This window comes from Pedobacter miscanthi, assembly GCF_003315595.1.
Classification (GTDB): domain Bacteria; phylum Bacteroidota; class Bacteroidia; order Sphingobacteriales; family Sphingobacteriaceae; genus Pedobacter; species Pedobacter miscanthi.
The window spans coordinates 115,344-165,344 of record NZ_QNQU01000015.1 but is presented as its reverse complement, the minus strand read 5'-3'; the positions used below and the strand labels follow the sequence as shown (position 1 = coordinate 165,344).

Below are 50,001 nucleotides of genomic sequence, written 5' to 3'. Positions count from 1 at the left end.
TAAATAGCTTAAGTTAATAGCATTGGTGGAGACACGAACCACTATTATAACAACAAAAGCTATTTATCACTTTTCCAGTCTTTTCCTTTAAAGATTGGTTGGGGTTCGGCCTTAAAAACAACATTTAGCGCTTTTCTGCATTCCTCACAATCAGATTTGAAACCAACAGTTACAATTAAATAACAAAACCCAAGCATGCCCAATGCGACTAATGAACCAAACGCCAGATTCGGCTCATGTTTCTTTATCGCCCCAAAAAGAAACATAATGCAAAAAACTGTGGCAAGTGAACACCAAAGCATTAAAAAACCTTTCACAAATGGCATTAAACTTAGTTGAACATCTACTTTACAACCATTACCCTCTGTAAATATTTCTCCTGAAATCTCTGCCTGAAAAGAATTTCTGTATGATAAATTTCTCTGAATGGTAAATTTAGATTGGTCGATATAACCTTTAAACCGTTCAGCTTCGGAACTTTTAGGAAAAAATCCTGAGAAAAATTTTTGATCTATAGATATAGCTTTCGATAAATTATTCCAGGCTTCATTAGCTGAAATATCTGAATGTAATACGAATGATTGAGAGGGGAAAATTTTCATTCCGGATACGTTAAAATCTGAATCATGATAAAATATAATTGCTAATTAAAACTATCCGCTGCACCCAAGACTAAGGACTCCGGACTGTAGATTTTGGACTAAAGACTAATTACTCCGGCTCTTATCACCATCAAAAATCTGCTGCATCAGCTTGCCCCAGGCGAAAGGATTAAGCAGGGGATTGGTTTGAACCATATTTTTGTTGATCATCCTGTCAAAATTATAGCGGTAATTCTGACTGCCGATTTCCTGTCCGTCACGTGGCAGTGTTTGGATTAACCCATCGATTGATGAACGCGAAAGGTTCTTTTTGGCAATGGCCATATCATCATCCGCCAGTTTCATCGATAAAAACTCGCGGGTAAATTCTTCTGTAGTAGCCCATGGAAAAACACGCACCGATGGCAAATCAATCACATTTGCTTTCAGTTTAACCATAATGGTGTATTTGCTATCTGGCGTACTTTGTGGTATTACAGTAGAGAATTTTTTGTAACCGATGGCGGTAAAAAGGATTGTATCGCCCGGGTTTACAATAAAAGTAAAATATCCCCTGTAATCGGCACCAACCCTTTTACTTTTCGCCGATAGATTGGTGATGGTTACATAAGGTATTACGTTTGAACTGTCGATATCGGTAATAATCCCTGAAAACTGGATGAGTTTATCCTGTGCCGGCTTTTGTTGTGCAAAAGCGGTTATGGAAAAAATTAGACAAATCAGGGCAATACAATATCTCATTAAGACAAAAGTAATTTTTAAAATAAAACTTTCTAGTTAAATAGTGTTAAAGCTTACTCTTGCTCTGCCATATTTACGGCAACTACCGAAGTGATCTGTGGAACAGCTTTCATAATTGCCTGTTCAATACCCGATTTCATGGTCATGAAACTCATTGGGCACGACCCGCAGTTACCCAAAAGCTTAAGTTTTACCGTTCCTTCTGATGTAATTTCTTCAACAGAAACATCACCTCCATCAGCCTTTAAATATGGCCTGATGGTTTCCAATGCCTGTTCTACTTGTTCTGTTAAATTCATTATATATTTTTTAAGGTTATAAAAATAGTAATTTTTTAGCAATTCACCATTTGTGCATTGTTGATGGAAATCTGCTGTGCAATCTTACTTGCAATGTCGCCAAATATGCCATCCAATAAAGGATTTTGGTTCAGTGCCACTGGTTTACCTTTGTCGCCGGCTTCCGAAATGCTCTGTATGATCGGAATTTCACCCAAAAACGGTACATCGAAACGTTGTGCAAGCTCGGTACCTCCGCCTTTACCAAAAATGTAATATTTATTCTCCGGCAATTCTGCTGGTGTAAAATACGACATGTTTTCAATAACACCTAAAATCGGGATATTAATTCCGGGCATCCTGAACATGGCCAACCCTTTATGTGTATCGGCCAAAGCAACCTGTTGTGGCGTGGTAACCACAACCGCTCCCGAAATCGGGAAACTTTGCGTAATGGTAATGTGGATATCGCCGGTACCGGGAGGAAGATCGACGATTAAATAATCGAGTTCGCCCCAGTTGGTATCGTTAAAAAGTTGTTTTACCGCGTTGGATGCCATCGGGCCACGCCAGGGCACCGGCTGCCCCGGATCTGCAAAAAAACCTAAGGATAACAGCTTTATTCCGTATTTTTCAATCGGTAAAATTTTTGTTTTGCCATCTGCAGTTTCTTCTGCGCCTGGTTTCGCATCAACCAGATCGAACATGGTAGGGACCGACGGGCCATAAATATCGGCATCAATAAGGCCAACTTTAGCACCATCTTTCGCCAATACTACAGCCAGATTGCTCGATACAGTAGATTTACCCACTCCGCCTTTACCTGATGAAACCAAAATGATGTTTTTGATGTTATCTAGTGAAGATGAGTTGGTTGGCTGGGTAACCCTGGATGTTACATTAATTACTACTTCTGCCGTTGGCGATACAAAATGTTTTATCGCATTTGTACAGGCGTTTTTCAGCATTTCCTTCATCGGGCATGCCGGCGTAGTAAGCTCTAATGTAAAATTGACTTGGTTATCTGCTATCTGTAAATCCTTAATCATGTTTAAGGTTACCAGATCTTTTTTAAGATCAGGATCTTCTACATTTTTAAGCGCATCTAAAACTTGTTGCGGGCTAATCTGCATTGTATTAATTTAAATTCAAAATTAACAAAACATAGCCATAAATACTTTTATTTAGGCTTTTTAACTGTAATTTTAACACGAAATAAACATTTAATTGTTACGTTTAAGCAATTAACCATTTTAACGACTATATGCGAATACCAAAAATTAAGATCCCTAAAAAATATTTAAAAATCGGAGCCTGGGTTTTAGGTGTTTTTTTAGTCGTTTGTATTGCTTTGGGTGCCGTAGCCTATAGCAAAAGAGAAGCCCTTCTTAAAAAAATGGTAGCCAAGGCGATCGCCAAAGCGGATAAAGATTACGGCCTGGAAGTTAAAATCGGATCTGCCGGGTTTACGGGGCTAAGCACCGTAAAAATGACCAAAATCTCTGTTGTTCCCAAAGAGCGCGATACCCTTTCGAACATCAGTGAACTGAGCGTAAGTGTAAAGCTTTTTCCGCTTATTTTTGGTAATGTAAAACTTTCGGAAGTAAAACTGAAAGAAGGTTTTGTTAGCGTAGTGCTTAAAGATTCGACCACCAATATCGATTTCATTTTAAAAAGGAAGAAAAAAGACAGCACCGAAACCAAGGGGAAAGTTAATTTATCAGAAATAGCCAGCAACATTTTAAATCAGGTTTTGTATAAAATCCCTGACGATATGGATATGCAGAATATGGTTTTTAAACTAAATGACCATGATACTGCCAGACTGAGTTTTTCTACCATGGCCACCATTGATGGCGGCGACCTCAAATCGGCAATAAATGTGAACAATGGCGAAGCCACCTGGCATGTAGACGGCTATGTAAACCCTGGAAGCAAAGAATTGCGCTTTACGGCCTATGCTGATGGCAAAAAACTTGAATTACCCTACCTAAACAATAAACTCCATGCAAAACTCAGTTTCGATACCCTGCAAACGGAACTTAAAAATGCAAAATACAGTGGCGATGATTATAAAATATCGGGCTCCTGGTCGGTAAAAAATATGCTGATCAACCAGCCACGTATCGCCTCAAACGACATTATTGTACAAAGCGCAAAATTAGATGCTGATATTTTGGTGGGCCCCAATTATATTGCGTTGGATAGTTCATCTACCGCTTACCTGAAAAATGCGCAGATTCATCCTTTCGTAAAATATACCTTGGGCAAAAACAAGATATACGAATTAAAGTTAAACGCCGAGGAGCAGGATGCCCAGAGCATTTTAGATGCTTTTCCACAGGGTTTATTCGAATCACTGGAAGGATTAAAAGTACAGGGCAAAGTTAAATACAACCTCAATTTTTACCTTGACACCAAAATACCTGATAGTGTTCGCTTTAACTCAACTTTAACACCGGTTGATTTTAAAATTGTACAGTGGGGCAAAACCAACCTGCAAAAAATCAACAGCACTTTTGTATATACACCTTACGAGTATGGCAAACCGATGCGCGATATTACCATTGGTCCTTCTAACCCAAACTTTACGCCACTTTCGGCCATTTCCAAAGATTTCATCAATGCTGTTTTAACCGCAGAAGATCCTTCATTTTTTACACACAATGGTTTTGTTGAAGAATCGATCCGGAAATCCATTGCCGTAAACTTTAAAGAAAAGAAATTTAAACGTGGAGGTAGTACCATTAGTATGCAGCTGGTTAAAAATGTCTATTTAAGCCGCCAGAAAACTTTGGCCCGTAAAGCAGAAGAAATTTTGATTGTCTGGCTCATCGAACACAACCACCTGATCAGTAAACAACGGATGCTGGAAGTATATTTCAACATTATAGAACTCGGACAGAACATTTACGGGATAGGAGAAGCATCCAGATACTATTTTGGAAAACAACCTGCCGATTTAACCATCGGCGATGGTTTGTTTTTAGCCAGCATTGTACCTAAACCAAAAGCATCGATGTACAAGTTTATGGCCGATGGAAGTTTAAAACCTTACATGTTTAACTATTTTAGGTTTATGGGAAATATTATGGCCAGAAAAGGTTTAATCCCAAGCGATACTTCGGGCTATGGTTTCTATAATGTACGTTTGAGAGAAGGTTTACGCCAATATTTAGCACCAGATACTGCTGTTATCGATACCACGGCTTTTGACGACGATGGCGATGGTTTGCCGGTTGTAATTGTGCACGATAAGAATAAAAGTTTCTTTGAACGCTTATTTGGTGGCGGATCTAAAAAAGACACAACTGTAGCCAAACCTGCAGGTACCCCTGCCGATACGACCAAAACAAAAAAACAGTTAAGGCAGGAGCGGAGGGAAGAACGCAGGCGGCAAAAGGAACTGGAAAAGAGCCAGGGGCAATAGTTTTGAGTTAGGAGATTGGGGTTGTCAGTTTTCAGTTAGCAATTCACAGTTTGAGTTGGCGATTGACATAATGATTAACTATTTCTGCCAACAATCGACAATAAAGCAATAACCACAATAACATTACAGCCTTCCAACATTTAACAATCTTAACAACAAAATGCACAAAATAAAAGTAGAGGATAAAGAGTTCGAGATATTTTTAGAAAATGACACCCTGAATAAACGGATCCGTTTGATGGGCATCCAGATGAATGTTGATTATGAAGGCAAATGTCCTTTATTTATCGGTGTATTAAACGGCAGTTTTTTATTCATGGCCGATCTGATCAAAGAAATTAATATTCCCTGCGAAGTTGCTTTTATGCGTGTAGCCTCTTACGAAGGTACATCGAGTTCAGGGAATGTAAAAGAACTGATCGGATTACCCGAAAATATTGAGGGAAGGGATATCGTCATTGTTGAAGATATTGTTGATACCGGTTTAACGTTAACTCATATTCTAAAAACCATAAAAGACAAAAATCCGGCATCGGTTAAAGTAAGCTCACTTTTACTTAAACCAAGCGCATTAAAATACGAAATCGAAGAACTGGAGTATGTTGGTTTTGAAATACCTAACGAATTTGTGGTAGGCTACGGTTTAGATTACAATGGCCTTGGCCGGAACCTAACCGATATTTATAGAGCAACAGAGGCATAATTTTTAGATTGGATTAATTTATTTTTCGCACCTTTGCCCAATAATTTTTAACACAATGACCATACATAAAGAAGGTTACACCACTATTGCCCTGAGCGTTTTGTTTATTTTCGTAATCAACGCAGTTGTTGATTATAAGTACCACGACATTACCTGGCTGCGCTGGTTTATTTATATTTTCTCTGCAGCATTATTTATCATTGTACTGCAGTTTTTCCGCAATCCAAGCCGCAGCTTCTCTTCTGGAGAAAACCTTGTAATCTGCCCTGCAGACGGTAAAGTTGTGGTAATCGAAGAAACTGAAGAAGGCGAATACTTTAAAGATAAACGTTTACAGGTATCAATTTTTATGTCGCCTGTTAATGTGCACATCAACCGTAACCCGATCTCAGGAGTGGTTAAATTTTTTAAATATCACCCGGGTAAATACCTTGCGGCCTGGAACCCGAAATCTTCTACCGAAAACGAACGTACAACTACGGTTGTAGAGCATAAAAACGGTACGCCGGTATTGTTCCGCCAGATTGCAGGTGCTTTGGCCCGCAGAATTGTATGGTATGTAAAAGAAGGCGATCAGGTAATCCAAACAGAGCAGTTCGGTTTTATTAAATTCGGTTCGAGGGTTGATGTTTTTCTTCCGGTAGGCACCAAGGTTAACGTAGAACTTAACCAGGTAGTAAAAGGTGGAATTACCACATTGGCCACGTTAAGCTAAAGTAATTAAACATATTCTTAGTGATCTGTAAGGACACAGACCACGGCTTTTTGTTTTAAAGAAGTCAAGTTTTAAAAACCTGACTGCTCTTACATAACAAAAAGATCCTTCGACTACGGTCAGGATGACAACTCCCAACAGAAAACGTCATCTCGACCGAAGCATCGCGGAGTGGAGAGATCTATCTCGGGATAGATTTAACTTCGCTGAGCGCTGCGTGGTTCTCGACTTCGTTACCGATATAAAAATTGGGACAAGTTACATTCCGCTCGAAATGAGAGTGTTTTTTGAGTGTACGCATTAACCTGTCTCTCACTCAAAACCGTTTTATCCGATAATTTATTCATTCGGATGAATTCTAATTCGATCCTGTTTCATGCTCAAAAGCAGTCAAGTTTTAAAAACTTGACTTCTTTCAAGCGATGATCTAATCGGTAGCATCATTGCCCACTTCTTCCTTATCACCAGGAGCTACAGGCCTGTCGCTAATTAAACGTTGTGTTGGATAGGCAAAATCTGATTTATTACGGATCACGATATCCATAATTTCCAGGTTGATTTCCTGCCTGATTTTTAAAAATTCAGCATGATTCAGTTCTGTTACAAAGTAATTAACCTCTACATTCAAACCCGAATCGCCAAAGCTTTTAAATGAGGCATTTCCATCGTCGCTTGTACCAACATGACTATTGATATAATCCTGTATTTCGGAAATAATTTTTCTTAATGCGTTGGAACTGGTTTCGTAGGTAAGTCCGATAACAAAAGATACCTTACGTGAGTTTCTTAACGAGAGATTCTCCAATACGCCATCAATCATGCCCCTGTTGGGTAGGGTAGCCATCGTTTTTTCGGATGTTCTGATCCTTGTACTTCTAAAGCCCACTTTTTCTACAGTTCCTTCAACGCCATCAACCTTTACCAGATCGCCAACTGTAAAAGGTTTGTCTAAAAAGATCGTGAATGATCCGATCAGGTTTTCTAAACTTTCTTTTGCGGCCAAAGCTATGGCAATACCTCCAATGCCTAACCCGGTAATGAGTGTTAACACATTAACTTCGAAAACGAAGCCCAGAAGCGTAAAAAAGCCAATAAAAATGATGATGGTTTTAAAAAGTTCCTTTAAAAAAGGCACCAACTGATCATCAGCCTTATTTTCGGTGAGCGAAGCTTTATATAACAACACATGACTGATAAAATCGATTATCCTTAAAATGATCCAGAAGAACGACAGGATGATCATAAACAGGAAAATCCGATCTACACAATCGCCAATGCTTACCGGAATCAGCTCTTTCGTTTTACCAATCAGTTTACTGTAATGGTAAACGGTAACTTCTAAAGGATGTTTTAGCTGGTTAATCGAAAGATAAATGGTTGAAAGCAGGATAAAAATCTCTATCGGTTTTAACAGCAAAGCTACAAAGGCATCGTTATGCGATTGGCTTGAAAAATTGCTGAAAAGCTTAAACAGTAACCTGCTTAACAGCTTGGAAAAAATATTTTTAAATATGAGTCCTAAAAAAAGTATCCCCCCGAAAAGGAAATAGGCTTTTACTGTGTTGCCCCAAAAAACCTGGTCGAAAAAAGCAGAATCTAACATTTAACAAAGGTATAAACAAAAAAACCTCCACGAAATTAATCGTGAAGGCTATATCTTGTAATAAAGAATATTATTTTCTCAAAGATTTGATACGAGCAGCTTTACCAGTTAAAGCACGTAAATAGAACAATTTCGCTCTACGAACTTTACCATAGCTATTCACTTCTACTTTCTCAATGTTTGGAGAACTAAAAGGGAAAATACGCTCAACACCAACGCCGTTGCTCATTTTACGTACGGTGAAGGTTTCATTAGCACCTGCACTGTTACGTTGTATTACAACACCTTGGTAAATTTGAACACGTTCTTTATTACCTTCGCGAATTTTATAGTGTACGCTCACTGTATCGCCAGACTTGAACGCAGGATAATCTTTTTTCGCGATGGCCTGCTCTTCAACAAATTTTACTAAATCCATGATTTTAAGCTATTAAACCAACTTTCTTTACCTTGAAAATCGGATTGCAATATTAGGGATTTTTTTTGATATAAAAAAACCTATTTTAATTTTTTCCACAATCTTTATGAATTCCACATTTGATTGTGCTAAATGCTTCTATTCCAAAAGGTCAGGACGACGTGCTTTAGTCCGCTCCAGGGCTTGTTCATGCCTCCATTCGTTCACTTTTGCTTCGTGGCCGCTTAATAAAACATCGGGTACTTTATGTCCGCGCCAGTCAGCCGGACGGGTATAAACCGGTGCATCGAGCAGCTCACCCTGGAAACTATCGGATAGGGCAGAGGTTTCGTCATTTAATACCCCGGGAATTAAACGCACCACGGCATCTACTACAATGGCTGCAGGAAGCTCGCCTCCGCTTAGAACATAATCGCCAACAGAGATCTCGCGTGTTACATAGATATCGCGTATACGCTGATCTATGCCCTTATAATGACCACATAAAACAATGATGTTCTTTTTAATCGATAATTCGTTAGCAATACTCTGATTAAGCGTTACGCCATCAGGACTCATAAAGATGATCTCGTCGTATTCGCGCTCAGACTGAAGTTTTTCGATACAGTTGGCAAAGGGTTCAATCATCATCACCATACCGCTGCCACCTCCATATTGGTAATCGTCTACACTTTTTTGCTTGTGTGTAGAGTAATCCCTCAAATTATGCACAACAATTTCGGCGATGCCTTTTTTTTGTGCCCTTTGCAGAATCGAATGGGCAAAAGGGCTTTCCAACAGACCCGGAATAACGGTTATAATATCAAAACGCATAACGCAAAGGTAAAGCTTTAACCCGAAGTCTTTAGCCTGATGGAAAATTTTGCGTTGTTAATCCAACCTATTCACTTTTACCAGATCACTTGCCCACTTTAAGCCTTTTCCTCCGTTACGTCCATCAACATAGCCACTTACCTTCATTGTTTTCTGATCACTGCCTAAAGTATAATAATTGGCATATTGTCTGCCTTTCAGATCGTAAGTAGCGTCAATTCTTGCATCAGAAATGTTCAGCACATACATGTTGTTCGATAAAATTTTAAAGGTTCCGCTATGCGTAACAACCTGTACACCATTTTCTTTCGCGAGGTTATAAAAACTACCGTCTGATTTAAAAACGATTTTACTCCCGGGATTGGTCGTATCATTCCAGATGCCTACAAATGGCTTAATCTCTTTTAAATTAGCTTGTTGTACGGTTTTACAGGAAAAAATAGTGATTGCCGCAAGAATAATCATTGCGATTTTTGATGTTTTTTTGAGCATGTTAATTTTGGTTAGGATGAACCCTAAATTAACAATTTTTCTTGAAAAAAATACCTGATACGACTTATTAAAGAGGAGGATTTTACTTTTCCAGATATATATCCAGTAAACCATCAGGCAGGTTAAGTGTTAAAATCTTTTCTTCATCATCAATCTCTACAATAAAGTCTTCGTTTAACGGAAAAAGGATTTCGGTTTCCTGATAATGTACTGTAGCAACAAACTGCTGTGGATATTCGTTTACCTCTAAAATTTCGCCCAATTCGCCAAGCGATTCATCAACGGCCGTAAAACCTTTTAAATCGGTGTAGAAAAATTCCGATTCATCCCGTTCCGGCATCTGTGCGATGGGCAGGTAAAGTTTCTTTTTTAATAAAGGTTGCGCTTTATCGATATGGTCAACATCATCGAAATTGAAATAACCGGTTTTATTGGCCTGCAATTTAGCCGATGCCACGAAGTAAGGCACTAATTTACCGTTCATATCTGCAAAAACAACATCGAATTCGAGCTGTTCGTATTCATCAAATTCGAAAAATACCTGAACTTCTCCTTTTAATCCCCGCGTTTTGGTAACGTAACCTATGTAAAATGCTTCTTCGTGTTTCATATAATTACATTGTCATCCTGAGGCACGAAGGATCTGATAGCGATGAAACAGATCCTTCGTGCCTCAGGATGACATTTTTAGTTAAAAAAATAGCGCTCCGAAAATCCGGAACGCTATTTTGTGAAACGGAATAATTAAAATTATTCTGCTCCTTCTTCTTTAGTAGCTTCTGCTGCAGGAGCTTCTTCAGTTGCTTCAGCCTCAACAGCTGGTGCTTCTTCAGTAACTTCTTCTTCAACAACCTCTTCTGCAACTGGTGCATTTTTAGCTGCGATAGCTGCTGCTCTATCTTCTTTTTTCTTAGCTTCTGCGGCTAAAGCTGCTTTACGTACGTCAGCTTTAGAAGCGGCTAATCCTTCTGATTTACCAGAGATTTTGTTTGCTTTAGCATCTAACCAAGTCGCAAATTTCTCATCTGCCTGTTCTTGGGTTAAAGCTCCTTTTTTAACACCACCTTCTAAGTGTTTTTTGTATAAAACACCTTTGTAAGAAAGGATAGCACGGGCAGTATCAGTTGGCTCAGCACCACTGTTAACCCAGGCTAAAGTTTTTTCGAAGTTAATTTCGATGGTTGCAGGATTGGTGTTTGGGTTATAAGAACCTAAACGCTCAATAAATTTACCATCACGTGGAGAGCGAGAATCTGCTACCACAACGTGGAAAAAAGGTTTCCCTTTTTTACCGAATCTTTGCAATCTGATTTTAGTTGCCATTTTCTTTTGTATTTATGTATTCAACATAGTTCCCGGAGCTGCATGCTGCGGGGCTGCAAAGATAACTAAAATACTGGAAATTAAAAACATAGTTTAATTTCTTTGTTTTCAGGATATTTGCGCCAAAATATTTGCAGCTACAAAATGGAAAAAATTGCGATTGACATGGACGAGGTGATTGCCGATGCCGTTGGAAAATTTATCAAATTATATAACCGTGATTTTAATGTTCCGCTTGATTTAAAGATTGATGCCGGAAATGAAATTTATCACCACGTACCGGAAGAAGTTAACCAGAAGTGGTTCGAATATATCAATGAACCAGGATTTTTTCGCGATCTTGACGTAATTCCTGATAGTCAGCGGGTAATTAAGGCCCTGCAGGAAAAGTATGATGTTTATATCGTTTCGGCAGCAATGGAATTCCGCAACTCACTGGTGGATAAATACGACTGGATGGCCGAACATTTTCCTTTTATTGACTGGAAACACATTATGTTCTGCGGAAACAAAATTGTAAACGTCGACATCATCATCGACGACCGTACCAAAAATTTTATGAATTTTGCCGGCCGGCCATTATTATATACCTCTCCGCATAATCTACTGGTAACCGAATACGAGCGGGTAAACAACTGGGAAGAAGTAGCGGGTTTGCTGCTATAATATTAATTCATAGGGGCCGATTTAAGTCGACCCCTATGAATATAGTGTTTAAAAATTAAATTCGCCTACAAAATTACCGCCACCACTTCCGGCTGCCAAAGGCATTACAATGACCTTTCTTTGTTGTTTTCCGGTGGCATAACGGGTATAAATTTCGGCAGTTACCGTTGTTGGCCCGCTAATGTTAATTTGCCTGTCACCATAATAATTCACTTCTATCTTATATTTCCCTTTAATGGCTTTTTTGATCATAAATTGCTCTGGTCCGTAGCCCGAAGTAAAATCATTACTGATCCTTCCTCCTATTTTAGTCCTCGAGTTGCCATAAAAACCTTTTTCACCCGTAGGGTCTGTTAACCATAAATCGATATCAGTATCATTTTTATTCCAGTTGAGCACTACCCGCACATCTACGGGTAGCGGCTGGATCAATCGTTTATCAATTCCTTTTGTGCTAATGCTATTTCCATGTTTTGCAAGGAGGTTGTTCAGCTCAGAAATTATAATCTCCTCAATCCCCTGGTCTCTGTCGGCAATCTGAACGTTATAACTTTGGGTAAGCACCTTGTATAAATTATCGATTGCAGGCTGGTACTGCCCGTTATCGGCCAGGGCCAAAGCATAATCGCGATAACTCTGTGCGTCCATTGGGCGCCATTGCAAAATTTTTTGAGTAATAAAAAGTTCGTCTTTATAATTTCCGGTCTGCTTTAACTTATAGGCCAGGGTTTTATATAAATCGGCATTTTCGAGATCCAGATCGGCAATATTACTTAAAATGGTTAAAGCCCTTACACTATCTTTCTGCTGGTAAAACCAGTTGGCCACATCGAAATAAAACATTGGGGTAGAAATATATTTAGAACGCATTTTTAAGTAAGCCTGATAAGCGCTATCGGGTTTTCCCCTTAGGTTTTTCATGTAATCCTTATCGCTTTTAAACTCGGGGATGATGATGACAGGTTGTTGTTGGACCTGTGGCGATGGCGTTACCACAGCATGTCCTTTTGTTACTGTAACGCCGGCAACCCTCCCTGTAAGATAACCATTTGCTGCACCAGGAGCACCATTGTTATAATGATTAGAAACTGTTGATGTGGCACCTGTAACTGCACTTTTATTTTGCGCGGCATAGCCCACAATCACTACCTCCTGTAAAGATTTTTCTTCATCCTTTTTTACCACTGGCGGGGGCATTCTCATCTCGCTTACCGATTTAGCCTGGCTCCGGGCACGGGCCTGGCTGGCCACAATTTCCATCCTGCTGGTCTGGCCAACCGGGCCAGGTATCGCAACGTCTGCCGTTGGGTCTCCCTTTATATCTCTTTGTCCGGGATCAGGATAACTTTCTTTTTTCTTTGCGGGTTCTTTATAATAAAAATCAGTATTCCACCATGTTTTTAAATCTTTGGTCATGGCTACCGCAGCATTGATCAGGTCTTTTTTATGCTCTAAAAGATCTGTTCTAAGCTGTTTTAAAACGGCATTGTAAGCCTGTTGCAGTTCTATTGGCGGAACAATATCATAACGCAGGTAATCATCAAGGTTTTCCAGTACGATTAAACTGGTATTACGCGTAATAATACCAAACTGCTTGCTTAAAACACTGATATCATCTTTATTTTCCTCATATCGGATATCCATTTCGGCAATTTTTTTCTGTGCCCAAACGCGGCTTACATCTATACTGCTTAAAGTATGCTCGGTTGCATTTAGCCGCACTGCCTGCTCAGCAACTACCGTATTTCCAAAACCAAACTGTAATATAAACTCAGTATTAAACTCATTCATGATCCCCGCCAATGAAAAATGCCCGTTTACATTAACCTTCATTGAGGGATAGGTTTGCCTGATATCATTTCCATTTTTAATCCCTAAAAACTGAAGGTTTTGTTGGTTTAGCTGTTTAAAGGCATCGTTAACAGAAATGGAATTGAGGTTAACAAATTGTCCGCCAGTTTTTAAAGCAATGTATTTTAATGTGCTATAATCAGCTTTTAAGGCTGTATTTATACAATGAACAGGCTTATTTAAATCAACGGTATTTTTCCCGAAAGTAGACAGGCCATCGCTAAATAAAATATATTCATCAGCCTGGATCGCCTTTGGATTAATGGCACTGAAATTTGTGCCACCATCATAAACCAGGTTTTTCAATTTATCTTTCAATGCCGTCCAGTTACCGTTTGAGATCACAAAAGTCCCCGCATTTTTAAAACCATTGTTTACAAGGCCAAGCTGGATGGTTAAATGCTGTTTTTGTTTGATAATTAAATCCAACAGTTCTATTTCTTTATCTGTATTGCGCTGAAGACCGCTTAACGATACATCCCAGATTAATCCAATATGGCTGGCCCATTGCCGCTCACGACTCTGCATTTTCGGGAAAACATTTATCAGGAAATAATAACCTGAGGAGGCTTTCTGCAATTGTACCTCGGGCATGTTGTTCCGTTTTGGCAGGTTAATGGTTAAACCATTTTTAGGCTGGTAATTGCTTTTGTTAATTTCACCCACATAAGTATTTCCATTGGCTTTTAAATCAAAACTGCCATCGGGCTGCTCGCCAAGCTCCGGTTTGATAACACTTTCGAAAACCGTAGTTTTTAAAGAGAAATTTTCTACCGGCTGATTATAATCCAAAGGCAAATGATACCTTAAAGCATTATTGTTATTAAAACTTAACTCTTCTTCGTAACCCACAATAATGGTACGGCTGCCGTTTGCAGGTAAAGGATAAATTCTGGTACGGAAGTTATTCCCTTCCACTTTTTCCAACAGGCCGGGGTCTATCCTCCGGCGCTCGATGCTTTCGAAAACTTCGGTTGCTTTAGCTTTTTCTACCGGAACAGCCTCACGCATTTTACCGTTAATGTCCAATGCATAACGGCTAATGCTAACGCCTTCGGGCATAGGGAAGGTGAGTTCACCTTCTAAAATGCGGTTACTGCTGTTATGAAACGTCATGGTCATCACCGTTGTGGCAATGTTTCCGGTGATCTGTACATCGATATTGAGTTTTTTAAGTTTAACAGCTTCTTTCTGTTCGGCAGTTTCGGCCTGTTGTACCTTTAATACAGGCATTTGCGCTTTAGCCAAAAGCGTAAACAGTAATATAGGAAAGATGAGTAAGGTTTTAGATGTGCTCATAACTTGATTTTTAATAGTGATGCAGAAGTGTTGGCGATTTCATAAATTTATTTTTAGAGGCATTTTCCAGATTAGATTTCGAAGCGCAAAAACCTCCACAGAAATGCCAGAACCTGCATTTCTGAAAAACTGTAACATTTCTAAAAAATTTTATTCTAATTATAAAAAACTGAAACTATGTTAGTAACCACAACGCCTACAGTTGAGGGCAGAAAAATTATAAAATATATCGGTTTGGTTACCGGTGAAACCATTATTGGTGCAAATATTTTTAAGGATTTATTTGCAGGGATAACAGATATAGTAGGGGGCAGATCGAGTTCTTACGAGCGTGTGCTGCGTGAAGGAAAAGATACCGCCGTTAACGAAATGCAGCAATACGCAGCCGCTTTAGGGGCCAATGCCATTGTTGGGGTTGATTTAGATTATGAAACGGTTGGCAGCGGAGGCAGCATGCTGATGGTTAGCGCCAACGGAACTGCAGTAATTTTAGAAGATTAAGATATTGCTTATTGCGAAAAACTAAGCAAAAACAAGAAAGTCTTTCCGGTGCGGGAAAGACTTTTCTTTTTATATCGTGTTTTCGGTTTAAAACGAAAGTATATCAATCAGTTTAAGCCATTTAGCACTAACCTTTTCAGCATTGATGTGTTTAATCGCATGATCGAATGGCGTAAAAATAATCTCACGGTTTACCTGACCGGCCATTACACCGCTTTCGCCACCAATTAAACCTTCTACCGCGGCAACACCTAAACGGCTGGCCAATACACGGTCCATGCAGGTTGGTTTTCCGCCACGTTGAATGTGCCCTAAAACTGAAACCTTAGTGTCATAATGCGGGTAATTTTTCTGCAGAATCTCACCTACTTTAAAAGCACCTCCTGTATCATCGCCCTCGGCAACAATAATAATTTTCGAGGCTTTATCTTTACGGCTGTGCTCTAATTTATGCAAAATATCATCGGCATTCATATTGGCTTCGGGAATCATGATGGCTTCGGCACCAACACCAATTCCACTTCTTAGCGCTATTAAACCAGAATCACGACCCATTACCTCAACAATAAAAAGCCTGTCGTGCGATTCGGCAGTATCCCTGATCCTGTCTACCGCATCAATAACAGTATTGATGGCAGAATCGTAACCAATGGTAAAATCGGTACCCGCTAAATCGTTATCAATGGTGCCGGGTAAACCCACTATCGGAAAACTGAACTCTTTTGAAAAAACATTGGCTCCCGTAAATGTTCCATCGCCGCCGATTACAACCAGTGCATCAATGCCTTTTGCTTTTAAGTTTTCGTAAGCTTTTTGTCTGCCTTCAACGGTGCGGAAAGCCTCGCTGCGTGCAGTTTTTAAAATAGTACCGCCGCGCTGGATAATATTGGCAACAGATTTACGATCCATAGGGATGAAATCATTGTTGATCAGCCCTTCGTAACCACGGATAAACCCGGTTACTTCGATATCATAATAAATGGAGGCCCTTACTACGGCCCTAATTGCGGCATTCATGCCTGGCGAATCACCACCAGAGGTTAAAACACCAATGTTCTTAATCTTATTCATTTGTCTTTTTTTGGAAAGCAGCCTTTCCACTGTCTAAAAATTTAATGTAGTTTTCAGGTTCATAATCTGCTCCCTGCGGTGGAACCAATACATTCCCTTCGCCATCTACAATTACATATTGGGGTTGAGAATTACTATTAAAAGTTGCGGCCTGAAAATCGCTCCATTTCTTACCAATTGTATTTATTTTTTTATTGCTAAAGGTGGATACGTAGTGCTCTTCTACAGGTAATTCTGTTTTATCATCCACTACGAGTTCGGCCATCACAAAATCATTTTTCAACCTTTTTGCAACCTCTGGATTAGACCAAACATTGTTTTCCATTTTACGGCAATTTACACAATTCCATCCGGTAAAATCAATTAAAACTGGTTTACCTAATTCCTTTGATGCTTGTTTAGCCTGATCATAATCATAGTAAGGATCAAATCCTTTTGGAGTTAGCCTATGAAAAAGTGCTGCATATTTTTTTTCTTTGATTGATGTTTTATTACCCGCGTTGGCAGGGGCAGCGGTTAGATTATTTAAATCAAAATCCTGTGTGGCAGTAGGGGGTAAAAATGCACTTATCGATTTTAAAGGAGCCCCCCACATCCCAGGGATCAAATAAACAACCCATGCAAATACAATAATTGCCAAAAATGTCCTCGGAACTGATAAATATGGTAAATCGCTATCGTGTGAAAATTTTATCTTTCCAAGCAGATAAATTCCCATTAAGGCAAAAATAGCTATCCAAATGGCCAGGAAAACCTCTCTGTCTAGTAAATTCAGGTGATAGGCTAAATCAACATTTGATAAAAATTTAAATGCAAAGGCAAGCTCTATGAAACCAAGAACAACTTTTACACTATTTAACCATCCTCCAGATTTTGGAAGAGATTTTAATAATGACGGAAAAAGAGCGAATAATGCAAATGGAATGGCTAAGGCAAATGAAAATCCGAACATACCTACAGCGGGGCCTAATCTATCACCTTTGGATGCTGCATCAACCAATAATGTTCCAATAAGTGGTCCGGTGCAAGAAAAAGATACCAGGGCTAAACTAAATGCCATGAAGAAAATCCCCACTAAGCCTCCTTTATCAGATTTCGCATCAATTTTGTTTACAAAAGCACTTGGCAGTGTAATTTCGAAGGCACCCAAGAAAGATGCACCAAAAACAACAAGCATTAAAAAGAAAAAGGCGTTAAATATGCCATTGGTAGATAATGCGTTCAGTGCGTCTGATCCAAAAGCAATAGTAACCAGCATTCCTAATGCAACATAGATGATAATGATTGATACGCCATATATTATGGCCTGACCAACAGCCTTACTTCTGCTTCCTGCCTTTTTAGTAAAAAAGCTAACAGTAAGGGGCAACATTGGAAATATGCAAGGCATAAGAATTGCCGCAAAGCCAAAAAGTAATCCTTTAAGAAAAGTTTGCCAAAGCGTTAGTTTTTCAGCATCAGTACTTTTGGCTGGTTTTAATGCCGTTGCTTTAACGGTATCTTTTTTTACGGTATCTTTTACAAGATGGTTTGCCGCACTATCCTGAGCAGAGCCAACTTCGGTAAAAACCATATCATCGGGTGGAGCAGTTGTTGTGGTATCCTGCGTTACTATGGCGTAACTTTTAACGGCCGGCAATGCAATAAACATGGTGGCCATTAACAACAATAATAAAACCTTTTTCATTTGTGTGTTTTCTGTGTGTGTTTTGAACCTGTGAAATTAAGAATAATTTTATAAAGAGCTTTTTATAAGACTGTTTAACACACAGATTTTACTTTAAACAGAAACAGTCCCAAGAATTTTAACTTTGGGACTGTTTTTATTAATATTTTGTTGATGATTATTTAACCGGGACACTAAACTCAACCTCTTCTGGAGGAAGACATTGTTTATCGTTACAAACCATAAACTCTACCTTGCCCTTAACTGTTGTTGCGCCTTTATTCAGTTTAATTTTCTGTTGGAAAATTACTGCTTTTTCAAAATAACTTACGTTCATTTTAAAAGTGCTTTCGTATTTAACAATGGCTTTAGGTTCGATGGTTTTACCTACAAGACTAAAATCTTTAGACGGAGTAAAAGTAAAAGTTGTTTTTACCGGTCCGCCATCATTTACATTTTGCGAATAAATATGCCATCTGTCCTCGATGGTAGCCTTTAAATATACAACCGCCTCATCTTTACTTACTTTCTTTGCAAAATAAGCCCAGGTAACCGGTTTTTCGATCTGAGCAAATGCACCGGCGATGGTAAAAAGCACCATTGACAGTACGAGTGTGATTTTTTTCATTATGTGTTATTTTGTGTGTGTAAATTCAATTTCCTTAAAGTTGAAGCTTTTTAAGCCATCTTTTGTTTCAACAGTTAACCTACCACTGTCTTCGACCCCTCTGATTATCCCTTCAAAAATCTCTCCGTCTTTTTTATATAACGCAGAAACATCGTAGTTATAAAGCCTTGCAAGGTAATCATTTTGTAAAATACTATATTTCCGTGCTCTCAAAATTAAGTAGTATTTTTCCATAAATATGGATATTTTCTCCATAATATCCATTAAAGGAACATCTTTTTGTAAAATTTGGATAACAGAAGTGGCCCGCTCACTGATACTTTCCGAAAATGCTGATTGATTTACGTTTAAACCAATGCCAATAACTGATGTTTTGATGGAGGTGCCTGTCAGTGTATTTTCGATTAATATTCCACCAAGTTTCTTAGTGTGGTAATACATATCATTGGGCCATTTTACCTTAATGCCTTCAGGTACAAAACACATTAAAGCATCACTTACAGCTAAGCTAACGGCAATATTCAGGTAAAACTGTTTGTCAAGGGGCAAAAAAGCCGGCTTTAGATAAATGCTGGTGCTGATATTTTTTCCAGCCTGTGTTTGCCAAACACTTTCCTGCTGCCCCCTGCCTGCAAACTGATTATCTGCCATAATTACAGTACCTTCGGCTAATGGCTCGGATTTTGACACCAAATCTTTCAAAAAGTTATTAGTAGAATCAACTTCTTTTAATTTGATTAAATTTTGACCAACAAATAGTGTCGAAAAAGTGTTATTTTGCAAGTGTTGAATTTATATTATTGTAATTCCAAAATTAAAGCATTTTAATGGTAAAAAAGAAAATAGTAGCCCTTTCTACATACCTTTCTGAGTTAGCTGTACATGGCATCCAAGAAAAAAAAGGAGAAGATATTGTGCGGTTAGATTTAAGAAACATCCATACATCAGTAGCTGATTACTTTATTATTGCGAGTGCCACCTCTGCTACGCAGGTGAAAGCTATTGCTGATAGTGTAGAAAAAGAAATATATAAGGCCACCCAGGCCGATCCAACACATAAAGAAGGTTTCGAAACAGCCGATTGGATCATACTCGATTATTTCGATGTGGTTGTGCACATTTTTAAAACTGAAAAGCGCCACTTTTATGGCATAGAAGAACTTTGGGGGGATGCAGAAAGCACAAATTATCAGAGCGCATAACCTTTAGAACCATTTTGACAAAGACAAATGAACGACAATCAAAATACCGAAAAACAGGGAAAACGATTACCAAACATCCCTAAAAAACCACAAAAAGGATCAAAATTCAATATTTTCTGGGTTTATGCTGCCATCATCATCGCTATTATAGCAGCGCAGTTTTTATTTACCGGCGATAGCGGTAAAGAAGTTAAATACGATGTTTTCGAAAGCAAAATGCTGTTAACAGGCGATGTTGACAGGATTGTTGCCTATCAAACCGAAGATCTGGTAAAAGCTGAAGTATATATTAAAAAAGACAGTTTAAATAAACCTCAGTATAAACAATATAAAAGTACCAGTTCTTTTAATGTATCAAACGGACCTACAGTATTTTTCACCTACGGCGGCAAATTTGCCGACTTAAGGGCTGCATTGGCAGAATCGCAAAAAGCATTACCAGCTGGCAGAAAAGCAATTTCATTTCAATCAGAAAACCGCAGCAACCCTTTGGCAAGCTGGTTTTTGAGCATTATTCTTCCTGTATTGCTTTTAATCGGTTTCTGGATTTTTATGATGCGCAGAATGGGCGGTGGTGCTGGTGGTGGCGGTCAGATTTTCAGCATTGGAAAATCAAAAGCCACTTTATTTGATAAAGAAAGCCAGGTGAACATTACTTTTAACGATGTTGCCGGTTTAGAAGAAGCCAAAACAGAGGTAATGGAAATTGTAGATTTCCTTAAAAACCCTAAAAAGTATACCGATCTGGGTGGAAAAATCCCCAAAGGAGCTTTATTGGTAGGATCGCCGGGTACCGGTAAAACCCTATTGGCTAAAGCTGTTGCCGGCGAGGCTCAGGTTCCTTTCTTCTCTTTATCAGGATCTGATTTTGTGGAGATGTTTGTTGGCGTAGGTGCTTCACGTGTACGCGACCTGTTTAAACAAGCGAAAGATAAATCACCTTGTATCATCTTTATTGATGAGATTGATGCCATCGGCCGTGCGCGTGGTAAAAATGGTGTAATGGGCGGAAACGATGAACGCGAAAACACCTTAAATCAGCTTTTGGTTGAAATGGATGGTTTTGGAACCAATACACATGTAATCATTTTAGCTGCAACTAACCGTGCCGATGTTTTAGATAAAGCATTATTAAGAGCAGGTAGGTTCGACAGGCAGATTTACGTTGATTTACCGGATGTTATCGAACGTAAACAGATTTTCGAAGTACACATTACGCCGTTAAAAAAATCAGAAGAGTTAGATACCGAATTTTTAGCTAAACAAACACCAGGTTTCTCCGGAGCAGATATTGCCAATGTATGTAACGAGGCAGCATTAATTGCAGCACGTAAAAATAAATCGGCAGTTGATAAACAGGATTTCCTTGATGCGGTTGACCGTATTGTAGGTGGTTTAGAAAAGAAAAACAAAATCATTACGCCAAGCGAAAAACGTGCTATTGCCATTCACGAAGCTGGTCATGCCACGGTGAGCTGGTTATTGGAGCACGCAGCACCTTTGGTTAAAGTTACCATTGTACCCCGCGGACAAAGTTTAGGTGCAGCCTGGTACTTACCGGAAGAGCGTTTAATTGTTCGCCCACACCAGATGCTGGATGAAATGTGTGCCACAATGGGAGGCAGGGCTGCCGAAAAAGTAATGTTCGATACCATTTCTACCGGCGCATTAAGCGATCTTGAGAAAGTTAACAAACAGGCCAGGGCAATGGTTACCATTTATGGTTTGAACGAAAAATTAGGAAACATTACCTATTACGATTCATCTGGTCAGAACGAGTACAACTTCTCTAAACCATATTCAGAAGATACCGCTTTAACCATTGATAAAGAGATTTCTGCATTAATTGAAGGTCAATATCAGAGAGCTATCCAATTATTGGAAGAAAACAAAGATAAATTGATCCAATTGGCCGATATCCTGATCGAAAAAGAGGTTTTATTTAAAGACGATTTAGAAGAAATTTTCGGAAAACGTTTATTCGAAAATCAAGGCGAAAGCGGAACACCAGGACATATTACCCCGGTTGAGGCTTAAATAAACAATTTCTATTATTACATTTGCTACCCTGATTAATCATTAGGGTAGCTTTTTTTTATATGAAGGATAATACGACAGCGAAAGAACAGATACTAAAAAAGATAAGGAAAGCCTTGCTCGAGAAGCGCGAAAATCCTTATCCTAATTTAGAAGAGAGTGTATTGTATAAAAAAAATACTGATGAGTTAGAGGTATTATTTGCAGAACAGCTTACTGCCATAGCAGGCAATTTTATTTTCTGCGAAGACGGTATCGACTTTTTTGAAAACATGTTACAGCTGGCCGATAAATTTAAGTGGCGCAAAATATACTGCTGGGAACCCGAACTGCAACAATTTTTAAGCAAATATGAGTTCCCTTTTTATCAAACTGATAAGGATTTTGAGCAGGCAGAAGTAGGCATTACCCTTTGCGAGGCCTTAATTGCCCGTAACGGGAGTGTAATGGTAAGCAATAGCGGAGCTGTAGGCAGGCGGTTAAGTATTTTCCCCCATCACCATATAGTAATCGCCAAAACGAGTCAGTTGGTTTTGGATCTTAAGGATGGCTTTCAATTGTTAAAAAACAAATACGGCAGCCAGATCCCATCAATGATCAGCAACATTACAGGCCCCAGCAGAACCGCCGATATCGAAAAAACACTAGTTTTAGGAGCCCATGGGCCAAAAGAGCTGTTTGTTTTTTTGATTGATGATTTTAGTTAAGACCTTGACTTTCGTGATTTTTACCTTTTGCCTTTGCTGTATATTTTAAGAATCCCACAGCGATACCAAACCTTATCCATGCATATTTATCTTTAAAATAAATGTTGTATGGATCTTCTCCATAGTAACCTGCACCTAGCATAAGTGAGGTTTGTCTCATCCAAAATGGCGAATAATATGCTGTTGCTTCTATATTTAATCTCCTTTTAACCGCGAAAAAATTATAATTATCATATTTATTTATCGCATAGGATGCTTCCAGGTTCCATCTGAAGCGCTCCTTATTTAGCCAGCCGGCCTGATCATCATTTCTATCAGGAGAACGATTATTGTCTTCTTTATAATCACCGCTAGTTAAGAGATCATAGAAATAGGTATATGTGCGATAAGAAAGACTATAGCCGATTCTTGTAAAACCATAATCTCCTTTTATAACATTGTCGTAATCGAACAATCCGTTTGATTTAAATTCTAGCTGTTGATTTAATGAAGACCTTAAGATGTTGCCGTTACTTCTAACCTTACCCCAATTATACTTTCCATAAATATAATTTGTAGAGAAATCCCAATCTTTATAATTTAATGTGCCTACAACTGGCCTATGTGTTGTATCCTGCCCATTAGAGTGATGCATAAAACCCAATGTAGCATATTTATATTTTTTTTCATCATCATTAAGCCGGTAATATAATGCTCCTCCAATCCTAAAATCGGGTGTATAAACAGGTTTAGAATGCAGGTCAAGCATCCTTATCGTAAAGTCAGGAATTAATGCAATAGCCAATCGCGAACTCTTGCTTCCAAATACCATAAAAGAAGTAGTTAATCTTGATGTAAAGATGTATTTATTCTTTGAGCCAAGCTCTCCTAATGGAGCAATGTATGATAATGGATGATTCTGTCTGTAAAATTCAATGTATCGCAAATTAAGGTAACGCGAACTATCTGGTTTTAACAAATCTTGCGCATTGGCGCTTTTATAGATCAAAAATGTTAAAATGATGAGGGTTAATTTTTTCATGATATTGTTTTTAAAGTTAGGTCTTACTTATTAAGATTATTTGGCGCTGAAACCTGTTGGTTTATTTGTGCACATATTTTCTATAATAGTACCAATTACATAAGGTGGTTCCTTATATGCTATTTTAAGGTCAACATCGCTATTGGGATGTCTTAACCCTATTCTATGAGCAGTTTCATGTGCAATTGTATTTGCAATGCTCGCAGCATTTCGATTTTTTAAAGGAATTCTATTTAGCCATATCGGCCCATCAGCCGTTCCATCATAAGCAATATTATGAGAAAAGGTATAGCGCAACCATCCAATAGGTCCTCCGTAGGTTTCTATAAATTCTCCATTAATCTGCAGCCTCATTTTCTTCACCACTTCTTTCGCTACCAATCCTTCCCAAGCTTTTTCATGAGGTCCATTACCAATACTATCTTTCATGTAATTTTCTAACGTTATTTCAAACGTTTCAGAATAGATTGCATTGATAGACAATTTAACAGCTTCCTCATATTCTGTTACTTTTTTACACGGAATTTTAGAAGAAGCAAATGAGACTGTTGTCCCATTTACAGTGGCGTTAATTGGCGGCACGGTGCAGATCTTTGCGCAGGAACAACAGAATAATGCTATGCCAGCTAAAAATAATAGTAGGTTGTTTTTCATAATAGCGTTAATTTAGATTTTGAATAATATTTAATATGATAATTACCTCGAACCCTGAAACCTTTTTACCACCAACTCACCTGCGGCATCTATGCAATAGATGTCTTCATCATAGTTAGAATATCTTCTTGATAATACCGGTTTTAGTCCTTCATCTTCCAGTTTATGGTGATCAAACGCCAAATAAAGTTCTACTCGGGAGCGATCTTTATCCAAAGTGATGGTTTTTTTCGTTTTTACATTGTAAATGTCAACCTCCTGAATTCTTCTATAATTATAACCCCAGCTAGAATCCTCCCCAAAATCTTTGCTTCTGCCAATCACAAAATAATCGTTCATTAAATGAAAGATGGTACTGATGCTCTTATCATTAAAAAGCCGTTTTCCCTTCAGGTCAACGATGTCGGCAACGTTTCTCGTTTTACCATTAGTTAAGGTGTTTTCTTCTTTCAAAATCACAATCCCTATATTCTTGGGGAAATTATTTTTATTGTCTCCAAAAGCAGCGAAAGTGCTGCCATAATCTTTGCTTTTTAAAACCGTATCACCATTTTCGTTTAAAAAGTAGTTTAAGTTTTTACCACTCATCGACATTGATCCTGGATAGTCAGCAAAAAACAATATATCTTTTGATGGTTTAGAAGGGACCTTTTTTACCGGTGGTTCAGGCTTTTTGACTGCTGTTGCGGGCATCTTACCCATCGCTACATGTACCTCTGTAACTTTGTTTTTTTCGGCATTTTCAGCCTGCTTCTTTTTAAAGTTAGCCTCGTTTTCGGCCTTAAGTTTTGCATTTCTGATTTTGGCCGCTTCATCTGCTGCTTTATCATCAGCTATTTTCTTTTTCCGGGCATCTTCATTTTCCTTTGCACAGGCCGGACACATTAGTTTCCCCTCTGCATTATTCCAGCCTTTAGGGGCAAACCTGCAATTGTACCGGGCATATTCACTTTTTGCAACATGCGATTGCGCATTTGCTAGCTGTACCAGAAACAGCAGCAAAATAGTATTTAAGAAATTTTTCATTGTAAGTTCGTTTAATTCAAAGTAAAAATAAACGATCGTCAAAGTGATTTATATACCCTTTACTAGGTATATTTAGTATCTGCTTTATATACTATATTTATACAATATTGATTGCATCCGTTCGCTAATTCTCTCATCAATGAATAAAGTTTTCTTTTTGTTTCTACTTTTCCTAAACCCACTCCGGCTGTGCTTAGCCCAGCAGGGCAACCCAATTTTGATCGATACTGCCAAAAAATTTAATATCAGCAAACATGGGTATTTCTATGAGGACAAAAATTTAAACCTGAGTATCGATTCTATTATTAAATATAAGCAGGTCAATAAACTCACACCACTAAAACCCGGCAAAGTTTTTAGTAAAGGTTATACCCAATCTTATTATTGGGTTGTTTTCGATATAGAAAACACCCTAAATCAATCGGTTCATCTGATGTTTAAGGAACAGAGCTCAAGCATTAATCAGCTTCAGCTTTTTAAAGTTGATCGGGACGGAAAAATACATTCTCTGGGCTTAACCGGCGATCACTTTCCTTTTAAACAGCGACCTTACCGGAACAGGAGTTTTATCTATCCCGTATTACTTGCCCCGCACGAAAAAGCAACTTATTATCTTTGGGCGGATAAACGCGGACAGAATATGTATATGCCAATGTCGATAGGACGCGATATTGATATTATTCAGGCAGAAATTCCACAGCACACCCTGTTTGGTTTTTATACCGGTATTTTTGTTTTTGCTGTGATATTTAACCTGCTGCTTTACGCTTCGGTTAAGGACAGGATCCACCTTTATTATGCCATTTATATTTTCTGTACTTTAATTTTCATTCTTGAAGAGGAAGGGCTCGCTTTCCAATGGTTTTACCCAAATCTGCCCGGTTTACAGGATTATATGCGACTCATCATGGCTTCGTTAAGTTGTGGTTTACTGATCCAGGTGATGCAGTTGTTCGTAAACCAAAACCGTGAAAACAGCCGCCTGTACCGCTTTACCACTTATTATAAGCGCTTCTGCTGGGCAATGTCTATTATTCCCGTTTTCATGCTTTTTAAATCCTTTATTATACTGGAAAAAACGGTTTTTTATATCAATAACTTTTTAGCATTACTTACAGTTATTGTTATTATTGTATGCGTGGTAGAGCGCATCAGGGCCGGTTATAAATTAGGCTGGTACTATTTTATTGCTACCATAATGCTGTTATTTGGTGTGTTCAATTATGTTTTTAATACCCTTGGTCTTACCAATTTTAACCTGTTAAAGCCAAATGGACTGGTGGTGGGTTTAACGGCCGAAATTATATTCCTGTCATTTGCCTTAACCCAACGTTATAACTTCCTTAAAAAGGAAAAAGAAATCCTGCTCGAAGAGAAAAGCAAACACCAGGTAGATCTCGCAGATGGTATTTTTAATGCTCAGGAAGATGAAAGAACGCGATTGGCCCGCGATCTGCATGATGATTTGGGCGGTACGCTTTCGATTATCAAATTAAACATCACGGCATTTCAGCAAAAGGTTTTAAAGCTGACCGAAAACGAGCGTGTGTTTTACGATCAGACCATTGGGATGATCGAAAAGGCCTGTGCTGATTTAAGGGAGATTTCGCATAATTTAATGCCCAAAAACTTCGAACAACTGGGCCTGATCGAAACCCTGAAAGAACATTTCAGCAGTTTAAACCATTCGGGGAAAATTGCTTTCGAATTTGTTTTTCAGGTAGAACACCCTATCGATAGCACTACCGAGATCACCATTTACCGCATCGTTAACGAGTTGGTAAATAACATCAACAGGCATTCTCTGGCTACAAAAGCGACTATACAGATCTTATATTTTGATGAAAGGATTAATATCATGGCCGAAGATAATGGCATTGGTTTTAATGCTGAGGAGGATAAAAAAGGGTTGGGCATGCAGAATATCCTTTCGCGGGTAAATTACCTGAATGGAAAAATCCAGATCGACAGCAATCAGAACGGCACCACAATAGTTATTGATATCCCCTTGAAATAATGGAACTGACTGAACAGCAACCCACAACCTTAATGATCGCAGATGATCATAAACTGTTTGCCGAAGGATTATCGGCCATCCTTTCTGAACAGCACAACTTTAAAATAATAGGCATGGCATCCAATGGGAAGGAGGTTTTACATCTTCTGAACAATCAGGTACCCGATATTTTAATCCTCGACCTGAATATGCCTGTTTTAGATGGCGAAATTGCCGCAGAAAAGATCAGGCAGTTGTTCCCGGCTGTTAAAATAATGGTTTTATCCATGTATTATACAACAAAACTTGCTACAAAGCTCGAAAGCATTGGGGTAATGGCCTTTGTGCAAAAGGATACCGATGCCGAAACCTTATTTAAAATTATTTCGGGTTTACAAAAGGGTGAAAAATATTTTCAGAAAATAAAACCTGATATACAGGCATCTTCATTTAATGATGGTGATCATTTTCAAAAAAGCCATAATTTAACCGCAAGGGAAATGGAAATCCTAAAATTAATTAGCGAAGACTACTCTTCTCAACAAATTGCCCAAAAATTATTTATAGCTTTAAATACCGTTGATACACACCGAAAAAACATGGCACAGAAGCTAAATGTAAATGGAAAGGCAGGATTATTAAAATTCGCACTCGAAAATAAGCTCCGCTAAAGTCAAATATATTTCCGATTACCGAATATAATTGATAGTTTTATACTACATACCGATTTAGTATGCGGTATTATAATTATGAGCAAAGTAATAAACACGGTAATTACCGGTACCGGAAGTTATATCCCGCAGAATATTATTTCTGGTAACGAATTCTTAAATTCGACGTTTTTTGAGAATGGAAACCGACTTGAAAAAGAGAACTCGGAGATTATCCACAAATTCTCTGAAATTACCGAAATCGTAGAAAGGCGTTATGCCTGCCCGGAGCAATTGAGTAATCATCTTGGTGCAAAGGCAGCAGAAAAAGCCATCGAAAATGCCGGTATTGATAAGGAAACATTAGATTATATTATCTTTTGCCATAATTTTGGTGATATTCCTTTAAACAGCAACCGTAGTGACATCTTACCGGCTTTAGCATCAAAAGTAAAACAGCAGTTGGGTATCCATAATCCTGATTGTGTAGCCTATGATCTCATTTTTGGCTGTCCGGGATGGGTACAAGGCGCCATACAGGCCGATTATTACATCAAAAGCGGTGATGCCAAACGGGTGATGGTAATTGGTGCTGAAACGCTAAGCCGCATCATTGATCCGCACGACCGCGACAGTATGATTTTCTCGGATGGTGCAGGCGCCGTTATTTTCGAAGCTGCAGAAGAGGAAGCCGAAAAAAAAGGAATACTGGCCCATAAAACAGAAACGCATTCGCTTAACCACGGTAACCTGCTTACGATGGGTAAAGGGTCGCATCCAGACGAAACCAGTGGAAATTTCTATATGAAAATGAATGGTCGTAAACTATATGAGTTTGCGGTAGTTCAGGTGCCCCAGGTAATCAAAAAAGCGATTGATAAAGCAGGTTTAAGCGTAGAAGACATCAATATTGTGTTTGTGCATCAGGCAAATGGTAAAATGGATACTGCCATTATGAAACGCCTGTTTAAGCTTTACGGTAAAGATGTTGTTCCTGAAAACCTCGTACCGATGACGATTTCGTGGCTGGGTAATAGTTCTGTAGCTACAGTACCAACACTGCTAGACCTTGTTTTAAAAGGGGAGGTTAAAGGTTATCAAGTTAAAGCAGGAGATGTGGCTGTTTTTGCCTCTGTAGGAGCAGGTATGCACATTAATGCTTTTATCCACCGTTTTTAGTTATTGGCTAACCGCCTTAATCCGGCTTTAGCCTGGCTTTCGATACTGCTTTCGAACTCATGGTTTTTCATGGCAATGGCAGTATTGAAAGCTTCTTTAGCTTTAGCTTCATTTTTTTTCCTTTCGTACAACTTGCCCATCTGCAGCGCTGCATTGGCGGCAAAATAATACTTCAGATTTTTTCCCCCGTTAATGGTCTCCTGATAAGCAGCCAGTGCCTGTTCATCTTTACCTAAATCATCATAAACCCTTCCCAAACGGTAGCTAAATTCAATTTTGTCTTTATCGTTGGTGTAATCGCCGGCTTTTTTATTATCCAAAATCTGCAAAGCCCTGTTTAAATAGCCTCCATCAAATAAAAGTCGTGCCTTCAAAAGATCAAGTGTTGGGGTACCAGCTGCTGCTTCGCTTTTGGCCTGCTTATCTTTTTCCATATAGGTATAGCCATTTTTTATTGCTTTTGCTGCAAATGCCCCATATCCTTCTTTATCTCCTTTCAGCAGCGATATCCAGCCTAAATGAAGGTAGGCATCCTTTACAAAATTTACGCCCTTTGTAGCCTGTAAAAAGCGGTTAAAGTAAGTAGCCGAATTAAGGTCGAGTTTATTTAAACGGGCAATGCCTTCCAGGTAATCCAGATAGGGGAAAGGTTGGTAAACGCCACCTTCGGGCCGCTTTGCTAAAATGGAAATGGCTTCATCGCTATGCGAGTTTTTGATGCAGACGTAACTTTGCAGGTAACTTTTAAGCAAACTGGTATCGGCAATCCTCTCGGTATATTTCATTGTTTTGGCATAAGCCAGCGGACTGTGTGCTACATCAGTTAATACATAAGCATAGTAAAACACCACCTCCTCGTAAAAAGGTTCGTAAGTGGATTTTGGCAGGTTATCGGCCAGTTTTTCGAACATATTTAAGCCACTCTGAAGGTTTCCTTTAATACCAAAGGTTGAAAGCGCCGTTTTTAATGCCCCATCAGGCAAATTACCCAAAACAGCATTAATTAACCCTAAACCCTTTAGGTTAAGATGAAAATTGGGGAATTTTTTATTGTTATCCTGTAAAAGGCTGTTTGCCCTTTTAACTTCCATTGCGGCATTAAAGTATTCGCCGAAACGTCCGCGGATAAGCGCCCATTGCAGGTTGATTTCTGCCTGTGCATACAAATAGTAAGGTGAGTTTTTATCATCATCACTAATTTGGTCTAAACGGGCTGATTTGTTTCCTTTGAGGCGGTCGAAATCGGCTTTGCTTTCAGAAGTAAGCACGGTAAAAAAGTCTACATAGTTTTCGAGCAGCGGAATGATGGAATTATTGGGATGCTGCTTTTTCTCTGTTGAAATATAGGCCCTTGCATTACCAAGTTTTAGCTCGAAAATGCTTTTATATGCATTGAGGCAATTGCTGTTAAAATCGAAGTTTGCAAATGAAAAGAGGGGAAATATGAGCAGGAGCGGGGTTACAAAAAAACGGAAGCTTTTATTCATTTGGGATACTAATTTCGGTTTGGTTTTACAGCTTTAATTGGCGTTAAATATTTACATTAAACGCTAAAATTACCTGCTTGTTTTGTACAAGCAAAAAACAGGCCTAAACAAAAACGTCCCGATCTGCAGACCGGGACGTTCAATTCATTTAATATTGCAATTAAGCTTCAGCTACTTCGTGGGTTAAAGCCTCATCAACCAAAATACGTCCGCAGTGTTCGCAAACGATGATTTTTTTACGTTGACGGATATCTAACTGACGTTGAGGCGGGATCTGGTTGAAACAGCCTGAGCAAGAATCACGATCGATGGTTACTACAGCTAAACCATTTACTGCATTTTTGCGTAAACGTTTGTAAGCTACCAATAAACGTTCTTCGATCTGCGGCTCAGCTTTATCCGCTTTTTTCTGTAAATCGTCCTCTTCTTTTTCAGTTTCGGCAGTAATTACATCAAGTTCGGCTTTTTTAACATCCAGATCTTTTTTTCTGCCATCTAATTCCGCTTTAGCAGCTTCATAGATTTCAGTTTTAGAGTTGATTTCGAAACCATGCTCTTTAATTTTCTTTTCAGAAACCTGGATATCTAAACCTTGAATCTCAATTTCTTTAGTTAAAGCATCGTATTCGCGGTTATTTTTAACTTCTTTTAATTGAGTATCGTATCTTTTGATGGCTGCTTGCGCATCTTTAATTGTATTTTTACGCGTTACGATCGAATCCTCAAGATCATCAAGTTCACCTTTGATTTTTGAAATTCTGGTTTCTAATCCTAAAACATCATCCTCAAGATCGGCAACTTCCATTGGTAATTCGCCACGTACCTGACGGATTTTATCAATTTTGGTGTGGATATTTTGTAATTCGTATAAAGCTTTTAGCTTTTGTTCTACGGTTTGTTCCATTAAAACAAGTAATTTATGGGGTTTGTATTTTGCTCCGTTAAACGGATTGCAAAGTTAGTAAATTTTTTCTGAATAATTTCAAGCAATAAATTTGAGGTAAATTGTTCAGTTTCAAAGTGTCCGATGTCGGCAATGATCAGTTTTTCCTCTGCATCAAAAAACTCGTGATATTTAAAATCAGCGGTGATAAAAGCGTCTGCCCCCGCAGCAATGGCTTCTCTTAAAAGGAAGCTCCCAGAGCCGCCACAAACTGCCACTTTTTTAATTCTTTTGCCGGTTACTTCGGTATGCCTAACCACTTTGGCCTGCATCCGGTCTTTCACCAGGTGTAAAAAATCGTAGGCATCCATATCATATTCAAGCCAGCCCACCATACCCGAGCCTACCAGCTGATGTTTATTTTCGAGTTTATAAATATCGTAAGCCACTTCCTCATAAGGATGGTTTTCGAACAGGGCCACCAGAATTTTCCGCTCGGCCTGTGTAGGGTAAACCATTTCAATACGCACCTCAGTTTCGCGGTGGCGTACACCTTTTTCGCCCACAAAAGGATCAGAATCTTCGTTTCCCTTAAATGTACCAAAACCATCGGCATTAAAACTACACTCACTGTAATTACCGATATTACCTGCGCCAGCATAAAATAATGCCGACCGTAGCTGCTCGGCCTGTGCCTGCGGACAATAGGTAACCAGTTTTTTTAACAATCCGGCCTTGGGCGAAAGTACTTTTGTACCGGTTAAACCCAAACGTTCACAAATCCGGGCATTTACACCGGTATGGATGCTGTCTAAATTGGTATGAATAGCATAAAGTGCAATATTATTTTTAATGGCTTTTAACACCACGCGTTCTACATAATTTTTGCCGTTCAGCTTTTTTAATCCTTTAAAAACAATGGGATGATGGGTGATGATCAGGTTGCAGCCTGTAGAAATGGCTTCATCTACAATCTTCTCCACACAATCCAGAGCTACCAATGCAGCACGGATTTCCATATTCGGATCACCAACAATCAGTCCCGAATTATCATAATCTTCCTGATAATTAAGTGGCGCAATGCTTTCTAAATAATTGGTAATTTCAGCTAATTTCATTCGATAAATATAAATAAACCCCAGAGGTTTTGAAAATTTCCCCAGCTAAATTGATAATAAGCCAGTAATAGTACATTAACTTAGATGATCTCAGGTGACTGAGGTGGTCGATATATTTGGAAATGAGTGCTTCGGTTTTTATGGCTACCTCAGGCTGTTGGTCAGGATTTGTAATCCTGACCTCATGAGCTGTGGATTTGAAATCCACGGTACCAAAGACGGGATTGCAAATCCCGACTAACCGATTGTAAAAACAAAACCTCGCAGGTTAAGAAAACTGCGAGGTTTGAATATCAATTTATACTATTCTAGAATTTTCCGGTCTGTTGGAATCCGCTGCTCATTCTCACCATCTGCAGGCTTTCGAACACCATTTTCTGGTTATGTTCAAAAGCAAGGGTTTTATGGTTTATTACGTCGATAATCGATCCGATAAAACATAAGCCCCAGGTAAGCAGATATAAGATACCCATCCCAACCTGGCCGATGATGAACCTCTGCAAGCCAGGAACAACGAATAAACCGATTAAACAGAAAATCAACATATCCGAAGGGTTTTTCCTTTTGCTGCTGTAAACCATTAAGAAATTGCGCAACTGCTCTTCGGTTAAACCGGTTGTTGCTTGTTGTAAGTATGAGTATTCCTCTGGTGTTATACCTGGTAACGACATAAGAGGTGATTGAAAGATATCCATGGTTGTTATGTATTTGTTGGTGAAATTTTAAATGTTTTTTTATTTTTTATCAATGTATAAATTCTATAAACTATAATTAAAAGTGCCGGAAACCCAAACCAATGCTCAGAAAAGCTTTCAGTAAACCCGCCATGTAATATCAGGCTGATCGACCTGCCAATTCCACATCCCGGACACCAGTCTTTAAAGCCTAAATTAGCCAGCGGACAAAGTGTAAAGTGATGTTCGTGGGCATTTGTTGTTGCCAGTAATACCAAAGCTGTTACCCAGAAAAAAAGTTCTAGTGGAAAGCTTTTAATGTACTTCATTGTTTCACTTTTTATACAGTTTAGAGGCTATAAAACTACCTTTGTTACATCAATTTGCCCTTAATCGACGAAATGGGCATATCTTTCGACAAAACGAACGATAACATCTAAGAATAAGTTTTTAATTTTTTCGAATCCGTTTTCACATCCCTCAATCCTGCCAAAAATAGTTAAAAAAACCTTTACATAAATTGGGGGTTAATATTAAAAGATAAGCTTATTTTTGTGCCTTGAACATTCGAGATTTAATAAACAGATACAAAACCGACGATAGGGTAACCCAATTTACCAAAGCGTTGAACGCTACCAGAAACCCGAAGATACAATTAAAGGGGCTGGTGGGTTCGGCTGATGCTATTGTTTCACTTTCATCATACTTCCTGTTACACAAGCCCATCCTTTTTGTTTTACCGGATAGGGAAGAGGCGGCCTATTTCCAGTCGGACCTGGAAAGCGTACTCGATAAACAGGTTCTATTATTTCCTTCCTCTTACCGCAAATCTTTCGATTTTACACAGGTAGATACGGCCAATGTACTGGCCCGTGCCGAGGTATTGAACGAACTGAACCATGATTCGGAATATGGTAAGATTGTGGTTTCTTATCCGGAAGCTATAGCTGAAAAAGTAATCGACCGTTCTGCCCTTGAAAAAAACACCCTCGAGATCAGCCTCGGGGCAAAACTGGGTATCGACTTTATCAATGAGTTTTTGATCGATTACGATTTCGACCGCAGGGATTTTGTTTACGAACCTGGTCAGTTTTCCATCCGCGGTGGTATTGTAGATATATTCTCTTTTTCATCCGACTTGCCTTACCGCATCGAATTTTTTGGTGATGAGGTAGAAAGCATCAGGAGTTTTGAGATCGAAAGCCAGCTTTCGGTGGCCGATGTTAAATCGCTCACCATTGTACCCAATGTACAAGCTAAGTTTTTAACCGAAAGCAATATCAGCATCCTCGATTATATTGATCAGGATACACAACTCTGGTTTAAAGATGTAGAGTTTACTTTAGACATTGTTAAAGCAGGGTATAAAAAAGCTGTTGAACTGTGGAAAGCACTGCCTGCTGCAGATAAAACGCAGAACCCGGAGTGGATTGATCCTAAATTTGCTTTTAGCGACGAAAAATTACTGGGAGATCATCTTCAGGATTTTCCTTTGGTAGAATTTGGCAAGCAGTTTTTTTATAAAACAGATAACCGTTATGAATTCGAAACAAAACCGCAGCCATCGTTTAATAAAGATTTTAACCTCTTAATCCATAACTTAAAGGAAAATGAAAAGGCCGGTATCGTTAACTTTATTTTTACCGATTCGCCCAAGCAGATTGAGCGTTTATATGCCATTTTAGAAGATATTGACAAAACGGCCAAGTTTACTCCTATAAACAGCATGTTGCGCGAGGGTTTTGTTGATCCGCAGATCCAGACGGCATTTTATACCGATCACCAGATTTTCGACCGTTACTATAAATACAAGCTCAAAAAAGGCTATCAGAAAAGTCAGGCCATTACCCTGAAAGATTTAAGGGAACTAAAATCCGGGGATTATGTTACGCACATCGATCACGGGATCGGTAAATACGCGGGGCTCGAAAAGGTGGAGGTAAATGGCAAAACCCAGGAGATGATTCGTTTAATTTATGCAGATAACGACCTGCTTTATGTAAACATCAACTCGCTAAACCGCATTGCAAAATACAGTGGTAAGGAAAGTGGCGTACCCAAAATGAATAAACTGGGTACTGATGCCTGGGATAAGCTAAAAAAAACTACTAAAAAAAAAGTTAAAGATATCGCCCGTGATCTGATTAAACTTTATGCTCTGCGTAAAACACAGGCAGGTACGGCATTTTCTCCCGATAGTTATTTACAAACTGAGTTAGAAGCTTCGTTTATTTATGAAGATACGCCCGATCAGTTAAAAGCCACCCAGGATGTGAAAAAGGATATGGAATCGCCACATCCAATGGACCGTTTGGTTTGCGGTGATGTAGGCTTCGGGAAAACGGAAATCGCCGTACGTGCGGCATTTAAAGCTGTTGCAGAAGGCAAACAGGCTGCTGTTTTGGTTCCTACCACTATTTTGGCTTTACAGCATTTTAAAACCTTCTCGTCGCGTTTAAAAGATTTTCCGGTTACGGTAGATTATATCAACCGTTTTAAAACCAATAAACAGATTAAAGATACCCTGGCAGAAGCGGCAGCAGGTAAAGTCGACATTCTGATTGGTACACACCGTTTATTAAGCAAGGATGTAAAGTTCAAGGATCTCGGCATCATGATTATTGATGAAGAGCAGAAATTTGGCGTTACCGCAAAAGAACGGTTAAAAGCGGTACGTGTAAATGTTGATACCTTAACGCTTACTGCAACACCAATTCCGAGAACCCTGCATTTCTCTTTAATGGGGGCAAGGGATTTATCGATTATTAGCACACCCCCACCAAACCGCCAACCGGTAAGTACCGAATTGCATGTTTTTAATGATAAATTAATTCAGGAGGCTGTTCAGTTCGAATTGGATCGTGGCGGACAGGTATTTTTCATCCATAACCGTGTAAACGACCTGATGCAATTGGGGGGATTGATTCAGAAACTTGTTCCAAAAGCAAGAATCGGTATTGCTCACGGACAACTGGATGGAGATGCGTTGGAAGATGTAATGCTCGATTTCATCAATGGTGAAAAGGATGTTCTGGTGGCGACTACCATTATCGAAGCGGGTTTGGATATCCCAAATGCCAATACCATCATCATTAACCATGCGCACATGTTTGGTTTGAGCGATTTGCACCAGATGCGTGGCAGGGTAGGCCGGAGCAACAAAAAAGCATTTTGTTATCTGCTTTCGCCACCTTTATCTACCTTAACTTCCGAAGCGCGCAAGCGTTTAAGCGCTATTGAAGAGTTTTCTGATCTTGGCAGTGGTTTTAACGTAGCCATGCGTGATCTGGATATCCGTGGAAGCGGAAATTTACTAGGTGCAGAGCAAAGCGGTTTCATTGCCGAAATTGGTTTTGAGATGTACCATAAAATATTAGATGAAGCCATACAGGAATTAAAAGAAGCTGAATTTAAAGGCTTGTTCGAAAATGAACCTGCCCGGCCTTTTGTTGGCTTTACGCAAGTAGATACCGATCTGGAATTGTACATTCCTGATGCTTATATTACGAATATTACCGAGCGGTACAATTTATATACTGAGCTATCAAAACTCGATAATGAAGGCGAACTGGCCATTTTTGAAAAACACCTGGCCGATCGTTTCGGGCCGGTGCCACCACAGGTAAAAACCATGCTTAGCGTGGTAAGGTTGCAATGGTTGGGCAAAAAACTGGGTTTCGAGAAAATCAGTTTTAAGAAAAATAGCTTACGCGGATATTTTTTAAGCGATAAACAATCGGCTTATTTTGATTCGAACACTTTTACCAAGATTTTAACTTTTGCGCAGAACCATCCACGGATGTGCAATTTAAAAGAGGTAAAAAATACACTCAGGATTGCTTTTGATAATGTAAGTACCGTTGAAGAAGCAATTGAAACTTTAGAGCTTATTGATTAGCTATTATTAGGCTTACCTTTATATAATGTTAGATCCAACCCTGTTGCTCGATTTAGTAAAAATGCAAATGCCTTATGGAAAATATAAGGGTTACCTGATCTGCAATATCCCCGAAAGTTATTTGCTTTGGTATAATGACAAGGGTTTTCCGAAAGGTAAATTGGGCGATTTAATGGCCACCATGTTCGAAATACGGGTAAATGGGCTTGAATATTTGTTAACACCGTTGAAAAATCAGCGGTAAGTATCCCGAGTGATTGTCATCCTGAGCGGAGTCGAAGGATTCTTCGCAATTCATCCTCCTAATCCGATACTTATCAGATTTATTTCAGTGTCTAATTCCCCTAAGTTACCGTCATTTCGAGCGAAGTGCAACGAAGCCGAGAAATCTAACGCGATCCGTCTTCCTGAATTTATTTCAGGATCTAGTTACCGTCATTTCGAGCGAAGTGCAACGTAGTCGAGAAATCTGTCTCGAGATAGATCTCTCAGTTTCACTGCGTTCCAGTCGAGATGACGATATTTTAAGGGACGGCCTTAGAAAATTCTATATCTCACAACCATTCTCATCACAAACCGCATCATTATTTTTATTTAATGAGGTAAGTGTGGTTTTCGTTTGGGCTTCTTTCCATTCCGTAAAACTTTGTGTAAGCGCATCAGTAAAAGCCTGAACAGGTTGGGCGCCAGAAACACCGTATTTACGGTCCATTACAAAATAAGGTACCCCACGGATGCCTAAATTCTGGCTTTCATAAATATCGTAACGAACGGCTTCGGCAAATTCATCGCCATTTAAAATAGCTGTTGCTTCATCTTTATCCAAACCAATTTCCGCAGCAAGATCAACCAAAACATCGGTTTCTCCAATATTTTTGCTGTTCACAAAATGAGCTTCAAACAGTTTTTCTTCGGCTAAATCCTGAAGACCATGTTTTGCTGCTAAATGGATCAAGCGGTGTGCATTAAAAGTATTTGCAGGGATGTTGGTGTCAAAATCAAGAGCTAAACCAGCATTTGCGGCCATATCAACTACTTGTTTGGTCATTTGTTTCGCCTGCTCAACTGGCATTCCTTTACTTCTCGAAAGATAATCGTATACCGTTTCGTTATTGGTATTGTGGTACTCAGGGTTGAGCTGAAAACTCTTCCAATCGATTTCAATTTCATTTTTGAAGGGCAGTTTTTCAATCGCCTGTTCGAAATGTCTTTTCCCGATATAGCAAAACGGACACATTACGTCCGACCAGATTTCTACTTTCATAATACAAAATTAAGGTGATTATAATTGGCGATAGTAAGGCTAAAGTAAAAAGCCACTATCGTTTTGGATAGTGGCTTCTCATATCAATCGTCATCCTGAGACTAAACAGTAATCGGTTAAATTATTTATACAACTGATTAAATATCAACTTAAAAGTACCATGTGTTTGCGCCCTGAAAGCTATTTCCGGTCCGAAAGCAAGCAACTTACCTTTGCCAACCTTTGCTTCAAAGGCCGTTACTCCATCCTGCAGGTAAGCCTGGCCCCAGGCCCAGCCACTGCGCAGTGGTGTGGCATTTTCGAACCACATTAAAGGTTTAACCTTACCCGAAGCAATCGCGTCGCCTGTGAGCTTAAAAACCGGGCTATTATCGAAATAAACATCGGCTTCTTTTTCCATTCCCCAGTTTGTTGGTAAGACGGTATCTACACCTACATTTAACACACTTCCTGGCACATAATATTTTTCGGCAGGCAATCTTTTTTCTTCACCATTTATAATTTCAACCATTGCATTACGCACCGGCAAGTTTAAGTGATAAGCCAGATTAGTACTGCTGCCGATGGTTACAATATTACCGCCAGCTTCTAAAAACTTCTTCAACTCCGGAATGGATTTATCAGCTGTAATACGACCCAAACGGTTTCTAAATTCCTGAGGAATTTCATCTGCCTTTGGACCGAAAGACCGGTTTCCGGCACCTCCTCCCTGAACCGATGGAATTGCGCCACCCACAAAAACAATTACATCAAATTTTGATTTTAAGTTGCCGGCATCAATATCCTGAGGATAAATTACCGTAGTATTATAGTGGTACTGTTCCATTAAAAAACGAACCCAACCTGATGCCATAGAACCTCCGTAAGTATCCCAAAGGGCAATTCTGGCTGAAGATACCTTAATTTTATTTTTAGGGGCAGATGCTGTTTTTAGCTTGATGTTTGCTTTTTCCAAAACTGATTTTCCGGCTGAAGAAACATAAAAATCCCCATTTTCGGTTGAGCGGTATACTTCAACTTTGTTTTTCAATAAATCATTAACCGCAGTATAAGAATCGTTCTGTGCAGCACTTAATACGTAGCCCGATCCGCCTGGCAGTTTATTCTCAGGTTTTAGCAATTCTCCATAGGGTGTTTTTGTAAACGGACCAGAAAAATCATCCAGAATACGATCGAACTTTACATCCATCAGGTATGCCAAAGTCCATCCGGCAGCGTCATAAGGTGGAATTGGTGCACCACCTTCGTATTTAAAATCATTTGGATGGTCTTGTGGTTCGAACATATCCAGAACATGCGGACGGAAAGCCTGATCGGTTTTTACCACATAACTTCCGGCCGGATAATTTTTACCTGCAACTGTAAAGGCAGCACTTGCTTTTTGTACGACGATACCGGTTCTGATCAATGCATTTAAAAATTTGATGGCCGAATTAAAATCAGGTTGATCGGCACTTAAAATATAGCCGCGTGGATCCCGGTTTGCAGGCGCTTTCATTACGGTATCAAAAGCTTTCATGCTGATCTGCCTTCTTGGCCCAAAATCGGCATCACCACCGGCAACAGAAGTTCCTTTTTCGCCTTTCGCGGCATTGTTAATGGCTTCAATTTTCTTTGGTGAGAAAGACCAGGTATCTTTTTTACCTCTTTCGATCGAATTCCGGCCCATCTGGTAAATGTTATACAACAACTCGTCGCGGTAACGCTGTGCATAGCTTAAAACCGCATAGTTTAAAGAAACCGAATAATCGATCGAGTTTTTAAAATACCATTTTCTGGGTGTAATGGGGTTTGGCGAATCGCCGCTCGGCAATAAACGCGAAGGAACCAAAGGAATTTCGGATGGGGTAGGGTTACCAATAATTTCGGTTAAAAGCCCAACCATATTATGAAAATAAGTTGTGGTTCTTAATCCGCCATTGTACCAGGTAGAGTAAACCGAACCTCCGCGTTGGGTATAACCAGGTTTGTTTTCTACGTTCATCCTGTTGTGCATGGCCGCACCAACGGCATCTAAACTGGTTAATATCGTTGGATCAAAAACATAATTAAAAGGGTCGCGGTAAGGCGGACCAGCCACAACCGTTCCGGCCGGACCAGCCTGATGGTGGTTATACATAATCTGCGGGATCCACTCTACAAAAAGCTGACGGCCGATATTTTGTGTTTCTTTAAGGTTTAGCATAAAGAAATCGCGGTTATTATCATGCCCGGCATATTTCTCATACAAAACCGGCAGTCCGGATGTGGTTCTTTTCTTCGGATCTTTATCCCTCATGTACCAATTACTCACCAGTTCCTGCCCATCAGGGTTAGCATGTGTAAATAAAATAATTACATTGTCTAAAATACGCAAGGTTTCGGCATCTGTTTTTGAAGCAAATTCATAAACAGTTTCTATCAGCTGATGTGCTCCTACCACCTCATTTGCGTGCAGGCCGCCATCAATCCACACTACTGCTTTACCTTCCTGTGCAAGAGCTTTAGCTTGCTCAGGGGTAATTTCGGCGTGTGCCAATTGTTGTGAAATTTCTTTGTAGCGGTCTAATTTTTTAAGGTTTTCGGGTGAAGAAACAATGAGCATATATTGGCTTCTGCCTTCTTCGGTTTTACCGATATCAACCAGTTTAACACGGTTAGAGCTGGCCGCCAGTTTTTTAAAATAAGCTTCTGTTTGCGTGTAATTGGCCAGTTGATAATCGTCGCCGATATCGAAACCAAAGTGCGATTTTGGCGTGGGTACCTCCTGCGCCAGCACTGCATAGCTATTTACCATTAAAAAAGCGATACAAAGCCCTCTAAAGTAGTTTTTTATCATAATAAGGAGTTTAGTTGGTAATCAAATATAACAGACAATCGGCTTCAAAAACGGCTTGCTGTAAATTTGTTACAAGTAGTTTATATGTACACCCTAATTAAATATTATTCCAGGAAATTTGTCAATACTTTTTAGAGCACCTATATTTAGCCCATGACCTTAGAAGAAAGAATCGAAAACTCAAAAACCAGTATTTTTAAAGCTGTTTTCCCTAATACAACCAATCATTACGATACCCTTTTTGGTGGTACAGCCATGCATTTAATGGACGAGGTTGCTTTTATTACCGCCACACGTTTTAGCCGCCAGATTATGGTAACGGTAAGCAGCGACAGGATAGATTTTAAAAAACCGATCCCTGCAGGAACAATTGTAGAACTGATCGGTAAGGTTAACCATGTTGGGAATACCAGTTTAAAGGTTAATGTAGAGATTTATATCGAGCAAATGTATGCCGAAGGACGGGAACTTGCCGTACATGGCGATTTTACTTTTGTGGCCATTGATGAAAATAAAAAACCGGTACAGGTGATCAAATAATTTTATAAACTCTAAGCGAAATGATGTAAAAATCATCAGGTTTAAATCTTTAAATTTGATCATGGAGCATCAACATTCAGAAGCAGATTTAAAAAATATTGCAAGGCAATTAAGTTGCCCTGAAGGTGAACATGGCATTAAAACAGGGGAGATGATGCATGCCAGCAACGTTGGAATGACCAGTTCTGCTATCGATGCCTTAAATCTTCAGGACAACGATTCCGTTTTAGAAATCGGTCATGGCAATGGCGGGCACATTGCTCAATTACTGTCAAAAGCTGAAAACCTGAGGTACTACGGTGCTGATATTTCGGAAACCATTATTACAGAAGCGGAGAAAATCAATCAGCACTTTATTGATAAAGGTATCGTTCATTTTAATCTAACAGATGGTAATAACCTGCCCTTTGAGAACAATCAGTTCGATAAAATTTTTACGGTAAATACGATCTATTTCTGGCCGAACCCAGGCGAGTACCTTAAAGAAATCAGACGCACTTTAAAACCAAACGGAACTTTTGCCCTATGCTTTGCAGATAAAACCTTTATGCAAAACCTCCCTTTTACTCCTTACGGTTTCACGCTTTATGAAGTAGAAAAAGTAAAGCGATTGTTAGAAGATGCAGATTTTATAATCAAAAATACCATTAAAAAACTAGAACAGGTACAAAGCAAAACAGGCGAGCACGTAGATAGAGAATATTATGTGGTAGCTGCTTCGGTTTAATATATTTGAAGAATTATAGTCCTCATTTGTAACGAGGATTAGCGAGAATAGCGATTGCACCGCTAATAACACAAACCACATTAAAAATGTGAACCTCATCCATCCTCGTTACAAACGAGGACGATAGGTGAACAGGTAGAAAGAGATTACGATGTGGTAGCTACTTCTGTTTAATATATTTTAAAGAATTATAGTCCTCGTTTGTAACGAGGATTAGCGAGAATAGCGATTGCATAGCTAATACACAAACCACATTAAAAATGTGAACCTCATCCATCCTCGTTACAAACGAGGACGATAGGTGAACAGGTAGAAAGAGATTACGATGTGGTAGCTACTTCTGTTTAATATATTTTAAAGAATTATAGTCCTCGTTTGTAACGAGGATTAGCGAGAATAGCGATTGCATAGCTAATACACAAACCACATTAAAAATGTGAACCTCATCCATCCTCGTTACAAACGAGGACGATAGGTGAACAGGTAGAAAGAGATTACGATGTGGTAGCTACTTCTGTTTAATATATTTTAAAGAATTATAGTCCTCGTTTGTAACGAGGATTAGCGAGAATAGCGATTGCATAGCTAATACACAAACCACATTAAAAATGTGAACCTCATCCATCCTCGTTACAAACGAGGACGATAGGTGATCAGGTAGAAAGAGATTACGATGTGGTAGCTACTTCTGTTTAATTTCTGCTAAAATATTAAAATCACTTTGTGCCTTCGTGCCTTTGTGGTCAACTTTAATGCTCTCAATATAAAATCAAATACAAATACGCATAAACTACCGGTGCAGCCAGTAACAAACCATCAAAACGATCCAATAAACCACCATGCCCAGGCAATAAACCTCCGCTGTCTTTCGTATCAAGACTTCGTTTAAGCATCGATTCTACCAGATCGCCCAAAGTTCCGAAGTTCGCAATCAACAAAGCCATGCCAGCCCATACCCAGGCCGGACTTTCGGTAAACCAGAACGATAAGCCAAAAGCAACCAGTACACTGGTAAACATTCCTCCGAAAAAACCTTCCCAGCTTTTCTTTGGCGAATGGCGTTCGAATAATTTTCGTTTACCATATTTTACGCCAAAAAGGTAGGCGCCTGTATCATTAGCCCAAAGCATCAGCAAAAAAGCTAAAGGATAATGAAAATTATATTCGTTCCAGCTATGCAAAAACCCCAAAGCATGAAAAAAGCAAAAAGGAATGGTTACATAAACAAAGCCAACAAATGTATAAGAGATATTGGCAAAAGGAATTTTGTTTTTCTTATACAATTCGGTAATAAAAACCGAGAAAATCAAGGGGATGCAAAGCAACAGGTATTTCACATCATATTTTAGATAATGTAACCCTGCAGCCATTAAAAAGATCAAGGCCCCTGCCATTATCCCGATATTGCGGTGCGGACGGATACCAGAATTTTTTATCAGCTTATAAAACTCGAACAGGGATAAAACACTCAGTACAAGATAGAAAACAGTAAATGTATAACTCCCCAAAAGGATAGAGCCAAGCATTACGATGGTAAAAAAGAAAGCGGTTATTGCCCTGGTTTTCATGCTAAAAATGTAAGATGGGAGATGTAAAATGGATAATGTATAACCTGTTACTCAATTTCGTTTTCAACGATATATTCTATGGCCTTATCGAAATCGACCTTATTTACCAAAACATTTATTTCGCCAATATTATATGCCGAGAGCTGTTTATTTATCGTAACTGCCGGGATGCCCGCTTCTGTTAATCCCTGTTTTAATACCTCGGCCGCAAAGGCATCGCTGGTGGTATATACTTTAACCCAATTTTCGCTCACGTGTTGCGCTATCTTTAAAAAATTTAAACAAAGCTATGGTAATTATTGCACTAATTAAATAGCCATACCATGCAAAACCGATCGGCTCGTCAGCTTTATCGAGCGGCATATTGTGTTTTTGCATATAAAATGCCGCACAAACCGCATAAGCATTATTTATAAAATGGGCCAGCATGGCATACCAGATGCTTCCGCTGTAATAATATAAATAACCAAAGCCCGCTCCTAAAAGCATCCGCGGTATAAAACCATAAAATTGAACATGTATGGCACTAAAAATAATGGCACATAACCAGATAGCCAGGTGTGGATTTCCGAAAGCACGGTTCAACGACCGCTGAACACCACCACGAAACGTTAGTTCTTCGCCAATGGCTGGTATAACTGCAATCATGATCAGGTTTACAATAAAATCGAAGTTACTGCGCACAGTAATCAACTGCATGGTCATTTTTGCTGCAATGGCTTCCTTTTCTTTCATCCACTCCTCAATTCGCTTTAAAAAGTCGGGCAAAACCATCTTTTGATTCCAGATAACCGTCCATTCCATAAAAGGCATACTCACAATCATAATTGCTAAAACGATTACAATCATGGTAAATTTAGGCCGTTTGAAGTTGTAAAATTGGTTAACCTTTTGTCTTTCTGTCCAGGCCAGAACCATCGGGGGCAAAATAAATGTACCTATCGAACTTAATATCTGGATCACTTTTAAACCATCTATATATTTTGCATCGCCACTTAAAACCAGGTCTAAATGACTCACAATCCCCAGCCCATACATCATCAGAACGATAACAATAGCCAAAAGCCCGAACACAACTCCGCCGACAACTGCGTAAAATAAAAGTAAAAGTAATTGCAAGAAAGGATTGATTTCCTCCTTGTTAGGTGTTACAAAATTCATTATTTGTACCTTTGTATGTTTTATTAATCGTTGAAGATAGAAAATGTCTGTTAAGATAGGAAATATAGATTTAGGTGAGTTCCCGTTATTACTGGCTCCGATGGAGGATGTGAGTGATCCGCCGTTCCGTTATGTATGTAAAAAAAACGGGGCTGATATGATGTATACCGAATTTATTTCTTCGGAAGGATTAATTCGTGATGCGGCAAAAAGCTTACAAAAGCTTGATATTTTCGAATACGAAAGACCAATCGGCATCCAGATTTTTGGTGGCGATATCGAACACATGCGCGAAGCTTCCGAAATTGCTTCTGCCGCCGGGCCAGACTTGGTTGACATTAATTATGGCTGTCCGGTAAAAAATGTGGTTTGCAAAGGTGCAGGCTCCAGCTTACTTCAGGATATCGATAAAATGGTAAAAATGACCGATGCCGTTGTTAAGGCTTCGCATTTACCCGTGACCGTAAAAACCCGCTTGGGCTGGGACGATAATACCAAAAATGTATACGAAGTTGCCGAGCGACTTCAGGATGTTGGCATCCAGGCTTTAACCATCCATGGCAGAACAAGGGCCCAGCTTTACAAAGGTGAGGCTGATTGGAGCTTAATTCGTGAAATTAAACGCAATCCACGTATTAAAATTCCGATTTTCGGGAACGGTGATGTAGATAGTCCTGAAAAAGCCGCCAACTGGCGCATGGAGTATGAGGTAGATGGCATTATGATCGGTCGTGCAGCCATTGGTTATCCATGGATTTTCCGCGAGATAAAACATTTTTTCAAAACCGGAGAACACCTCGCCGGACCAACTATTGATGAACGTATTGAAGTATGCCGTACGCATCTGGATAAATCGCTTGAATGGAAAGGGCCTAAAACAGGTATTTTTGAAATGCGCCGTCATTACGCCAATTATTTTAAAGGCTTGCCTGATTTTAAACCTTACCGCATGCGCTTAGTGGCCGAGCCGGATATCAACAACATTTACAGCATTTTAGAAGAAGTGGCAGAAAAATTTGCCAGCTACGACGCCACCAGGGTAATGGCTTGATTTTTGAAAGGTTTTTTCATACATTCGTTATCATCATGGTTACAGCTATTACAGACGGGGTTAAAGTTTCAGTAGAAACCGTTTACCAGCCAGAATATTCAAATCCGGCCAATGAACACTTTATGTTCGCTTATCGCGTAGAAATTTCCAATCTTTCTGATTATGCTGTACAGTTGATGCGTCGCCAGTGGTTAATATTCGATTCTAACTCCAGTAAAAGAGAAGTAGAAGGAGAAGGCGTTGTAGGCCTGCAACCCATTATCCAACCTGGCGAAACACATGTATATGTTTCAGGCTGCAACCTCAAAACCGATATGGGTAGCATGAAAGGTACCTACCTGATGAGACGCGATATTGATGGTTCGGAATTCGATGTCGATATACCCGAATTTCAGTTAATCGCCCCTTATAAATTGAATTAATTCAGCGAAAATCGTCATTTCGACTGAAGCGCAGCGAAATGGAGAAATCTATACCGTTGATTTATTATTTAAGTTAGAAAAGCAATTTCAGCATTTCATTTTAAAGTTAGTCCTGCTTTTCATTTCAAGTCCGCACTCGTTCCTCGTTTACGGGCTTTCCATTGCAATCAGGTTTAAACCGCAGTGCCGCTGCACCTATTAAAGGTTTAATACATATTACTTACAAAATTTGTTCTCTGCATCCCGCAACCCGAAATAGTATCTCCCACCGTGCCACCTAAACCCCTGCCTGCAGCAGGCAGGCGATCGAAGCGGTATTTCGATTTTTCATCGGAATTTAGCAAAGAGCGGGACTGGAATCAACCTATCTACCACAAAAACTGCTTTCCTAATCGATATTTTCAATATAGCCATCACCCTGATCCGATAGCTATCGCGGATTTATTTCAGGGTCTATATGGGCTTGAAAGATGCTGATCCCGAAGATTCGGGACAGAATGACGATCAGGTTGAAAAAATGCCATATATGGATAGAAATTAGTTAAACCAAAAACGGCCAGGATATCATCCCGGCCGCTCTGTGCTTTTCATAATTAGATATTTCTAATCCCTGCTTCTTCCAAAAAGCATCGATGCATAATAAAGTAAATTTGCCAGTGCACCTACCGCTGCTACCACGTAAGTCATGGCTGCCCACCAGAGTGCATCTTTTGCCTGTCCGTTTTCCTCTCTAGTTTGCATAACGCCATTATTATTCCTTAACCACGCCAATGCACGGTTACTGGCATCAAACTCAACAGGAAGTGTGATAATGCTAAATACGGTTACCAGCGCTAAACCCACTACACCAATAGCCAAAACAATCGGCGTAACCGAAAAAGCCAGTAACATAACACCGAGTAATAATACCCACTGTAAAAGGTTTGATGATATGCTCACCACCGGTACCATAGTACTCCTTAAATTAAGCCAGCTGTACGATTTTGCATGTTGTACCGCGTGCCCACATTCGTGTGCGGCCACCGCTGCTGCTGCAACGCTACGGCTATAGTACACATCTGTACTTAAATTAACGGTTTTATCTGTTGGATTGTAATGATCTGTTAATTGCCCTTCGGTACTCATCACCTTCACGTCGTATATCCCATTATCATGCAGCATTCTTTCTGCCACCTCTTTGCCCGATAAACCAGAGCTTAATTGCATTTCGGCATACATAGAAAACTTGTTTCTAAAGCGCCACTGTACAAACATGCTCAACAATAATACCGGGATGATTAATATTAAATAAACTCCCATCTTCTTATGTATGTTTTTCAATTCAGCATATATCAAAAAGCGTTCCCATATTATTTAAGAATTAAAAAATAGTACATTTATGGTATGCCAACCAAGCTTTCATACTGGGAAAAAGAATCATTTTTTTGTAATTATGATGCCATCATTATCGGTAGCGGTATGGTGGGTTTAAACGCTGCAATTCACCTCAAAAAATCTGCCCCAAAATTAAAAATAGCGGTACTCGAAAGGGGATTTTTACCAAGTGGTGCCAGTACTAAAAATGCAGGTTTTGCCTGTTTTGGAAGCATTTCTGAACTAATTGAGCAGGAAGAAATGATCGGTGCCGACAGGCTTGTTGCCCTTATCGAAAAACGCTGGAAAGGATTACTTAAACTGCGTAATTTACTGGGCGAAGAAAGCATTGATTATCAATGTTTGGGCGGCTACGAATTATTTAAAAATAGCGACAGTTCTTTGGCAAATACGAGTGTATCTAAAATTGAACATTTTAACCGTCTTGTTAACGATGTTGTCGGCTCAGATGCGTTTAGTTTAAACAATAAAAAAATCAGATCCTTTGGCTTTAATGATATAAATACATTGATCGAAAACCGGTATGAAGCAGAGATTGATAGTGGTAAAATGATGCTGGCTTTAACTCAATATGCGCAACAACTTGCTATCAGTATTTTTAATAGCTGCAAGGTTGAACGGATTGAAGAAAACCCTCATGGTCATCATCTGATTACCCCAAATGGAAACTTTTTCTGTAAACGGCTTATTATTACCACCAATGCCTTTATAAAAGACCTCTATCCGGATATCGATATCAAGCCCGGGCGTGGTCAGGTTTTAATTACCAAACCCATTAAAGATTTAAAATTGGCAGGTACTTTCCATTATGATAAGGGTTATTATTATTTTAGAAATATCAATAACAGGATTTTATTAGGTGGTGGGCGGAATATCGATTTTGAAAAGGAAGAAACTACCACGTTTGGGCAAACCAAAATTGTTCAGCAGGCGCTCAAAGATTTACTTAAAAAAGTAATCCTCCCAAAAACTGATTTTGAAATCGATTATCACTGGAGCGGAATTATGGCCTTTGGAAAAACACTGGAACCTTTTATAGAAGAAATCAGGCCAAATGTATTTTGTGCCACAAGGTGTAATGGTATGGGGGTGGCCATCGGCTCACAAACGGGAGAAGATGTGGCAGAGCTGTTGTTGAAGAGTTTGTAATTTTTAACTGAAAGAACGGGGAAGCAGATTTTGCTCTATTTTACAATTAAATACCTTCCAAAAACATGGTCATTTCGACTGGATCACAATAAAATCTGCAGATTTTCTATTCCACTACCATTGATGTTATGACATAACAAACTATTAATAAGTACTTTGTAAACAATATGCATTTCCGTCCAGCTAGGCCAAAACACTACATCTCCGTTCTAATTAAATCCGGCCTAACAAATTTTTCGGGCTCTACTGACCCAGCCATCCTGCTGACTTCGAAAGAAAAATTTTCAGCCGGTGGTTTTTGTTTCTTTTTGGCAGCAAAAAGAAAGAGCCTTTCGGCGGCGGCAAGCCGAGGCAAGACTGTGCATGCGGGCAAAATGCAATAAATTATTCCTCGAAATGATGGTAGGCGAGAAAAAAGTCTTCGAAATACAAAGCAATCCCACTGTTAATGGGTAAGTATCGATCGTTGTAAGATTGCTTCGTCGGCTGAAAAAGCCTTCTCGCAATGACGACTTTTCACGACTTCGCAATCTGCCAAACGCTTAGCGCTTTTACTTAAACACCACCGTTTTATTCCCACTCACAAACACGCGGT

The 50,001-nt window shown here is 39.2% G+C and carries 48 protein-coding genes (1 of these 48 cut by a window edge); 18 read left to right on the top strand and 30 right to left on the bottom strand.

What is annotated here, in order from left to right:
• Positions 1-59: 59 nt before the first annotated feature.
• From DRW42_RS17865 to DRW42_RS17850, 4 genes are all read right to left on the bottom strand, one after another.
• Positions 60-602 carry a hypothetical protein gene (locus DRW42_RS17865; protein ID WP_113950191.1) on the bottom strand — a complete coding sequence of 181 codons (543 nt, stop codon included), beginning with the start codon at positions 600-602 and terminating at the stop codon, positions 60-62.
• Between the two features lie 105 nt (positions 603-707).
• Positions 708-1,343 (bottom strand): peptidase associated/transthyretin-like domain-containing protein, encoded by a 636-nt coding sequence (locus tag DRW42_RS17860; RefSeq protein ID WP_113950190.1) that lies wholly within the window; start codon positions 1,341-1,343, stop codon positions 708-710.
• Between the two features lie 53 nt (positions 1,344-1,396).
• A complete protein-coding gene (locus DRW42_RS17855; RefSeq protein WP_025141622.1) occupies positions 1,397-1,642 on the bottom strand; it encodes a NifU family protein in 246 nt (81 codons plus the stop codon).
• A 35-nt stretch (positions 1,643-1,677) separates the two neighbouring features.
• On the bottom strand, positions 1,678-2,754 hold the full coding sequence (locus DRW42_RS17850; protein WP_113950189.1) for an Mrp/NBP35 family ATP-binding protein: 1,077 nt from the start codon (positions 2,752-2,754) through the stop codon (positions 1,678-1,680).
• Between the two features lie 131 nt (positions 2,755-2,885).
• Here DRW42_RS17850 and DRW42_RS17845 point away from each other — a divergent pair, with 131 nt between their 5' ends.
• From DRW42_RS17845 to DRW42_RS17835, 3 genes are all read left to right on the top strand, one after another.
• Positions 2,886-5,051 (top strand): transglycosylase domain-containing protein, encoded by a 2,166-nt coding sequence (locus DRW42_RS17845; RefSeq protein WP_113950188.1) that lies wholly within the window; start codon positions 2,886-2,888, stop codon positions 5,049-5,051.
• A 160-nt stretch (positions 5,052-5,211) separates the two neighbouring features.
• Positions 5,212-5,754 (top strand): hypoxanthine phosphoribosyltransferase, encoded by a 543-nt coding sequence (gene hpt, locus DRW42_RS17840; protein ID WP_113950187.1) that lies wholly within the window; start codon positions 5,212-5,214, stop codon positions 5,752-5,754.
• Positions 5,755-5,809: 55 nt separating this feature from the next.
• Positions 5,810-6,469: a phosphatidylserine decarboxylase family protein gene (locus DRW42_RS17835; protein WP_113950186.1), complete on the top strand. Its 660-nt coding sequence runs from the start codon at positions 5,810-5,812 to the stop codon at positions 6,467-6,469.
• Between the two features lie 427 nt (positions 6,470-6,896).
• Here the strand turns inward: DRW42_RS17835 and DRW42_RS17830 are convergent, their stop codons facing one another.
• The 6 genes from DRW42_RS17830 to DRW42_RS17805 form a co-directional block, all read right to left on the bottom strand.
• Positions 6,897-8,072, bottom strand: coding sequence for a mechanosensitive ion channel family protein (locus DRW42_RS17830; RefSeq protein ID WP_113950185.1), 1,176 nt, complete (start codon positions 8,070-8,072; stop codon positions 6,897-6,899).
• Positions 8,073-8,142: 70 nt separating this feature from the next.
• The gene (gene rplS / locus DRW42_RS17825; RefSeq protein ID WP_113950184.1) at positions 8,143-8,490 is read right to left on the bottom strand and encodes a 50S ribosomal protein L19; all 348 of its coding nucleotides are present in this window, start codon (positions 8,488-8,490) and stop codon (positions 8,143-8,145) included.
• Positions 8,491-8,628: 138 nt separating this feature from the next.
• Positions 8,629-9,303: a tRNA (guanosine(37)-N1)-methyltransferase TrmD gene (gene trmD / locus DRW42_RS17820; RefSeq protein WP_113950183.1), complete on the bottom strand. Its 675-nt coding sequence runs from the start codon at positions 9,301-9,303 to the stop codon at positions 8,629-8,631.
• Positions 9,304-9,360: 57 nt separating this feature from the next.
• Complete coding sequence (locus tag DRW42_RS17815) at positions 9,361-9,795, bottom strand: hypothetical protein (protein WP_147243773.1); 435 nt, start codon at positions 9,793-9,795, stop codon at positions 9,361-9,363.
• Positions 9,796-9,877: 82 nt separating this feature from the next.
• Positions 9,878-10,405 (bottom strand): ribosome maturation factor RimM, encoded by a 528-nt coding sequence (gene rimM, locus DRW42_RS17810; RefSeq protein WP_113950181.1) that lies wholly within the window; start codon positions 10,403-10,405, stop codon positions 9,878-9,880.
• A 140-nt stretch (positions 10,406-10,545) separates the two neighbouring features.
• On the bottom strand, positions 10,546-11,118 hold the full coding sequence (locus DRW42_RS17805; protein ID WP_113950180.1) for a 30S ribosomal protein S16: 573 nt from the start codon (positions 11,116-11,118) through the stop codon (positions 10,546-10,548).
• Positions 11,119-11,262: 144 nt separating this feature from the next.
• On the opposite strand from DRW42_RS17805, the gene DRW42_RS17800 reads away from it, so the two are divergent.
• A complete protein-coding gene (locus DRW42_RS17800) occupies positions 11,263-11,784 on the top strand; it encodes a 5' nucleotidase, NT5C type (protein ID WP_244215311.1) in 522 nt (173 codons plus the stop codon).
• A 48-nt stretch (positions 11,785-11,832) separates the two neighbouring features.
• On the opposite strand, the gene DRW42_RS17795 is transcribed toward DRW42_RS17800, so the two are convergent.
• Entirely contained in the window at positions 11,833-14,934 is a 3,102-nt protein-coding gene (locus tag DRW42_RS17795) for a VIT domain-containing protein (protein ID WP_113950179.1), read from the bottom strand.
• A gap of 177 nt (positions 14,935-15,111) precedes the next feature.
• Between DRW42_RS17795 and DRW42_RS17790 the strand changes: the two genes are divergently transcribed.
• Complete coding sequence (locus tag DRW42_RS17790) at positions 15,112-15,435, top strand: heavy metal-binding domain-containing protein (protein ID WP_029281519.1); 324 nt, start codon at positions 15,112-15,114, stop codon at positions 15,433-15,435.
• Positions 15,436-15,522: 87 nt separating this feature from the next.
• Here the strand turns inward: DRW42_RS17790 and pfkA are convergent, their stop codons facing one another.
• From pfkA to DRW42_RS17770, 4 genes are all read right to left on the bottom strand, one after another.
• The gene (gene pfkA / locus DRW42_RS17785) at positions 15,523-16,506 is read right to left on the bottom strand and encodes a 6-phosphofructokinase (protein WP_113950178.1); all 984 of its coding nucleotides are present in this window, start codon (positions 16,504-16,506) and stop codon (positions 15,523-15,525) included.
• Positions 16,499-18,193: a protein-disulfide reductase DsbD family protein gene (locus tag DRW42_RS17780; protein ID WP_113950177.1), complete on the bottom strand. Its 1,695-nt coding sequence runs from the start codon at positions 18,191-18,193 to the stop codon at positions 16,499-16,501. Before DRW42_RS17780 ends, pfkA begins: the two co-directional genes overlap by 8 nt.
• A gap of 157 nt (positions 18,194-18,350) precedes the next feature.
• Positions 18,351-18,800 (bottom strand): protein-disulfide reductase DsbD N-terminal domain-containing protein, encoded by a 450-nt coding sequence (locus DRW42_RS17775; RefSeq protein WP_113950176.1) that lies wholly within the window; start codon positions 18,798-18,800, stop codon positions 18,351-18,353.
• A 6-nt stretch (positions 18,801-18,806) separates the two neighbouring features.
• On the bottom strand, positions 18,807-19,583 hold the full coding sequence (locus DRW42_RS17770) for a biotin--[acetyl-CoA-carboxylase] ligase (protein ID WP_113950175.1): 777 nt from the start codon (positions 19,581-19,583) through the stop codon (positions 18,807-18,809).
• Positions 19,584-19,627: 44 nt separating this feature from the next.
• Between DRW42_RS17770 and rsfS the strand changes: the two genes are divergently transcribed.
• The 3 genes from rsfS (at position 19,628) to DRW42_RS17755 (ending at position 22,746) form a co-directional block, all read left to right on the top strand.
• On the top strand, positions 19,628-20,002 hold the full coding sequence (gene rsfS, locus DRW42_RS17765) for a ribosome silencing factor (protein ID WP_113950174.1): 375 nt from the start codon (positions 19,628-19,630) through the stop codon (positions 20,000-20,002).
• A gap of 27 nt (positions 20,003-20,029) precedes the next feature.
• A complete protein-coding gene (gene ftsH, locus DRW42_RS17760) occupies positions 20,030-22,039 on the top strand; it encodes an ATP-dependent zinc metalloprotease FtsH (RefSeq protein WP_113950173.1) in 2,010 nt (669 codons plus the stop codon).
• A gap of 62 nt (positions 22,040-22,101) precedes the next feature.
• Entirely contained in the window at positions 22,102-22,746 is a 645-nt protein-coding gene (locus DRW42_RS17755; RefSeq protein ID WP_113950172.1) for a LutC/YkgG family protein, read from the top strand.
• Here DRW42_RS17755 and DRW42_RS17750 read toward each other — a convergent pair.
• Genes DRW42_RS17750 through DRW42_RS17740 form a run of 3 tightly spaced genes read right to left on the bottom strand, consistent with a single transcriptional unit; the run spans position 22,739 to position 25,447 of the window.
• Complete coding sequence (locus tag DRW42_RS17750; protein ID WP_113950171.1) at positions 22,739-23,767, bottom strand: hypothetical protein; 1,029 nt, start codon at positions 23,765-23,767, stop codon at positions 22,739-22,741. The genes DRW42_RS17755 and DRW42_RS17750 overlap by 8 nt on opposite strands.
• Before the next feature lie 36 nt (positions 23,768-23,803).
• Positions 23,804-24,421 (bottom strand): zinc metalloprotease, encoded by a 618-nt coding sequence (locus tag DRW42_RS17745; protein WP_113950170.1) that lies wholly within the window; start codon positions 24,419-24,421, stop codon positions 23,804-23,806.
• A 42-nt stretch (positions 24,422-24,463) separates the two neighbouring features.
• A complete protein-coding gene (locus DRW42_RS17740) occupies positions 24,464-25,447 on the bottom strand; it encodes a hypothetical protein (protein ID WP_113950169.1) in 984 nt (327 codons plus the stop codon).
• A gap of 139 nt (positions 25,448-25,586) precedes the next feature.
• Here DRW42_RS17740 and DRW42_RS17735 point away from each other — a divergent pair, with 139 nt between their 5' ends.
• The 3 genes from DRW42_RS17735 to DRW42_RS17725 all read left to right on the top strand — a co-directional run bounded on the left by DRW42_RS17735 (position 25,587) and on the right by DRW42_RS17725 (position 29,272).
• Positions 25,587-27,464: a sensor histidine kinase gene (locus DRW42_RS17735; protein WP_113950168.1), complete on the top strand. Its 1,878-nt coding sequence runs from the start codon at positions 25,587-25,589 to the stop codon at positions 27,462-27,464.
• Entirely contained in the window at positions 27,464-28,114 is a 651-nt protein-coding gene (locus DRW42_RS17730) for a response regulator (protein WP_113950167.1), read from the top strand. Before DRW42_RS17735 ends, DRW42_RS17730 begins: the two co-directional genes overlap by 1 nt.
• 78 nt (positions 28,115-28,192) lie before the next feature.
• A complete protein-coding gene (locus DRW42_RS17725) occupies positions 28,193-29,272 on the top strand; it encodes a 3-oxoacyl-ACP synthase III family protein (RefSeq protein WP_113950166.1) in 1,080 nt (359 codons plus the stop codon).
• On the opposite strand, the gene DRW42_RS17720 is transcribed toward DRW42_RS17725, so the two are convergent.
• The 5 genes from DRW42_RS17720 to DRW42_RS17695 form a co-directional block, all read right to left on the bottom strand.
• Entirely contained in the window at positions 29,269-30,759 is a 1,491-nt protein-coding gene (locus tag DRW42_RS17720; RefSeq protein ID WP_113950165.1) for a tetratricopeptide repeat protein, read from the bottom strand. The two genes, DRW42_RS17725 and DRW42_RS17720, sit on opposite strands and share 4 nt — an antisense overlap.
• 160 nt (positions 30,760-30,919) lie before the next feature.
• Entirely contained in the window at positions 30,920-31,663 is a 744-nt protein-coding gene (locus DRW42_RS17715; protein ID WP_113950164.1) for a zinc ribbon domain-containing protein, read from the bottom strand.
• Positions 31,663-32,760 carry a Nif3-like dinuclear metal center hexameric protein gene (locus tag DRW42_RS17710; RefSeq protein WP_113950163.1) on the bottom strand — a complete coding sequence of 366 codons (1,098 nt, stop codon included), beginning with the start codon at positions 32,758-32,760 and terminating at the stop codon, positions 31,663-31,665. Before DRW42_RS17710 ends, DRW42_RS17715 begins: the two co-directional genes overlap by 1 nt.
• Before the next feature lie 308 nt (positions 32,761-33,068).
• Positions 33,069-33,455, bottom strand: a complete 387-nt coding sequence (locus tag DRW42_RS17700; protein ID WP_113950161.1) for a TM2 domain-containing protein — start codon at positions 33,453-33,455, stop codon at positions 33,069-33,071.
• Positions 33,456-33,460: 5 nt separating this feature from the next.
• Positions 33,461-33,763 carry a DUF2752 domain-containing protein gene (locus DRW42_RS17695; protein WP_113950160.1) on the bottom strand — a complete coding sequence of 101 codons (303 nt, stop codon included), beginning with the start codon at positions 33,761-33,763 and terminating at the stop codon, positions 33,461-33,463.
• Between the two features lie 230 nt (positions 33,764-33,993).
• Here DRW42_RS17695 and mfd point away from each other — a divergent pair, with 230 nt between their 5' ends.
• Positions 33,994-37,332 (top strand): transcription-repair coupling factor, encoded by a 3,339-nt coding sequence (gene mfd, locus DRW42_RS17690; protein WP_113950159.1) that lies wholly within the window; start codon positions 33,994-33,996, stop codon positions 37,330-37,332.
• 25 nt (positions 37,333-37,357) lie between these two features.
• On the top strand, positions 37,358-37,576 hold the full coding sequence (locus tag DRW42_RS17685; RefSeq protein ID WP_113950158.1) for a DUF3820 family protein: 219 nt from the start codon (positions 37,358-37,360) through the stop codon (positions 37,574-37,576).
• Positions 37,577-37,879: 303 nt separating this feature from the next.
• Here DRW42_RS17685 and DRW42_RS17680 read toward each other — a convergent pair whose 3' ends face one another.
• The gene (locus tag DRW42_RS17680) at positions 37,880-38,596 is read right to left on the bottom strand and encodes a DsbA family oxidoreductase (RefSeq protein ID WP_113950157.1); all 717 of its coding nucleotides are present in this window, start codon (positions 38,594-38,596) and stop codon (positions 37,880-37,882) included.
• Positions 38,597-38,717: 121 nt separating this feature from the next.
• On the bottom strand, positions 38,718-41,414 hold the full coding sequence (locus tag DRW42_RS17675; RefSeq protein ID WP_113950156.1) for a M14 family metallopeptidase: 2,697 nt from the start codon (positions 41,412-41,414) through the stop codon (positions 38,718-38,720).
• A 153-nt stretch (positions 41,415-41,567) separates the two neighbouring features.
• Here DRW42_RS17675 and DRW42_RS17670 point away from each other — a divergent pair, with 153 nt between their 5' ends.
• Together DRW42_RS17670 and DRW42_RS17665 are read left to right on the top strand one after the other, a co-directional pair.
• Positions 41,568-41,954, top strand: coding sequence for an acyl-CoA thioesterase (locus DRW42_RS17670; RefSeq protein ID WP_025141655.1), 387 nt, complete (start codon positions 41,568-41,570; stop codon positions 41,952-41,954).
• 61 nt (positions 41,955-42,015) lie between these two features.
• A complete protein-coding gene (locus tag DRW42_RS17665) occupies positions 42,016-42,681 on the top strand; it encodes a class I SAM-dependent methyltransferase (protein ID WP_113950155.1) in 666 nt (221 codons plus the stop codon).
• A gap of 758 nt (positions 42,682-43,439) precedes the next feature.
• On the opposite strand, the gene DRW42_RS17660 is transcribed toward DRW42_RS17665, so the two are convergent.
• Genes DRW42_RS17660 through DRW42_RS17650 form a run of 3 tightly spaced genes read right to left on the bottom strand, consistent with a single transcriptional unit; the run spans position 43,440 to position 45,410 of the window.
• Positions 43,440-44,249 carry a phosphatidate cytidylyltransferase gene (locus tag DRW42_RS17660; protein ID WP_113950154.1) on the bottom strand — a complete coding sequence of 270 codons (810 nt, stop codon included), beginning with the start codon at positions 44,247-44,249 and terminating at the stop codon, positions 43,440-43,442.
• A gap of 47 nt (positions 44,250-44,296) precedes the next feature.
• The gene (locus DRW42_RS17655) at positions 44,297-44,503 is read right to left on the bottom strand and encodes a putative signal transducing protein (RefSeq protein ID WP_029274925.1); all 207 of its coding nucleotides are present in this window, start codon (positions 44,501-44,503) and stop codon (positions 44,297-44,299) included.
• Positions 44,484-45,410 (bottom strand): CPBP family intramembrane glutamic endopeptidase, encoded by a 927-nt coding sequence (locus DRW42_RS17650; protein ID WP_113950153.1) that lies wholly within the window; start codon positions 45,408-45,410, stop codon positions 44,484-44,486. The genes DRW42_RS17655 and DRW42_RS17650 overlap by 20 nt, the downstream gene beginning before the upstream one ends.
• A 43-nt stretch (positions 45,411-45,453) precedes the next feature.
• Between DRW42_RS17650 and dusB the strand changes: the two genes are divergently transcribed.
• Entirely contained in the window at positions 45,454-46,461 is a 1,008-nt protein-coding gene (dusB, locus tag DRW42_RS17645) for a tRNA dihydrouridine synthase DusB (RefSeq protein ID WP_113950152.1), read from the top strand.
• A gap of 35 nt (positions 46,462-46,496) precedes the next feature.
• Positions 46,497-46,883 carry a Co2+/Mg2+ efflux protein ApaG gene (gene apaG / locus DRW42_RS17640; RefSeq protein ID WP_113950196.1) on the top strand — a complete coding sequence of 129 codons (387 nt, stop codon included), beginning with the start codon at positions 46,497-46,499 and terminating at the stop codon, positions 46,881-46,883.
• A 603-nt stretch (positions 46,884-47,486) separates the two neighbouring features.
• On the opposite strand, the gene DRW42_RS17635 is transcribed toward apaG, so the two are convergent.
• Positions 47,487-48,182, bottom strand: a complete 696-nt coding sequence (locus DRW42_RS17635; protein ID WP_113950151.1) for a zinc metallopeptidase — start codon at positions 48,180-48,182, stop codon at positions 47,487-47,489.
• 84 nt (positions 48,183-48,266) lie between these two features.
• Between DRW42_RS17635 and DRW42_RS17630 the strand changes: the two genes are divergently transcribed.
• Complete coding sequence (locus tag DRW42_RS17630) at positions 48,267-49,406, top strand: NAD(P)/FAD-dependent oxidoreductase (RefSeq protein ID WP_113950150.1); 1,140 nt, start codon at positions 48,267-48,269, stop codon at positions 49,404-49,406.
• A gap of 551 nt (positions 49,407-49,957) precedes the next feature.
• Here DRW42_RS17630 and purU read toward each other — a convergent pair.
• Positions 49,958-50,001, bottom strand: partial view of a formyltetrahydrofolate deformylase gene (gene purU / locus DRW42_RS17620; protein WP_113950148.1) — the final stretch only. The gene runs 796 nt beyond the window's last position; only the last 44 of its 840 coding nucleotides appear in the window; its start codon lies off the right edge, out of view; it ends in the stop codon at positions 49,958-49,960.

Excerpts from the sequence above, each read along its gene's own strand:
- DRW42_RS17650 (WP_113950153.1), bottom strand. The coding sequence starts at position 45,410 with ATGAATTTTGTAACACCTAACAAGGAGGAAATCAATCCTTTCTTGCAA.
- trmD (WP_113950183.1), bottom strand. The coding sequence starts at position 9,303 with ATGCGTTTTGATATTATAACCGTTATTCCGGGTCTGTTGGAAAGCCCT.
- DRW42_RS17725 (WP_113950166.1), top strand. The coding sequence starts at position 28,193 with ATGAGCAAAGTAATAAACACGGTAATTACCGGTACCGGAAGTTATATC.
- DRW42_RS17805 (WP_113950180.1), bottom strand. The coding sequence starts at position 11,118 with ATGGCAACTAAAATCAGATTGCAAAGATTCGGTAAAAAAGGGAAACCT.
- DRW42_RS17680 (WP_113950157.1), bottom strand. The coding sequence starts at position 38,596 with ATGAAAGTAGAAATCTGGTCGGACGTAATGTGTCCGTTTTGCTATATC.
- DRW42_RS17630 (WP_113950150.1), top strand. The coding sequence starts at position 48,267 with ATGCCAACCAAGCTTTCATACTGGGAAAAAGAATCATTTTTTTGTAAT.
- DRW42_RS17750 (WP_113950171.1), bottom strand. The coding sequence starts at position 23,767 with ATGAAAAAATTAACCCTCATCATTTTAACATTTTTGATCTATAAAAGC.
- DRW42_RS17835 (WP_113950186.1), top strand. The coding sequence starts at position 5,810 with ATGACCATACATAAAGAAGGTTACACCACTATTGCCCTGAGCGTTTTG.
- DRW42_RS17700 (WP_113950161.1), bottom strand. The coding sequence starts at position 33,455 with ATGGATATCTTTCAATCACCTCTTATGTCGTTACCAGGTATAACACCA.
- DRW42_RS17745 (WP_113950170.1), bottom strand. The coding sequence starts at position 24,421 with ATGAAAAACAACCTACTATTATTTTTAGCTGGCATAGCATTATTCTGT.
- DRW42_RS17675 (WP_113950156.1), bottom strand. The coding sequence starts at position 41,414 with ATGATAAAAAACTACTTTAGAGGGCTTTGTATCGCTTTTTTAATGGTA.
- apaG (WP_113950196.1), top strand. The coding sequence starts at position 46,497 with ATGGTTACAGCTATTACAGACGGGGTTAAAGTTTCAGTAGAAACCGTT.
- DRW42_RS17715 (WP_113950164.1), bottom strand. The coding sequence starts at position 31,663 with ATGGAACAAACCGTAGAACAAAAGCTAAAAGCTTTATACGAATTACAA.
- DRW42_RS17735 (WP_113950168.1), top strand. The coding sequence starts at position 25,587 with ATGAATAAAGTTTTCTTTTTGTTTCTACTTTTCCTAAACCCACTCCGG.
- DRW42_RS17815 (WP_147243773.1), bottom strand. The coding sequence starts at position 9,795 with ATGCTCAAAAAAACATCAAAAATCGCAATGATTATTCTTGCGGCAATC.
- DRW42_RS17740 (WP_113950169.1), bottom strand. The coding sequence starts at position 25,447 with ATGAAAAATTTCTTAAATACTATTTTGCTGCTGTTTCTGGTACAGCTA.
- pfkA (WP_113950178.1), bottom strand. The coding sequence starts at position 16,506 with ATGAATAAGATTAAGAACATTGGTGTTTTAACCTCTGGTGGTGATTCG.
- DRW42_RS17780 (WP_113950177.1), bottom strand. The coding sequence starts at position 18,193 with ATGAAAAAGGTTTTATTATTGTTGTTAATGGCCACCATGTTTATTGCA.
- ftsH (WP_113950173.1), top strand. The coding sequence starts at position 20,030 with ATGAACGACAATCAAAATACCGAAAAACAGGGAAAACGATTACCAAAC.
- DRW42_RS17710 (WP_113950163.1), bottom strand. The coding sequence starts at position 32,760 with ATGAAATTAGCTGAAATTACCAATTATTTAGAAAGCATTGCGCCACTT.
- DRW42_RS17695 (WP_113950160.1), bottom strand. The coding sequence starts at position 33,763 with ATGAAGTACATTAAAAGCTTTCCACTAGAACTTTTTTTCTGGGTAACA.
- hpt (WP_113950187.1), top strand. The coding sequence starts at position 5,212 with ATGCACAAAATAAAAGTAGAGGATAAAGAGTTCGAGATATTTTTAGAA.
- DRW42_RS17860 (WP_113950190.1), bottom strand. The coding sequence starts at position 1,343 with ATGAGATATTGTATTGCCCTGATTTGTCTAATTTTTTCCATAACCGCT.
- rsfS (WP_113950174.1), top strand. The coding sequence starts at position 19,628 with ATGGTAAAAAAGAAAATAGTAGCCCTTTCTACATACCTTTCTGAGTTA.
- DRW42_RS17855 (WP_025141622.1), bottom strand. The coding sequence starts at position 1,642 with ATGAATTTAACAGAACAAGTAGAACAGGCATTGGAAACCATCAGGCCA.
- DRW42_RS17850 (WP_113950189.1), bottom strand. The coding sequence starts at position 2,754 with ATGCAGATTAGCCCGCAACAAGTTTTAGATGCGCTTAAAAATGTAGAA.
- DRW42_RS17800 (WP_244215311.1), top strand. The coding sequence starts at position 11,263 with ATGGAAAAAATTGCGATTGACATGGACGAGGTGATTGCCGATGCCGTT.
- DRW42_RS17665 (WP_113950155.1), top strand. The coding sequence starts at position 42,016 with ATGGAGCATCAACATTCAGAAGCAGATTTAAAAAATATTGCAAGGCAA.
- DRW42_RS17830 (WP_113950185.1), bottom strand. The coding sequence starts at position 8,072 with ATGTTAGATTCTGCTTTTTTCGACCAGGTTTTTTGGGGCAACACAGTA.
- DRW42_RS17730 (WP_113950167.1), top strand. The coding sequence starts at position 27,464 with ATGGAACTGACTGAACAGCAACCCACAACCTTAATGATCGCAGATGAT.
- dusB (WP_113950152.1), top strand. The coding sequence starts at position 45,454 with ATGTCTGTTAAGATAGGAAATATAGATTTAGGTGAGTTCCCGTTATTA.
- DRW42_RS17720 (WP_113950165.1), bottom strand. The coding sequence starts at position 30,759 with ATGAATAAAAGCTTCCGTTTTTTTGTAACCCCGCTCCTGCTCATATTT.
- rplS (WP_113950184.1), bottom strand. The coding sequence starts at position 8,490 with ATGGATTTAGTAAAATTTGTTGAAGAGCAGGCCATCGCGAAAAAAGAT.
- DRW42_RS17635 (WP_113950151.1), bottom strand. The coding sequence starts at position 48,182 with ATGGGAGTTTATTTAATATTAATCATCCCGGTATTATTGTTGAGCATG.
- DRW42_RS17775 (WP_113950176.1), bottom strand. The coding sequence starts at position 18,800 with ATGAAAAAAATCACACTCGTACTGTCAATGGTGCTTTTTACCATCGCC.
- rimM (WP_113950181.1), bottom strand. The coding sequence starts at position 10,405 with ATGAAACACGAAGAAGCATTTTACATAGGTTACGTTACCAAAACGCGG.
- DRW42_RS17670 (WP_025141655.1), top strand. The coding sequence starts at position 41,568 with ATGACCTTAGAAGAAAGAATCGAAAACTCAAAAACCAGTATTTTTAAA.
- DRW42_RS17865 (WP_113950191.1), bottom strand. The coding sequence starts at position 602 with ATGAAAATTTTCCCCTCTCAATCATTCGTATTACATTCAGATATTTCA.
- DRW42_RS17845 (WP_113950188.1), top strand. The coding sequence starts at position 2,886 with ATGCGAATACCAAAAATTAAGATCCCTAAAAAATATTTAAAAATCGGA.
- DRW42_RS17660 (WP_113950154.1), bottom strand. The coding sequence starts at position 44,249 with ATGAAAACCAGGGCAATAACCGCTTTCTTTTTTACCATCGTAATGCTT.
- DRW42_RS17790 (WP_029281519.1), top strand. The coding sequence starts at position 15,112 with ATGTTAGTAACCACAACGCCTACAGTTGAGGGCAGAAAAATTATAAAA.
- DRW42_RS17795 (WP_113950179.1), bottom strand. The coding sequence starts at position 14,934 with ATGAGCACATCTAAAACCTTACTCATCTTTCCTATATTACTGTTTACG.
- DRW42_RS17755 (WP_113950172.1), top strand. The coding sequence starts at position 22,102 with ATGAAGGATAATACGACAGCGAAAGAACAGATACTAAAAAAGATAAGG.
- DRW42_RS17685 (WP_113950158.1), top strand. The coding sequence starts at position 37,358 with ATGTTAGATCCAACCCTGTTGCTCGATTTAGTAAAAATGCAAATGCCT.